This window comes from Pseudomonas sp. H3_E04 (genome assembly GCF_054668915.1).
The window spans coordinates 5817991-5874625 of the sequence record NZ_CP162797.1 but is presented as its reverse complement, the minus strand read 5'-3'; the positions used below and the strand labels follow the sequence as shown (position 1 = coordinate 5874625).

Here is a 56635-nt window from a genome sequence, read left to right as displayed (position 1 = left end):
CCTGCCCCCTTATGATGTGCCCCAGTCTATTTACCCTGCGATGACCCATGGCCGATTCTGCTTTTTTCTGCACCCTGTCTCATGAAGGCGTACTCGCGGTTCGCGGTGCGGACGCCGGAAAATTCCTGCAAGGCCAGTTGACCTGCAATATCAATTACCTGAGCGACACCCGCGCCAGCCTCGGCGCCCGCTGCACGCAGAAAGGCCGGATGCAGTCGAGCTTCCGTATTCTGCTCGAAGGTGACGGCGTGGTGATGGCGATGGCCAGCGAGCTGCTCGAGCCGCAACTGGCCGACCTGAAAAAGTACGCAGTGTTCTCCAAATCGAAACTGACCGATGAAAGCGCCGCCTGGGTGCGCTTCGGTCTGGAACATGGCGACGCAGCCTTGAACAGCTTCGGTCTGGCACTGCCTGGCGAAACCGACAGCGTTGTGCGTAATGAAGGCCTGATCGCAATTCGCGTTTCGCCCGATCGCGCCGAGCTCTGGGTACCCGCCGCTCAGGCGCAAAACATCCAAAGCCAGTTGTCCACCACACTGCCCGAGGGCGGGCTGAATCAATGGCTGCTGGGCCAGATCCGCGCCGGTATCGGTCAAGTCATGCCTTCCACCCGCGAGCTGTTCATCCCGCAGATGCTCAATCTGCAGGCGGTCGGCGGCGTGAGTTTCAAGAAAGGCTGCTACACCGGCCAGGAAATCGTTGCGCGCATGCAGTACCTGGGCAAGCTCAAGCGGCGCCTGTACCGCTTGCGTCTCGACGCGGCCGAGTTGCCGGAGCCCGGCACTCAACTGTTCGCACCCAGCCACAACAGCTCGATCGGCGAAGTGGTGCTGGCTGCCAATGCCGAGGGAAACATTGAACTCCTGGCCGTGTTGCAGGCCGAAGCTGCCGAAGCCGGTGATTTGCGTCTGGGCGCCCTCGAAGGCCCCGCGTTGCACGTGCTCGACCTGCCTTACGAACTGGATCGCGACCGCGAAATCCAGCGCTGATCGCAGCATTGTTGCAAGACCCTAGAGAGTCCAAATGAGCGAACTGGCGGAAAAGGTCCAAGAGGATTTGGCTGCGGCCATCGATAACGATGACCTGGTTCTGCCAACGTTGCCGGAGGTGGCCCTGCAAATTCGCAAGGCCGCCGAAGATCCGGAAGTCAGCGTCAGCGATCTGAGCAAGTTCATCGGTCGCGACGCCGCGCTGTCGGCGCGCCTGATCAAAGTGGTCAACAGCCCGCTGCTGCGCGCCGCGCAGGAAGTCACCGACCTGCACACCGCCATTACCCGCTTGGGCATCAACTACAGCAGCAACCTGGCGATCGGTTTGGTGATGGAGCAGATCTTCAACGCCCGCTCCGAGGTGGTCGAACAGAAGATGCGCGAAGTCTGGCGCAGCAGTCTGGAGATCGCCGGCGTCAGCTATGCGCTCTGTCGTCGCCACACACAGCTCAAGCCGGATCAGGCGGCACTCGGCGGGCTGGTGCATCAGATTGGCGTGTTGCCGATTCTGACTTACGCCGAAGACCACAATGAACTGCTCTCGGATGCGGTCAGCCTGACCCATGTGATCGAGAAAATTCATCCAGTGCTGGGCGAAAAGTTGCTGCGGGTCTGGGAATTTCCCGAGCGCCTGGTGCAACTGCCGTTGCTCTATGAGGATTTTAAACGCGACTCGGCCCGCATCGATTACGTGGACGTGGTGCAAGTCGCGAACCTGTACTGCCGCAAGGGCACCGATCATCCGTTTGCGCGAATTGATCCGCTGAGTGTGCCGGCGTTCAGAAAGCTGGGGATTGACCCGGAGAACAAGCAATTTTGCGCGGATCTGGAAGAATCGCGGTCGATGTTCTACTGATCCGGGACCGAGGCGCGGCTTTCGCAAGCACGCTCGCTCCCACATTGAAAATGCATCGCTGCAGTGGGAGCGAGCCTGCTCGCGAAGAGGACACCACCATCACCCGGCAATAAAACTGACCCGCACCTTCAATCCCGCCTGCTCACCATCATGCAAAGTGATCTGCGCCAGATGCGCGCGGCAGATCTCACCGACAATCGCCAACCCCAGGCCTGAACCGGCGACCTGCTGATTACGCCGGTAAAATCGCTCGAACACCCGATCACGCTCGTGCAGCGGAATCCCCGGCCCGTCGTCCTCAACCTCAAGCACCGCCGGGGCCGTCACCCGCAAAATCACATTGCCGCCCGGCGGCGTATGCGCCAGCGCGTTGTCGACCAGATTGCTCAGCAGTTCATTAAGCAGGGTCGGTTCGCCGCGCAGCCAAACCGGCTCGTCCGCTTCCAGCGCCAGCGCCACGCCGCGCTTGTGCGCCAACGGCGCCATGGCCATGCCCAGTTCACGTGCCAGCTGACTCAGATCGAGCAATTGCGCGCCGCCCTCGGCGATCGCCCGCGCACCGTTTTCAACGCGGGCCAGCGACAGCAGTTGATTGGCCAGATGGGTCAGGCGATCGGTACTTTGTGCCGACGATTCGAGGGTGGAGCGCCAAGTCTCGGCCTCGGTTGAACGCAGGCCCAGCTCCAGCCGCGCCTTCAGCGCCGCCAGCGGCGTGCGCAACTCGTGAGCGGCATCGGCGATGAACTGCGCTTGCCGTTCGAACTGGCCGCGCAGGCGCTCGGTGAAATGGTTGAGTGCACGAACCAATGGCCCGAGTTCATGCTGCACTTCCACCAGTGGCAGTGGCCGCAAGTCGTCGGGCTGGCGTTCCTCAACAGCGGTTCTTAACCGCTCCAGCGGGCGCAACGCCGCGCTGACTGCAAACCACACCAGCAACAACGCGCCCACGGCCAGCATGCCCAGACGCAACAAGGTATCGGCGGCAAGGCTACGCGCCATGCTGACCCGCGCTTCGTCGGTTTCGGCCACGCGGATTTCCGCCATGCCGTTCATGTTCGGCTCACTCACGGCTTTGAGCAGGCTGACCACGCGTACGTTCTGCCCGTTGTACTTCGCGTTATAAAAACGTGCCAGCGCCGGATAGCTGTCGGTGCGTGGCGTGCCGGGCGGCGGTCCGGGCAGATTTTCGTAGCCGGAAATCAACGTCTGATGAATGTCGTTGACCTGGTAATAGATGCGCCCGGCGCTGTCGTAGGCGAAAGTGTCCAGCGCCACGTAAGGCACGTCGGCGCTGAGGCTGCCATCGCGCTGCGACAATCCCGCCGCGATAGTCCGTGCCGAGGCCAGCAGCGTGCGGTCATAGGCGGTATCGGCAGCTTCGCGACCGTTCCAGTAAGCGCTCAAGCCACTGGCGAGCATCAGCACCACCAACAACCATCCGAGGTTCCACAGCAAGCGCCAGCGCAGGCTGCTGGGCTTATGCATCACGGCTTTCCAGCAGATAGCCGAGGCCACGGAAGGTCACGATGGCCACGGGCTGACCGTCGAGTTTCTTGCGCAAGCGGTGCACGTAGATTTCGATGGCGTCGGGACTGGCTTCTTCGTCGAGGCCGAATACCTGCGCGGCCAGTTGCTCTTTGCTCATCACCCGCCCCGGTCGCGCGATCAACGCTTCGAGAACGGCTTGCTCGCGCGAAGTCAGGGTCAGCAGTTCTTCGCCGAGGGTGAAGCGCCGCGTATCGAGGTCGTAAGCCAGCACGCCACAGCGCTGCTGACGCTCGCCGCCCAGGACACTGCGGCGCAACAGGGCTTTGACCCGCGCCTCCAGCTCGGTGAGTTCGAACGGTTTGGCCAGGTAATCGTCAGCACCGAGATTGAGCCCATGCACGCGATCTTTCACGTCGCTGCGCGCGGTCAGCATCAACACCGGCAGGTTCTTGCCGCGAGCGCGCAGCCGCGCCAGCACCTCGAAACCGTCCATGCGCGGCAGGCCGACATCGAGGATCGCCACGGCGTATTCCTCGCTGCCCAAGGCCAGGTCAGCGGCCACGCCATCGTGCAACACATCCACGGTCAGACCGGTGCTCTTGAGCGCCTGAGCCACGCTTTCGGCCAGTTGCAAATGGTCTTCGACGAGCAGGACACGCATGGATTTGTACCTCGTTCAGGGTTGGCCGACGCCGCGCTTTGCCGCGGAGTTTACAGCCGCAACCGCCGCTGTGAAGCCCGAAAACCGTGAAAGACAACTGAAAGGTTGTTGAAAGGTTAGCCGGTTAGAGTCGGCCCACGGACAGTTTCGACTGTCGCCGCTGCCGCCACACAGCGCAACGAAAAACGCCACGAAGCGTTTTCGACTCATAAGAACAATAACGGAGTACCCCAGCATGCCGTCCATGCGCACCGAGGCTGTAATGCCTGCTCGCCTTGCTCGATTCCACCCTTGCACTGTCGGTTTCTCACCGCAGTCCTGTTTCCCCTCCGTTGTTTCAGTCGGTGCGCTCGCGCCGCGAAAAAACTGCGCCTGCCGCTAAGCTTTCGCGCTGCTCTCTGGTCATTCAGTCCATCCATAACAACAACTCCTCTGGAGACTCAAATGAACGTATCACTGCGTAAAGTTGCTCTCGCCGCTGGCGCGATGCTGTTTGCCGGCCAACTCATGGCCGAGCCGAAACGTCCGGAATGCATCGCCCCGGCCTCCCCCGGCGGCGGTTTCGACCTGACCTGCAAACTGGTGCAGAGCGCACTGGTCAACCAGAAGCTGCTGAGCAAGCCGATGCGCGTGACCTACATGCCCGGCGGTGTCGGCGCGGTGGCGTATAACGCGGTGGTCGCGCAACGTCCGGCGGACGCCGGCACGCTGGTCGCGTGGTCGAGCGGTTCGCTCTTGAACCTGGCCCAGGGCAAGTTCGGGCGCTTCGATGAAACCAACGTGCGCTGGCTCGCGGCGGTTGGCACCAGCTACGGCGCCATCGCAGTGAAAAGCGATTCGCCCTACAAGACTCTCGACGATCTCGTTCAAGCCCTGAAGAAAGATCCAGGCTCGGTAGTCATCGGCTCCGGCGGCACCGTCGGCAGCCAGGACTGGATGCAGACCGCACTGATCGCCAAGGCTGCCGGGATCAACCCGCGCGAGCTGCGTTACGTGGCACTCGAAGGCGGCGGTGAAATCGCCACGGCCCTGCTCGGTGGTCACATTCAGGTCGGCAGTACCGACATCTCCGACTCCATGCCGCACATCCAGAGCGGTGACATGCGCCTTCTCGCAGTGTTCGCCGACAAGCGTCTCGACGAGCCGGAGATGAAGGACATCCCGACCGCTCGCGAGCAAGGCTATGACATCGTCTGGCCGGTGGTGCGTGGCTTCTACCTCGGGCCAAAAGTCAGCGACGAAGACTACGCCTGGTGGAAAGATGCGTTCGACAAACTGCTGGCTTCCGACGAGTTCGCCAAGCTGCGTGATCAGCGTGAGCTGTTCCCGTTCGCCATGACCGGCCCGGAACTGGACACCTACGTGAAGAAGCAGGTCGCCGACTACAAAGTGCTGGCCAAAGAGTTCGGCCTGATCCAGTGATCGTCTCTGTCTAGTGGCTGCGTCTCCTACGCGGGGACGCAGCACAGGAGCTCCCATGCTAATTCAACGCATTTTCGCCTCGGTGTTGCTGCTGGTGTGTGCCGGCCTGGCACTGATGGCGTGGCCGTACCAAGCGGCCTTTTCCTACGAACCGGTCGGCCCGCGCGCCTTCCCGCTGCTGATGCTCGGCCTGATGGGCCTGGCGCTGCTGTACATGGTGTTTCGTCCGGCACCGATCAAACACAGTGAAGACGAGCCGCCGCTGGATCGCGAAACCCTGACCAAGATCGCTATCTGCGTCGCGCTGTTGCTGGTGTTCGCCGGCACCTTCGAACCCCTGGGTTTCATCGTTGCCAGCATTCTTACCGGCGTACCGATGGCCCGTCTCTACGGCGGTCGCTGGCTGCCGAGCGTGGTGATCATCAGCCTGATGGCGGTTGGTCTCTATCTGCTGTTCGATCGCTTGATGGATGTTCCGCTGCCCCTCGGCCTGCTCAGCGTCCTGGAGAACTGATATGGATACCCTTGGCTATTTGGGTCAGGGCTTCGGCGTCGCGCTGAGCCCGTACAACCTGGTGACCGCACTGTGCGGCACCCTCATCGGCACCGTCGTCGGCCTGTTGCCGGGCCTGGGCCCGATCAACGGTGTAGCGCTGCTGATCCCGATCGCGTTCGCACTCGGTCTGCCGCCGGAGTCGGCGCTGATCCTGCTGGCAGCCGTCTATCTCGGCTGCGAATACGGCGGGCGAATCAGCTCGATCCTGCTGAACATTCCAGGCGAAGCTTCCACCGTCATGACCACCCTCGACGGCTACCCGATGGCCCGCAAAGGTATGGCCGGTGTGGCACTGTCGCTGTCGGCGTGGAGTTCGTTCATCGGCGCGTTCATTGCAACTTGCGGCATGGTGCTGTTTGCGCCGTTGCTGGCGAAATGGGCAATTGCGTTCGGACCGGCGGAGTACTTCGTGTTGATGGTGTTCGCGATTGTCTGTCTCGGCGGCATGGCCGGTGATCGACCGCTGAAGACCTTTATTGCCGCGCTGATCGGTCTGCTCCTTTCCACCGTCGGCATCGATGCCAACAGCGGCGTGTACCGTTTCACCGGCGACAACATTCATCTGACCGACGGCATCCAGTTCGTCGTGCTGGTGCTGGGTCTGTTTTCCATCAGTGAAATCCTTCTGCTGCTGGAAAAAACCCACCACGGCCAGGAAGCGGTGAAAGCCACCGGCCGGATGATGTTCAACTTCAAGGAAGCGGCGTCGGTGTTCGTCGTCAACGTCCGCTGCGGCGTGCTCGGGTTCATCATGGGCGTGCTGCCGGGTGCCGGCGCAACGCTCGCCAGTGCCGTGGCCTACATGACCGAGAAGCGTATCGCCGGCACCAGCGGCAAATTCGGTGAAGGCGATCCCCGTGGTCTGGCCGCGCCGGAAACCGCTATCGGCGGCGCGGCGTGCGGGGCACTGGTACCGATGCTGACCCTCGGCGTGCCGGGTTCGGGCACCACCGCAGTGATGATCGGCGCGCTGTCGCTGTACAACATCACCCCGGGCCCGCTGCTGTTCCAACAGCAACCGGACATCGTCTGGGGCCTGATCGCATCGTTGTTCATCGCCAACGTCATGCTGGTGATCCTCAACATCCCAATGATCCGCGTATTCACCCGCATCCTCGCCGTGCCGAACTGGGCGCTGGTGCCGATCATCGCGATCATCACCGGGATTGGCGTTTACGCTGTGCACGCCACCACCTTCGATCTGTTCCTGATGATCGGTATCGGCATCTTCGGTTACATCCTGCGCAAGCTGGATTTCCCGCTGTCGCCGCTGCTGCTGGGCTTCATCCTCGGTGGCCTGATGGAGCAGAACCTGCGCCGCGCCCTGTCGATCTCCAATGGCGCGCTGGAGATTCTCTGGTCGAGTCCGATCACCTTCGGTTGCTGGATCCTCACCGCGATCATGCTGCTGATGCCGCTGATTCGCATCTGGCGCAAACGTTCGGCGGCACGGCGCGTCATCGCCGATGTCTGATCGCTTGTCCCTCAAAGCCTGGTGGGGTACCCCGCTGGTCGGTCTGCTTGGCGGTTTCATCGCCAGCCAGATCGGCTGGCCGCTACCGTGGATGGTCGGCTCGTTGCTGGCGATCATCCTGGTGCGCTGCCTGACGCCGTGGCAACTGGCGGAAATCCCTGGCGGGCGCAAATGCGGCCAGTGGATCGTCGGCATCGGTATCGGCCTGCACTTCACCCCGCTGGTGATGGAACAGGTGCTCAGTCATTTCGGTTTGATCTTCTTCGGTGCATTGGTCACCAGTCTGTCGGCGGTAGTCGGCGTGTGGCTGATGCGCCGCACCGGCGAGGACCGTGCCACGGCATTTTTCTCGAGCATGCCCGGTGGTTCCGGGGAGATGGTCAACCTCGGCGCGCGCAACGGCGCACTGCTCAGCCATGTCGCGGCCGGGCAGAGTCTACGGGTGTTGGTGGTGGTGTTGTGCGTGCCGGCGGCGTTCAAGTATCTGCTCGGTGACGGCACGCCGATTTCTCACGCCGGCAGTGTCGATTGGCGCTGGCTGGCGATTCTGTTTCCGGCGGGCGCCCTGCTCGCCTGGATCTGGCAGCGTTTGCGCCAACCCAATCCATGGTTGTTCGGGCCGTTGCTGGTCAGTGCGGCGGTCAGCATCACTTGGGATCTGCACATCGGTTTGCCCAATGGCGGCAGTCAGATCGGCCAATGGCTGATCGGCAGCGGTCTGGGCTGTCACTTCAATCGGCAGTTCTTCCGCCGCGCGCCGTCGTTCATGGGCCGGACGTTGATCGGCACGGCGCTGACCATGTTGATCGCGTCGCTGGCGGCGCTGGGCTTGAGTGCGCTGACCCATCTGGATCTGCGTTCGCTGACCCTGGGCATGATGCCGGGCGGGATTGCCGAAATGAGTCTGACGGCGGAGACCCTGCAATTGTCGGTGCCGCTGGTGACGGCGATGCAGGTGATGCGGCTGTTGTTTGTGCTGTTTCTGGCAGAGCCGTTGTTCAGGTATTGGAATCGTCATCCCGCCTAAGTCTGCGAGATCGAGTTGCTCTTTTCGCGAGCAGGCTCGCTCCCACAGGGGGTTTGTGGCTTGCACACATTTCCTGTGGGAGCGAGCCTGCTCGCGAAGAAGCCAACCCGGTCGACACATCAAATCGGTGGCAAGCGCCAGTCGATCGGGGTTTCGCCATTCTGTTCGAGAAACTTGTTGGTCCGGCTGAAATGCCCACAGCCCAAAAACCCGCGATAGGCCGACAACGGCGACGGATGCACCGAGGTCAGCACCAGGTGCTTGGTCGCGTCTATCAGTTTCTGCTTACTCTGCGCATGGGCGCCCCAGAGCATGAACACCAGATGCGGCTGCCGTTCGCTGACCACCTCAATGATGCGGTCGGTGAAGTGTTGCCAGCCCTTGTCCTTGTGCGCGTTGGCGTTGGCGCGCTCGACGGTCATGGTGGTGTTGAGCAGCAGCACGCCCTGTTCGGCCCAGCTCTGCAGGTAGCCGTGGTTGGGAATGTCGATATTGAGGTCGCGTTTCAACTCTTTATAGATGTTGACCAGCGACGGCGGCGCCGGCACGCCCGGTTGCACCGAGAAGCACAAACCGTGGGCCTGGCCCGGACCGTGGTACGGGTCCTGGCCGAGGATCACCACTTTCACCTGGTCCAGCGGTGTCGAATTCAGCGCATTGAAAATCATCGGTCCCGGCGGATAGATCTCCTTGCCGGCCGCCCGCTCCTGCTGCAGAAAGCTGCGCAACTCTGCCATGTAAGGCTGGTCGAACTCAGCACGCAGTGCCTCCTTCCAGCTCGGTTCGAGTTTGATACGGTCGTCAGCAGTCATGGTCATTTCCGGCAAAAACAATGGGGCGAACCCTAGGAAAGCCGACCACGCTTGTCAATTGATCTGACGCAGATCCGGCACTTTCCCCCACAGCGATCATACTGATCGCTCAAATTCCTGATCGAGGTCACGATGAATCTGCACTTCGAAGAACTCACCGGCACCGACGGCGCCCGCATCGGCATCGCCAGCCTGGATGCCGAAAAATCGCTGAACGCACTCTCCCTACCGATGATCAATGCGCTCAGCGACAAATTGAACGCCTGGGCCAATGACCCGCAAATCGTCTGCGTACTGCTACGCGGTAACGGCGGCAAAGCCTTCTGCGCCGGTGGCGAGGTGCGCAGCCTGGTCGAAGCCTGCCGCGCTCACCCCGGCGAAGTGCCGCCGCTGGCCGCGCAATTTTTCAGCGCGGAATATCGCCTCGATTACAGCCTGCATACCTATCCGAAACCGCTGATCTGCTGGGGTCACGGTTACGTGCTTGGCGGCGGCATGGGCCTGTTGCAGGGCGCGAGCACGCGGATCGTCACGCCGAGTAGCCGTCTGGCGATGCCGGAAATCACTATTGGACTGTATCCGGACGTCGGCGCCAGTTGGTTTCTCGCCCGATTGCCGGGCAAGCTTGGCTTGTTTCTCGGCCTGACCGGCGCGCACATCAACGGCCGGGATGCGCTGGATCTGGATCTGGCCGACCGTTTCCTGCTCGACGAACAGCAACCGCAATTGATCGAAGGCCTGATGCAATTGAACTGGCAGGAACAGACCGCGATGCAGCTCAACAGCTTGCTCAAGGCCCTGCAGCAGGAGGCTCTTGAACAAATGCCCGAAGCGCAGTGGCTGCCGCGTCGCCAGCAGATCGACGAATTGCTCGACGTCAGCGACGTCACCTGTGCGTGGAAAGCCATCAGCCTGCACCGCGACAGCAGCGATCCGTTGATTGCCCGTGCGGCGAAAACCATGACCGAGGGCTCGCCGCTGACCGCGCATCTGGTCTGGGAACAGATCAGCCGCGCGCGGCACATGTCGCTGGCCGAAGTATTCCAGATGGAATACACCCTGAGCCTCAATTGCTGCCGCCACCCGGAATTCAGCGAAGGCGTGCGCGCGCGTTTGATCGACAAGGATCAGAAGCCGCACTGGCACTGGCCGGATATCAATAACGTGCCGGATGCGGTGGTCGAGGCGCACTTTCATAAAGTCTGGGAGGGGCGGCATCCGTTGGCGGATCTGACCCAGTATTGAGGTGACGCGTGGCCCGCGATGGCAACAGGATTTCCATCGCGGGCCGGCTCAATCGGTCGTCTTGTTACTCAGACATTCAGTTCGTAGAACTCGATTATTTCCATCATCGCCCGCTGCGCTTCATCGTCGCCCTTTATCAAAATATCCTCGACATCCCTCAGTGGCGGAAGCGGGTGCAGACGTTCGGCAATTTGCGTCGCGCTGTAGTCTTGAGTGGTTGTTCCTTCGCTGACTCTTATGAAGCCGATAGCGTTTTTGCCTGCGGCAAAATGCCTGGAAACCCTGATTTTCGGTGCCATGCCGTAATCGACCACGATCACCAGATCATCGCGCTCACGATGAAACTTGAGGTTGTCGATCGTCAGCATGCGCTCGGAAAAATCGATCCCGTCCAGGCCGCCTCCGTTGTTGATGATCACGTCTCTGCCGAGGCCCTCGTATCGGTAGAGATCATTTCCATCGCCGCCCGCCAGCGTGTCATTGCCTGGCCCACCCAGCAGCAGATCATCACCGGGGCCGCCCATGAGCACGTCGTCGCCGTGCATGCCTCGGATCTCCCCCGCGCCGCTTATGGTGTCGTTGCCACGACCGCCTACGATTGGCAGCGCTCGTCCGTCTCGCGAGGAAGTTGAACGGATGGGATGGTTGACGATGACACCCGTACGAAAAGTCTCGGGCGCAGGTCCCAACTGACTCGATTCCAGGAGCTGCTTCAAACTTGCGACCGACCCATCGGCGAACTTTACGAGCTCAATACCTGCGCCCGCAAGTTCACCGTTATGGGGCAAGACGATGCGGACTTTCTGCGTCCCACCCCATTGGATATCGAGCGTCGAATGGAGCATTTTCGCTCTCGGCGGATTGCGGTAAGCCCCGCGATCCGGGTTGGGCTCCAGCTCGACATGGGTGGTCTCTATCAGCGCAGCACCCCAGCTCAATTGCAGTGCATCGCGCCGCGCGCCTGCTGGAAGGACGACCGTGTCCTGATCAATCAATCCGTACTCATCTTTCCAACCCGCTACGCCAATTTCTGCTCGGTGGAAAACAGGATTCAGCACGTCCGCAATCGTGGTGGTTGCTCCGGCATGCGCTTGCACGATGTAGGTGTCGGCGCCGTCTTCGCCGTAGAGCCAGTCATCACCCGAGCCGCTGAGCAGATAGTCGGCGCCCTCGGAGCCCAGCAAGGTATCGTCACCCGCACCTGCGGATAAAAACGCGCCCGGCGTTCTGTCACCGACAGTACCGTAGTCAAGTGGGGAGCCTGCATAAGCGACGATCAGATCGTCTCCCGCGCCGCCGTGGAAAACGTTTTCCACTTCAACGTTGACTCGCCCGCCGGCATCATTGCCATGGACGATTTTGCGTTTGATCGTTTCAGTTGTGACATCCCAGCGAAACGCCTTGGGCACTGTTGCGCCCGAACTGAAGCTTGCCGCCGGATAGACGTACCAGCCTTCAAGCGCGCCGGATTCCTTTCGGTCTTCAACCAATACATCGCTCGTATTGAATGAAAACCCGTTGGCCGAGCCGGATCGATAATAGCGAGGCGCCAAGCCTGAGGAGGCTATCGCTCCCTGGGCTTTCACCTGTTTGTGTTCGACACGGGTTGTGGTGTTCGACTGCCTTTCACTGAACACGGCTTGCCCTGCATCCGCCTTCATCCATGGCGGCGTTTCAGACAGTGATCCTGGTTGGACGGTGTCTTCGATCAGTTCAGTGAGAGTGTCGTAACCAGTGTCGCTGGTAGTGATATGACTGCGAACCCAGACGCCTTGCTCATTCAAGGTAAAACCTGTGGCGTGTCTGCGGGCGGAGCGCTTTGACTTGATTTGCGCGAGGAATTCATCGGTCCAGTAAACCGCTTGAACAGATGCCACTGGGCGCTGCGCCGTTGTGGTTACATCGTCTGGTTGGACCTGAACCTCACCTTTGTTTTCCTGGGTTACTGTGGCAATTACAACTTCCGCTACGGATGACTCAGACATCTCTATCGGTGGCAGTGTTTTGCGCAGGACATCTGCGTAATCAAGTATTACGCCGTCGCTGAAACTGAATGTGGAGTCCTTCCACTTCTCGTGATTCTTTATGAGTATCGCGTCGCCCGTGCCATTGGCCAGTCGCAACACCGTGCCGACGGTAACTTCGATGACGTCGGCCTTCAGGCTTTGCGCGGAAAACCCTGCACCGAACCTGATGATGTTGCGGCCGCCGGCATCGGTGACGATATCCAGGCCGTCGCCAGCGCCGAAATAGTAGATGTCGGCGCCATCCATGCCATCCAGCACGTCAGCACCGGGACCGCCATCAAACACGTTGTCACCGGAATCGCCGCGCAGGTAGTCCGTTCCCTCTCCACCCAGCAATGTGTCGTTGCCGACGCCACCGAGCAACGTGTCGTTACCTGAGCCACCGTCCAGATAATCGGCATTCTGCTCGGCCTCAGCGCTGTTTTCGTAATCGCCGGCCAATATGTCGTCACCCGCGCCGCCGTACAGGGTGTCGGCACCGAAGCCACCCTGTAGCGTATCGTTTCCTTCACCGCCCTGTAGCACGTCATTGTTGCTTCCGCCCGGTTGCAGGTCAGATACGTCGCCATCCAGGAAATCAGCGCCTGCACCCCCCAACAGCGTATCCGCGCCACCCATGCCTCGCAGGGTGTCATCCCCCGCACCGCCATCAAGGAAGTCGTTACCGTGATAGCGAACCGGATGCTCAGAGCTATCGCCAATCAGATCGTCATGGCCTTCGCCGCCGAAGAGCAAGTCATCGCCACCGCCGCCCCAGAGCGTGTCATCGCCGAGGCCACCGTCCAGCAGATCATCGCCAAAAAAATGCGCGGCATCGCCTTCGACGCCGTCCAGTACGCCGTCATCACCCTGCAAAATGTCGTTGCCAGGGCCGCCATACAAAGCGTCGCTGCCACCGTTACCGGCGAGTGAATCATCACCACTGCCGCCGTCCAGCACATCGTTGCCATGGTGTCTGCTGGGCAGGCCACCGCCCCAATCGAGGTTGTCGCCAAGTATCACGTCGTCGCCGCTGCCACCGGCCAGGGTGTCGTTACCTTGATCGCCTTTGAGAAAATCGTCGTCAGCGCCGCCGTCAAGCAGGTCCTCACCCCAGCCGCCGTTGATAATGTCCTTGCCGCCCTGCCCGTACAGCACGTCACTACCGCCCTCGGGCGCACTGTTTATCGAGGCCTTTGAATAGACCGCTCGGTGACTGGTCACACCGCGAGCAATCGTGACGGCAGCGCGCTTGACCGACCAACCTTGTTCCAGCGCACCGGTGGTTTCGTCTCCTGACAAGACATCGTCACCAGCACCGCCGATCAAGGTATCCCGGTCATTGCCACCGAGCAGAACGTCTCGCGATGCCGTACCGATAAGCAAATCGTCACCTTGTCCGCCGTCGAGCCAGTCTCCGCGATTTGCCTTGCCTTTGGCGTCACCGTCGGCCATGGCCTTTTCGATTGTCGTCTGCTTGTCGCCGAATAACCGATCGTCTCCAGCCTTGCCGAACAATCGATCAGAACCGCCCATGCCAAGAATGACGTCGTCTGCGGCGGAACCGTAAAGTACGTCGGCCTTGTTGCGCTGTTTGACCTTGGGCAGCAGCACCACATTGCCCAGCTCATCAAAGGAGGGCTGATCACCGGGGACAGTGGGATCGGCGTCTTTGGCTTTCCAGTCGCCCTGGAGGGTCAGATCAGCGACGGTGACCGGTTGCCCTTCGTATTCAGGGAGACGGATGCCAAGCATCCCGGGCTGGAAGTTTTTGATCACCACCAGATCGCCCTGGCCGTATTTGATGTTGAGGGTGTTTTCAACAAGCGCCAGGGTGATGGACTGATCCTCGGTAGACCAGATATTACTCAGAGGCGCGCGGCGTTTGAGTTGGGGAATCGGCGCGCCGTTGATCCGCAGTTGCCCATCGGCGTTGGCATCAAGAATCTCGTCGAGGCCATCGCCGCTGGCGAACTGATAACGGTCGTTGCCTTCGCCCCCGCTCAAGGAATCGTTACCCTTTCCTCCGATCAGAACATCATCACCGGCCATTCCGTACAGCGCATCATTGCCGTCGCCTCCGGTAAGCGAGTCATTGCCGCGACCACCTTCAATGACATCGTGACCGGCCATCCCATCGATGGAGTCTTTGCCCTCGCCGCCATACAGATGATCGGCATTTGCGCCACCGGCGAAAGATCGCCCGCCGTCGTCACCGAACATGGCCAGCGGGTTCAGCACTCCGGTGGTCATCGGCGCCTGTTTGCCTGATGCGAGGTCGGAGTAGGAATACTTCTGCAGCGAATGCTCTGCGAACGAGCCCTGGGTTCGGGCAATCAACCGCGCCAGCATCTGCGCACGATCCGCCAGCCACTGTGCGCTGATAAAGCCTTCACCAGTGTGCGGATCGTAAAGCTCGAGGTTGCGGTCGGGATATCCATCGGCTCGTTCTATGACGACTTCACTGAGTTGCTGCAAAGAGTTGCGCAACGCCAGACCGAGCGGCGTCGCCTCGCCTGCCAGTTTTGCCCATGCATTGGCATTGCCGAACTCGCCTATTGTCCGGGTGACGATGCTTTGTGACTGCTCTGGGGAGAATGCCGAGAAGAATGCGTAAGCGTTGCTGACGAAGGTTTCGTTAGTGGTGGGTGTGGCAGCAGAATCGCCAGCGTAAGTACGCGTGAACATGTCGAGAAATTCGTTCTGGCCGTAGCGCAAGATCAGCTCGACCACGGCGGCAACGGGCGTGCCTTTGACTACATGCTGAATCAGCGGATTCACACTGCCACTGGCCAGCGCGATGTTGATTTGCTCGGGTACGACCGAGAGCAGACTATGCAGTGGATTGATGCCGAAATTGCTGATCGCCGCTCGCAGGCCGACGCTGTAGGCATCGATGGCGAAGAGAATGTTTTTATAGTCGTCGAGCCGGTTGGCTTTTGCCTGAGTCGGTGGGCCGTCATCTTCCGCATCCGGGTCGCCCGCAGAGATCAATCTCCACGTTTCATAGGGAGGTTTACCGCCCAGCAGGCTGAATCCGACTGTTCCAGACCAACCGGCATTGCGTTTCACGGCGGTATCGTCTTCCCCGCAAACCTCCTTGAACAGTGCCTCGCCAATCGCGCTGGCGTCGATTTCAGCGATCTGGCTGATTGACGGAACCGTCCACGGCGCCAATTGACCGGCAAGAGATCCGTTGATCAGGGTATTGATGAAATGGACGGCAACCAGGTTGGATGAAAGCTGCATCAGGTCTTCGCTGAAGATCCTGTTCAATCTGAGTTCACCTTGCCGCGAGGTGTAACCACGAATCAGGGCCGAGTAGGCACCGTTTCCACCGTTGGCATCAATGGCCACGGCAAGCCAGAGTCTGGCGTTTTTTAGTACTCCTCCAGCCTCTTTATCGGCAGCTGCAACGTCAGAAACTTTTTCACCAATAATGTCGAATAGCTTTTGGTACAGGGGGGCGCAGCTTGCCCCTGCTAATTCCAATGCAATGTACTCCACACCCTCAGAATTTAACGTCATTCCTTTGCAACTATTGGCCGCATTGAAAATTTCCGATTTTTCCATATCGCTGAAAACATAACTCATTGTTACTTCCTTGTAATAACAGAGCGTGAAAGATAATCACTGAGATACTTGAGCATCTCAGGTGCTTCGCGTAATGACGACAGACCAAGACCTACACTACCGTGCCCTCCAGCGAAGTCGAAGTTATCCAGATTGACCATGCAGAAGAAATTCAGCTTGCCGAAATCCAGATTCTCCAATTCAGCCCTACCAAAACTTGCCAGCTTTTTGTCAGTCAGTTGCTCTTCGGAAGCCGGGCGAATCAAGCCGTCACACTTGATCAGCCGAGGGGTTCCGTCTCGCCGCGGCCAACCTGCAATGACAAAATTTCGTACGGATGACACATTTTTGAAGTGCGGTGGCGGAGCGTTAAGCCAAACTTCCAGCCCCGGATAATTCTTTAGTTTCACAATCAACTCATCCGGCCAGTTGACGTGCCGATAACCCCGCTCATGAGGTTCGGTGGTTTCTTTCCTGGTAAAAAGTCCGGCGTTCAATTTATAGAGCCGCCAACTTTTGGGGATCGACTCTGTGCGCTGATTCTGGTACCGGTGCAGTCCCGTCCCGGTCCACCAGAAAAGCCCCTTCAGAGCAATCGCCAGACACGCTTTCTTGTTCACCATCTCAGGCATGCCAACGTAAAACTCAGGAACCAACGTCTTATCTACATAGGCGCCGCCTAATATCGGCACTTGCTGCATGCTCGCCAACTTGTTCTGACAGGCTTTCTCGTTTGCCTGGTGAATAGCCGCCGACTCGGCCGATTGCTCTTTGCGAATATAAAATTCCGCTACGCAATAACAGGCATAAAAGAACAATCCATACTTCAATAACCTTTTAAACCACTTGATCGCCTGCTTACGCGACTTCCTGGACATTTCAAACCTCCCGCTCAAACTGCGGAACGGTTGGTATGTCGCTATGCCCGGATATCGCGCTTGCAAAAACCTCAAAATATTGGCTCACGCCCGATTCCACACTGAACTGACATGCCGTCAACTTCGCGGCGCTGGCAAGGCCACCGTACTCACCTGCCGACTTCAAAACCTTGCATACACTTCTGGCAATTCCTTGATGGTCGAAGAAATCCACCAATATGCCATTAGCCCCGTCGACAATGACTTCCCTTACCGGAGCCGTATCCGACGCAACAACCACACAACCGGACGCCATCGCCTCCAGTAACGACCACGACAAGACAAACGGATACGTCAAATAGACATGAACTTTCGAACACTGCAGAACCGCTCGATAAGTCTGGTAGGGAAGTTTCCCTGAGAAATGCACGCTGGAGTGATCGAAACTGACCTCCGCCTCCATCCTGCTGCGCCAATCTGGATACCCGACCGGCTTACTTCCATAACTGACACCATCACCGCCAACCACGATGATCTGCGCATCGGGGCACTCAGCCTGAATAAGCGGGATCGCTCGCATGAAACTGTGAAAGCCGCGATAAGGCTCAAGGTTCCTGGCGACATAGGTAACGATCGGCTGTCCGGCTTTGAACTCGATTCCATTGGGCAATCTGACTGCCTCGACTTCCGCCAGGTCAGCACTTTGAATCACACCTTCGTGAATGACCCGAATCGCCGACCGGTAAGCGCCCGGAAACAGGCTGCGCTGCCACTGCGTAGGCGCGATTGCGATATCACATTGTTGAAGATTCAACAGATGCAGCGAGTTGAGCACTCGCAGCCGTGACGACTCCCTCGTGGCTCGGCGGAATTCAGGGTCGAACCCGCAGTCGGCGCCCTGCGCTCGATAGTAATACTCGCAATAGTGAATCAGCGGCGTATCCGGATAGACGTCCTTGACGAACAGCGTTTCTCCCCATCCGGGATGAGCCAGAATTACGTCCGGCCGATAACCCGATCGGCTCAGCCTGCTCAGAATTTCAAAAACCTTCTGCCCGTCAATGACCGCTTGTTCGTAGCGGATCAGATAGGGGTGAATATTGCCGGGCGCTCGGCTGGTCGCTCGATATCGATGGGTGTTCACCCCGACGACACCCGGCGCCGTGTCCCGGCCTATCGCGACAACTTCATCACCGCGATCCAGCGCCGCCAGCACCACATGACGGAACTGACCGGGAAAATTTTGATGAATAACCAGAAGCTTCATAGCGCTCAACGTCCATTTTTCGCCGCTATGAAGCTGAGAATTTCTCGCCTCGTTCGGCATCCACGAACGCTAACAAATGCGACGAAATGAAACTGTAGGACGCTTCCGGGAATGTCTTAGGAGATGGCAAACGTAACCACTTTTGGCCGGGCAAAAAAAGCGGCGCTTGATGCGCCGCTTGTTCGTTGCAGTGATTTACCAGCGATTGCCACGGCCGTTGTAGTCACGGCGACCGCTATGGCGGTCATAGTTGCCGCGACCCCGGTGGTCGTTGTCCCAGCCGCCGCGACGGTGGCCGTCCCAGCGTCCGCGATCATTGCCGTGCCAGCGACGGCTTTCATAGTAACGCGGGGCCGGTTGATAGTGCCGGGGCGCCTGGTAATAACGCGGTTGCTGGTAGTAACGCGGCGCTGGCTGGTAGTAGCGCGGCTGGGTGTAATAGGTGCCGCCGCTGCGGTAATAGGAGCCGCCACCGCTGTAATAGGCCGGTGCGGGTGATGTGTAGACCTCTGACCTGTAGTAGCTGTCTCCATAGGAATAAGGAACGCATCCGCCAAGGGAAAAAAGCATCACGGCAAGCAGTACGATTCGGCGATACATGGCGGCCTCCTGGACCGCGGGTTGGCCACACCAGCGACGCTGGCAGGCGACCGTCATCAATTGAGTGACTGTCGAAGAATCAGACAGCGGTTTCGGAATCTGGTGCGTTCCTGCAACAAGTTGAAACAAGTGATCATGAAATCTCGTTCATCTGCAAATCAGCGACCAGTGAACCGTAAAAGCGCTGCATGACGGTGCAACCGCGCACCACCACGATGCGCTATCGCGCGCTCCGCTCCCCCGGCAATCCAGCACATCCCCGTCGCAGAGGCCTCGGCCCGACTTGGCACGTCTCTCGCTTTAGCAAAACCGTGCAGGAGTCATCACAGGTTCGCGGCACCACAATTTGCAATGGCTGACTAGGGTTCCGGCTCGCAATCGCGAGTGGCTGGTCCGAGAGTTGGCGACCTCCAGTTGAGGTTACACGGCGGGACAAAAGCCCGGGAGACAAGCCACCGTTCGCGGTGCCGCGTTGCCTTCCTGTCCGCCCTCGATCAACTGGAGAATCCGCAATGATCCGACTACGTTTCCCCGCCTTGCTCGCCGCCGCCTTCGCCGCGCTCATCAGCACGCAATCTTCCGCTGCCCAGAAAGACCACTTCAGCGTGTGCTGGACGATCTACGCCGGCTGGATGCCATGGGAATACGCCGGCAGCCAGGGCATCGTCGACAAATGGGCGAAGAAATACGGGATCAAGATCGACGTCGTGCAGCTCAACGACTACGTCGAATCGATCAACCAGTACACCGCCGGCCAGTTCGACGGCTGCACCATGACCAACATGGATGCGCTGACCATTCCTGCTGCCGGCGGCGTCGACAGCACCGCGCTGATCGTCAGCGACTTCTCCAACGGCAACGACGGCATCGTGCTCAAAGGCGAAGGTAAAAAAGTCGCCGATCTGAAAGGCATGGACGTCAATCTGGTCGAGCTGTCGGTCTCTCACTACCTGCTGGCTCGCGCGCTGGATTCGGTGGACCTGACCGAGAAAGACCTGAAAGTGGTCAACACCTCCGACGCCGATATTTCTGCTGCCTTCAACACTGATGAAGTCAAAGCAGTGACCACCTGGAACCCGATGCTCTCGGATATCAAGGCCAAACCCGGCGTCACCGAAGTGTTCAATTCCAGCCAGATCCCGGGCGAGATCATGGACATGATGGTGGTCAACAGCGCCACCCTCAAAGACAACCCGGCACTGGGCAAAGCGCTGACCGGGGCGTGGTTCGAAGTCGTCGCCTTGATGAACGCAAAAAATGCCGCGAGCAAAGCTGCGCTCGAGCACATGGCCAAGGCCTCGGGAACTGATCTGGCAGGGTTCCAGGCGCAACTGGACACCACAAAACTGTTCGCCACGCCGAGCGAAGCGCTGAATTTCGCCACCAGCAAACAACTGCCGGACACCATGCGCAAGGTCGCCGAATTCTCCTTCGAGCATGGCCTGCTCGGCGAAGGCGCGAAGGATCCGAGCGCGGTCGGCATGTCGTTCGCCAACGGCGTGACCAGCGGCGACACCGCCAACCTCAAGCTGCGTTTCGATCCGACCTACGTGCAGATGGCCGCCGACGCCAAGCTGTAAGCCACGGAGGATTTGGCCATGCGCCTGATCAATCGCCACCCCGATCGCCCGAGTCGCCTGTTGCTGGTGATCCTGCCGTTCGCGCTGGTGCTGTTCGCTTACTTCACAGGCTCGGCCGAGCGCCTGGCGGACAACCCCAACGACAAACTGCTGCCCAGTGCCGTGCAGATGAGCGACGCGGTAAAACGCCTAGCCTTCAACGCCGACAGCCGCACCGGTGAGTACCTGTTGTGGCAAGACACCGCGTCGAGTCTGCGGCGCTTGGCCATCGGCCTCGGCATCGCGGCGCTGGCGGGTCTTTGCCTCGGTATCGCGGCGGGCACCCTGCCGCTCTTCGGCGCGCCGTTGTCGCCGCTGCTGACGGTGCTATCGATGGTGCCGCCGCTGGCGATCCTGCCGATTCTGTTCATCGTCTTCGGTCTGGGCGAGTTGTCGAAAGTCATGCTGATTGTCATCGGCATCACCCCGGCGCTGGCCCGCGATCTGGAACAGCGTGCCCGCGACATTCCGGTCGAACTGCTGATCAAGGCGCAAACCCTCGGCGCCTCGACCTGGACGCTGATGCTGCGCGTGGTCTTGCCGCAGCTGTTGCCACGCTTGCTGATCTCGCTGCGTTTGATGCTCGGTTCGGCGTGGCTGTTCCTGATTGCCGCCGAAGCGATCGCCTCCACCGATGGCCTCGGCTACCGGATTTTTCTGGTGCGGCGCTACCTGGCCATGGATGTGATCCTGCCCTACGTGGTGTGGATCACCCTGCTCGCCTGGCTGATGGACTGGGGCTTGAAACAGCTGACCCTGCGCGCCTTCCCTTGGTACGAGGGGGCGGCGAAATGAGCTTCATCACAGTAAAAAACGTCTGGCAGCAATACGCCGATCAAGTGGTGCTGGAAGGCTTGAACCTGAGCGTCAACGAAGGCGAGTTCTGCACGCTGGTCGGCGCCTCCGGTTGCGGCAAATCGACCTTCCTGCGCCTGCTGCTCGGCCAGGAAACCGCCAGTCGCGGGGAGATTCTGCTCGACGGCCAGCCCTTGGCCAGCGAGCCGGATGCCAGCCGTGGCGTGGTCTTTCAACGCTACTCGGTGTTCCCGCACCTGAGCGTGCTCGACAACGTCGCTCTCGGTCTCGAATTGCCGCGCGCGCCCTTGCTTGGCCGGCTGTTTGGCGGCGCCAAACGCGAGGCGCGCGAGCAGGCTGCTGCGCTGCTGACAAAAGTCGGCCTCGGCCATGCGCTGGACAAATACCCGGCGCAGCTGTCGGGCGGCATGCAGCAACGCTTGGCTATCGCCCAGGCGCTGATCATGAAGCCACGCGTGTTGTTGCTCGACGAGCCGTTCGGCGCGCTCGATCCGGGTATTCGCAAAGACATGCACGCGCTGCTGCTGGAGCTGTGGCGCGAGACGCAACTGACGGTGTTCATGGTCACTCACGACCTGTCCGAAGGTTTCAGCCTTGCCACGCGTCTGCTGGTGTTCGACAAGGTGCGCCTCGACCCGCACGCCCCCGGCGCCTATGGCGCACGCATCACCTACGACATCCCGTTGAACAGCGACCGCCGCGCCCAGCGCGCCGCCGTCGAGGCCCTGCCGCTGCCGCTGGCGGGCACCCTTCGCACTGCTTGAGAGGACTGCTCCAATGACTGATTCAAACCAACTCTTCCCACCCTTCGCTGAAGAACTGCTGCCGGGCGGCGGCCACCGCTCCTTCGTGCTCAAGCGCGGCCAACTACTGCGCATGACCGACTTGCGTGGCGGCGCCAATGTCAGCCTGACCTTGCTCAATGCCAACGAAAAAACCGAGCGGCTGAACCTGCCCGACAGCCTCAAATGCCAGCACACCGCCAAGCTCACCGCCGGCCACTGCCTGTACTCGGACATGGGCCGCGTACTCGCCGCGATCACCGCCGACACCTGCGGTTGGAGCGACAGCCTCGGCGGTGTGCTTTGCGCACAGGAAGTCGCCGAAAAGTACGGTCAGGGCCGCTACCAGGAACTGCGCAACGGCTTCTTTCGCAATGGCACCGACAACCTGCTGGTGGAACTCGGCAAGTGGGGCCTGGGCCTGTCCGATCTGCTGATGACCCTCAACCTGTTCACCCGCGTGAACGTCGATGAGGCCGGGCGTTTCCACTTCGTCGAGGGCAATTCGAAGGCCGGCGACTACATCGAGTTATACGCGCCGATGGACACTCTGGTGGTGCTCACCGCCCTGCAACATCCGATGGACCCGTCACCCGAATACGCCCCGAAACCCTTGAAGCTGAGCTGGATGAACGCCGACGCCAGCGTCGCCGAACACTGCCGCACTTCGCGCCCGGAAAACGAGCGCGGCTTCATCAACACCGACCGTTTGTTCGCCTGAGGATCGCAGCCATGTCACTCGCAATCGCCACTTCGCACAAGCAAGCCGACAGCGCGATCTACCGCGCGACCATTCCCGCCGGCGAGCCCTGGCTGATGGAGGTCAAGGCCGGGCAGACCCTGCGCATCCTCGATCTGGAAGGCAATCAGGCGGTCGACACCTTGTTCTACAGCCTCGCCAACCCCAAAGAACGCTACGACGTGCAACGCACCTTGCGCCGGCAGAACAGCGTCTACCTGAGCACCGGCAGTGTGCTGTATTCCAACCTCGGCCAGCCGATGCTGACCATCGTTGCCGACACCTGCGGGCGCCACGACACCCTCGGCGGCGCCTGTGCGCAAGAGAGCAATACCGTGCGCTACGCCCTGGAAAAACGCTACATGCACAGCTGCCGCGACAACTACCTGCGCGCCTGTGCCCACGACGGTCGTCTGGGCAAAAGCGACATCGGGCCGAACATCAATTTCTTCATGAACGTGCCAGTGACGGCGGATGGCGGGCTGACTTTCGAGGACGGTATTTCCGCGCCGGGCAAGTACGTAGATTTGCGCGCGGAGATGGACGTTATTGTGCTGATTTCCAACTGCCCGCAGTTGAACAACCCGTGCAACGCCTACAACCCGACCCCGGCGGAGTTGCTGGTATGGAACTGACCATCAGCCGCTTACGTCGTTGGCTTTTTGCCCTGTGCCAGGCACGTTCCGGGCAGTGCCTGAAACCCACCGGACAACCCTAAACCCTGTGGGAGCGAGCCTGCTCGCGAATGCGCCGTGTCATTCAGCATTGATGTGGCTGATCCACAGCCTTCGCGAGCAGGCTCGCTCCCACAGGGGGGTTGTGGTGGGTTTGAGTGAAGTGTGTTTTTTCCATCCGGGACGGCCCGGATGTCTGTCGAAAAACAGCGGGACGGCCCGCTCCCCCTTCAGGGGTTATGCCATGTTCGAAAAAATCCTGATCGCCAACCGTGGCGCGATTGCCTGTCGCATCCTGCGCACGATCAACGTGCTGAAGGCCCAAGGCGTCGCCGTGTATTCCGAAGCCGATGCCGCCAGCCTGCACATCTCCCAGGCCGCTGAAGCGTACAGCCTAGGCGAAGGCGCGGCGTCCGCGACCTATCTGGCGGTCGACAAAATCCTCGCTATTGCCAAACAAAGCGGAGCGACGGCGATTCATCCCGGCTACGGATTTCTCTCTGAGAACGCAGCGTTCGCCGAAGCCTGCGAAGCGCAGGGCATCGCCTTCATCGGGCCGACGGCGGAGCAATTGCGGGTGTTCGGCCTCAAGCACACTGCTCGCGCGTTGGCCAGACAGCACGGCGTACCCATGCTCGAAGGCACCGATCTGCTCGACAGCCTCGATTGCGCGCTGAGCGCCGCCGAAGAGGTCGGCTACCCGGTGATGCTGAAAAGCACCGCTGGCGGCGGTGGCATCGGTATGCGCGTGTGCCGCAGCGCCAGTGAATTGAGTGAGTCGTTCGAAGCCGTGAAACGCCTCGGCCAGAACAACTTCAGCGATGCCGGGGTGTTCATCGAAAAGTACATCGAACGCGCGCGGCATCTGGAAGTGCAGGTATTCGGCGACGGCTGCGGTGAAGTCATCGCTCTCGGCGTGCGCGACTGTTCGGTGCAGCGGCGCAACCAGAAAGTCCTCGAAGAAACCCCGGCGCCGAATCTGCCCGAAGGTATGGCCGATGAGCTGTGCGCAGCGGCGATCAAACTGGCGCAAGCAGTGAATTACCGCAGCGCCGGCACCGTCGAATTCGTCTTCGACAGCGAGGCCCAGCGTTTTTATTTCCTTGAAGTGAACACGCGGTTGCAGGTCGAGCACGGCGTCACCGAACAGGTGTGGGATGTGGATTTGGTGCGCTGGATGATCGAACTGGCCGCTGGTGATCTGCCACCGCTGCGCGAGTTGTATCAGGGTCTGGAACCGCAGGGCCATGCAATTCAGGCACGTCTGTACGCGGAAGATCCGGGGCGTGATTTCCAGCCGAGCCCCGGCCTGCTGACCGCTGTGCAATTCCCGCCAGCCAACGGCGCTGAGTTGCGCATCGACACCTGGGTCGAGGCCGGTGTGGAAATCCCGCCGTATTTCGATCCGATGATTGCCAAGCTCATCGCTTGGGCGCCGAGTCGCGAGCAGGCTCGCGCCCAATTGCATCAGGCGCTGGGCGATAGCCTGCTGTATGGCGTAGAAACCAACCGCGACTACCTGCGGCAGGTTCTGCTCGATACTCCATTCGCCAGCGGTCAGCCGTGGACCCGTTGTCTGGAAAATCTGCTGTATCGCGCCAACACTTTCGAAGTGCTCAGCGCCGGCACGCAGACCAGCGTGCAGGACTATCCCGGCCGCCTCGGTTACTGGGCGGTCGGCGTGCCACCCTCCGGGCCTATGGACAGCCGAGCGCTGCGTTTGGGCAATCGTCTGCTCGGCAATGAACAAGGCGCCGCCGCGCTGGAAATCACCATGAGCGGGCCGATCCTGCGTTTCAATTGTGATGCCGTGGTCGCGGTCACTGGCGCGCCGATTGTCCTGACGCTTGACGCTGAACCGGTGCCGATGAACACCGCGCTGCTGATTCCGGCCGGCGCGACATTGCAGTTGGGCAGTATCAGTGGCGCCGGCGCGCGCAGTTATCTGTGCCTGCGCGGCGGCGTGCAGGTGCCGGATTATCTGGGCAGCAAAAGTACCTTCACCCTCGGCCAGTTCGGCGGCCATGGCGGTCGCGCGTTGAGGGCCGGGGATGTCTTGCATGTGCCGGCATTGACCGAGCGCAGCGCCGGCCAGCAACTGGCCGAACAGCACATCACTGCGCTGCCGAGCGTGCGCCAGATCCGGGTGATCTACGGTCCGCACGGCGCACCGGAATACTTCAGCGAAAACTACATCGCCACGTTCTTCGCGACCCAGTGGGAAGTGCATTTCAACTCCAGCCGCACCGGCGTGCGCCTGATCGGGCCGAAGCCTGAGTGGGTGCGTGAGGATGGCGGTGAAGCGGGTCTGCACCCGTCGAACATCCATGACAATCCGTATGCGATTGGGGCGGTGGATTTCACTGGCGACATGCCGGTGATTCTCGGCCCGGATGGCCCGAGCCTGGGTGGTTTTGTCTGCCCGGTGACGGTGATCGAAGCGGATCTGTGGCAGCTGGGGCAGCTCAAGGCGGGCGATAAAATCCAGTTCATTACCGTCTCTCTGGCTGACGCCCGCGATCTCGCCCTGAAATGGGATGCCCCCTGTGGGAGCGAGCCTGCTCGCGAAAGCGTCGGCCCAGACAAATCGCTATTGACTGACACGGCCTCTTCGCGAGCAGGCTCGCTCCCACAGGGTTTGATGTCGCCTGTGGTGTTGGCGTTGGGTCAAGGCGATCAGCGACTGGTTGCACGGGTTTCTGGCGACACTCATTTACTGCTGGAAATCGGCGAGCCCGAGCTTGATCTGGTCCTGCGCTTTCGCGCCCACGCGCTGATGCAAGCGCTGGAAAGCCAAGCCCTGCAAGGTGTGATCGACCTCACCCCGGGCATTCGCTCGCTGCAAGTGCACTACCAGCCGGAGCAACTGCCGCTGGCCGATCTGCTCGGCATCATCGCCGGCGAATGGGACGCGGTGTGCGCCGCCAAGGACTTGCAGGTACCGTCGCGCATCGTGCACTTGCCGCTGTCGTGGGACGACCCGGCCTGTCAGTTGGCGATCGAGAAATACATGACCACCGTGCGAAAGGAAGCGCCGTGGTGCCCGAGCAATCTGGAGTTCATCCGGCGTATCAACGACCTGCCGAATCTCGACGAAGTGCAGCGCACGGTGTTCGATGCGAGCTATCTGGTGATGGGCCTCGGCGACGTTTACCTCGGCGCGCCGGTGGCCACGCCGCTCGACCCGCGTCATCGTCTGGTGACCACCAAGTACAACCCGGCACGCACCTGGACCGCCGAGAATTCGGTCGGCATCGGTGGCGCCTACCTGTGCGTGTACGGCATGGAAGGCCCGGGCGGTTATCAGTTTGTCGGGCGCACCCTGCAGATGTGGAATCGCTATCGCGAAGTCGCCGCGTTCGATGGCAAACCGTGGCTGCTGCGCTTCTTCGATCAGATCCGTTTCTACCCGGTCAGCGCCGAAGAACTGCTGCGCATCCGCCGCGATTTCCCCCTGGGGCGCTTCGATCTGAACATCGAACACAGCCAGCTCAACCTCGCCGACTATCAGGCATTTCTCAGTCAGGAAGCCGAGGGCATCAGCGCTTTCCGTGCGCAGCAACACGGCGCGTTCAAGGCTGAACGCGAGCGCTGGATCGCCAGCGGCCAGGCGCATTTCGACAGCGAAGAAGCCGTGCCTGATGCCAGCGAAGAAGCACCGCTGCAAAGCGGTGAACACAGCGTCGACAGCCACATCGCCGGCAATCTCTGGCAGGTGCAGGTCGCGGCCGGCCAGCGCGTCGCGGCGGGCGATGTGCTGGTGATTCTCGAGTCGATGAAGATGGAAATCCCTGTACTCGCGCCGCTGGCCGGCGTGGTGCGAGAGATCCGCGTGCAACCCGGTTCGGCGGTGCGCGCCGGACAACGGGTGGTGGTGCTGGAACTCGACTGAAGCCATTTTTTATAAGGATCAACCGATGAATCTGCAACTCGATGCACTGCGCCAGGCCTATCGCAATGGCGACACCACACCGCGCCAACTGCTGCTGCAATTGCGCGAAAAAGCCGCTGCGCTGAATCCCGACTATCACCTGTTCATTCACTTGCTCAGCGTCGATGAACTGGAGCCGTACCTGGCCGCCCTCGACAGTCGTGACCTCGACAGTTTGCCGCTGTATGGCGTGCCATTCGCGATCAAAGACAACATCGATCTGGCCGGCATTCCCACCACCGCTGCGTGCCCGGCGTTTGCCTATGTGCCGCAACAGTCGGCGACCATCGTCGAGCAGCTATTGGCGCTAGGGGCGATTCCGCTGGGCAAGACCAATCTTGATCAGTTTGCCACCGGTCTCAATGGCAGCCGCTCGCCTTATGGTGCGTGCCCGAACAGCGTTCTGCCCGAATATCCGTCCGGGGGTTCCAGCGCGGGTTCATCCTTGGCAGTAGCGTTGGGTGTGGCCAGTTTCGCGTTAGGCACCGACACCGCCGGCTCGGGGCGGGTGCCGGCGGCGTTGAACAATCTGGTCGGTCTGAAGGCGAGCAAGGGCCTGATTTCCACCGCTGGCGTGCTGCCCGCGTGCCGCACGCTGGATTGCGTGACCACTTTCACCGCCACTGCGCGCGAGGCCAGCCAGTTGCTGGCGTTGACGGCCCAACACGATCCTCGCGATGAATACAGCCGTCGTAACCCGGCATGGAACGACGGCTCGGCATTCGGCGCGGCACGGCCGTTTCGCTTCGGCGTGCCACGGGCGCAGGACCTTGAATTTTTCGGCTGCAACGAGGGACCACAGTTGTTCGCAGCGGCCATTGAACGGCTCAAGGCTTTGGGGGGCGAGGCAGTCGAATTCGATCTGTCGCCGTTTCTCGAAGCAGCGCGTCTGCTCTACGACGGGCCGTGGGTCGCCGAGCGTTACAGCGTCGCCGGTGAGCTGATGGAGCAGAACCCCGAAGCAGTGCTGCCGGTGATCCGTGCGGTGCTCGCCAAAGCTCCAGCGGTGACTGGCGTGCAGACCTTCCGCGCGCAATATCGATTGCAGGCGCTGAAGGCCCTCTGCGACGAGGCCCTGGAAAATCTCGACTGCGTACTGACGCCGACCATCGGCCGTCCAGTGACGCTGGCCGAGCTTGAGGCCGAGCCGGTGCTGCGCAATTCTGAACTCGGCTATTACACCAATTTCATGAACCTGCTCGACTACGCCGCCGTCGCCGTGCCGACCGCGTTCATGGGCAATGGTTTGCCGTGGGGCGTGACGCTGTTCGGGCGGGTATTTACCGATCAATATCTGTTGAGCGTGGCCGATGCCTTGCAGCGCCTACAAGACAGTGCCCTGTCAGCTCCGGCGAACGCTGCGCGCAATGACCGCGCTCGATTGGTGGTGTGTGGCGCGCATCTGCAAGGGCTGGCGCTGAACTGGCAACTGACCCAGCGTGGCGGGCGCTTGCTGGAAACCACGTTCAGTTCGCCGGACTATCGACTGCACGCCCTCGCTGGCGGCCCGCCAGTTCGGCCGGGGATGGTGCGGGTCAAAGACGGCGGCGTGGCGATTGCCGTAGAGGTGTGGGAATTGCCGAGCAGCGAATTGGGCTCGTTTCTGACCGGAATTCCGGCGCCGCTGGGTTTGGGCAAGGTGCAACTGGCGGATGGGCGCTGGGAGAGCGGGTTTATTTGCGAAGCGTATGGGCTGGAGGGTGCGGTGGATATCAGCCATTTGGGAGGATGGCGGGCATACCTCAAAACCCTGGCCTGAATCTGTCGCCCTGTGGGAGCGAGCCTGCTCGCGAATGCGGTATGTCATTCAACATTGATGTGGCTGACTCACCGCCTTCGCGAGCAGGCTCGCTCCCACAGGTTCTGGCGCACCACTCCCGAATAAAAGAACGACCATTCACGCCGCACAGGGAGCAGTTATTTGCGCGCAGTGCCACTAGAATGCATCCCATCGGGCCACTGCCAACGGATCTGCCATGCCGCTTCGTTCTCCCTTGTACTCGCAACGTTCACTGGTGCTCACCCTCGTCGCCCTGCTCGGCGCCGGGTTCCTCGCTACCTCGCTGTTGAGCTATTTCGCCTCCCGCGCGTCGATCCGCGACAACATCGTCAACACCGAACTGCCGCTGACGTCCGACACGGTCTATTCGGAAATCCAGAAAGACCTGGTCCGGCCGATCCTGATTTCCTCGATGATGTCCCGTGACACGTTCATGCGCGACTGGGTGGTCAATGGCGAGCAGAATCCCGAGCAGATGACCCGCTATCTCGACGAGGTCATGACCCATTACGGCGCTTACACGGCGTTCTTCGTTTCCAATGCCACGCTCACCTATTACCACGCCAAAGGCGTGCTCAAGCAGGTCAAGGTCGATGAGCCGCGCGACACCTGGTACTTCCGCGTGCGCGACATGCAGGACCCGTACGAGATCAACGTCGACCCGGATCTGGCCAACAAGGACAACCTGACGTTCTTCATCAACTACAAGGTCTACGACTACCACAACCGCTTCATCGGGGCGGCGGGCGTGGGCCTGACCGTGGACGCAGTGATCAAGCTGATCGACAAGTATCAACAGCGCTATCAGCGCAGCGTGTACTTCGTCGACACCTTCGGCCGCCTCGTATTGACCGGTGCCGAGGGTGGTCCGGAAGGCGCGCACATCGGCCAGAGCCTTAGCGAACTGGAAAGCATGAAAAGTCTGGTCAGCCAGTTGCCCAAGCCACACAGCGGCAGCTACGAATATTCCACCCAGGGTCAAGGGCATTTTCTCAACGTGCGGTTTATCCCCGAGCTGAACTGGTACCTGTTCGTCGATAAACGCGAGGACGGCGCGCTGAGTGAGATCCGCCAATCGCTGTATCTCAATCTGCTGATCTGCCTGCTGGTGACGTTGATCGTGCTGGCGCTGCTCAATCGGGTGATCAAACGCTTCCAGGCAAAAATTCAGGCGCACGCCACCCTCGACAGCCTCACCGAACTGCCGAACCGACGCGGCTTCGACATTCTCGCCGCGCAAGCGCTGCACGAGGCCCAACGGGAAACCAAGCCGCTGACCGCGTTGTTGCTCGACCTCGACCACTTCAAAGCGTTGAACGACACTTACGGCCACATGGCCGGCGATCAGGTGTTGATCGGTTTCGCCCGCGACCTGCAAAGTTGCCTGCGTCACGCCGATATCGTCTGCCGCTGGGGCGGTGAAGAGTTCATCGTTCTGTTGAAAGACACCGACGGCGAGACCGGGCAGAAAATCGCCGAGAAAATCCGTCAACACGTCGAGCAACACGAATATGCCTACGACGGCCACAGCCTGCATCTGACCGTGAGCATCGGCGCCACCACCGTGCAACGCGATGACACCTTGCACACTCTGCTGTCGCGGGCCGATCATGCGATGTACCGCGCCAAGCAATCCGGGCGCAACCGCACCTGCATGGAAATGCCGCACTCGACTTATGCCTGATCTCGACGTCAAACCCGACCACTGCCCGGCCTGCGGTGCCCGCAACGATTGCAGCCTCGCCGACCCGCGCACCGCCGACCGCGAATGCTGGTGCTACGGCGTGAGCATCGACCCGGCGGTGCTCGACGCGCTGCCAGCCGAGTTGCGCAATCAAGCCTGCCTGTGCCCGCGTTGCGCGCAGGTTGAAACGCAACTGCAAGCAGCCCGGCGGCCGATCCCGTAAGATGCGCGCCCCTTTGTCTGTTGAATCCTGAGCATGCGCGTCGACCGTTTCCTCAGCAATCTGCCTCGTTACAACCGCCAGCAGGTGCGCCTGTTGCTGGTGGAAAAGCGCGTGCGGATTGACGGAAAGATCGTCAGCGACCCGCACAGTGAGGTGCTGGAATTCAGCCGGGTCGAAGTCGACGATGAGGTGTTGCAAAGCGGCAAACCGGCGCGCTATTTCATGCTGCACAAACCGCCGGGCTGCGTCAGCGCCACCCGCGATCCGCAGCATGCGACCGTGCTCGACCTGCTCGACGAACCGCACAAGGACGATCTGCACATCGCCGGGCGTCTGGATTTCAACACCACCGGGCTGCTGCTGATCACCAATGACGGCGCCTGGTCGCGGCGCCTGACGCAGCCGCAAACCAAACTGGCGAAGGTCTATTACGTCGAAACCGAACAGGACATCGACCCGAGCTACGCGCTGAAATTTGCCGAGGGCATCTACTTCGCCTTCGAAGATCTGACCACGCAACCGGCACAGCTTGAGCTGCTCGGCCCACGCTCGGCGCGGCTGAGCATCGTTGAAGGCCGCTATCATCAGGTCAAACGCATGTTTGGCTTTTTCAACAACAAAGTCCTGCGCCTGCACCGCGAATCCATCGGCGAACTGGCTCTCGATCACGCGCTAAAACCGGGCGAGTACCGCGCTTTGCGCACCGAAGAGATTCATTTGTTCTAAGCCGCCGACCGCTCAGCCGAAGTTGTCGAACAATTCGCCGACGGCACTTGCGTGATCCTGAGTCCCCTGCTTGAATCAGGACGTCGGCCGAAATGTGACCGATGAGTCACCACATACTTCCAAGAAACTTTTTGTCGGTCGTCTGCCCTCAAGGGCCGCGCCTCAGCCGGCAATCTGCCCGCCAATAACAATACCCGTCGACCTGCCGTACCGGATCGACATGGGCCAGCAAATTCCAGGCGTATGCCTACCTGTCACAAAGCTCGTGCAATCTCGATTGCGCGCATACCCGCTTGCTTGCCAGGAGTCTTATGACATGAGGCCAGAAATCGCTGTGCTGGATATACAGGGTCAGTATCGGGTTTACACGGAGTTCTATCGCGCAGACGCCGCAGAAAAGACCATCATTCTGGTCAACGGCTCGATGGCCACGACTGCGTCGTTTGCACAGACCGTGAAAAACCTGCATCCGCAATTCAACGTGGTCTGCTACGACCAGCCCTACGCGGGCCGGTCAAAAGCCCACAACCGGCATGAGAAACCTCTGACGAAGGAAGTCGAAGGGCAGATTCTGCTGGAGCTGATCGATCACTTCGCCGCCGAACACGTGCTGTCGTTCTCCTGGGGCGGCGCCGCCACCCTCGTCGCCCTCGCCCAGCAACCGCGGCGCATCGAAAAAGCCGTGATCAGCTCGTTCTCACCGGTGATCAATGCGCACATGCTCGATTATCTCGAGCGTGGTGTCGATTACCTCGGCAGCCGCGACGGCGACCGGGTCGGCCATCTGGTCAACAACACCATCGGCAAACACCTGCCGTCGCTGTTCAAGCGTTTCAACTATCGCCACGTCAGCAGCCTCGCCGAGCATGAATACGGACAGATGCATTTTCATATCAACGACGTGCTGCACAGCGACCGGCAGTGCTATCTGAACGCGGCGAAAAAGATCAACGTGCCAGTGCTGTTCCTGAACGGCGAATGGGACGAATACACCGCCGCCGAGGATGCGCGACTGTTCGGCAACCACGTTGCCCACAGCAGCTTCACCACCCTGCAAGCCACCGGACACTTTCTCGACATGGAGCACAAGGCCGCCTGCCGCGACAGCCAGAACGCCCTGCTCGGCTTTCTGAAACCTGCGCCGCAAGCCAGCCGAACGCGCTACTCGTTTGTGCAGGATCAACATGCCCTGGCCATTTGAAACAGCGTCATCGCGGGCAAGGCTGCAAGCTTGAAGTGCCTTTCACACCGGCGCAGTCCTTGTTCGCGATCGACCGATTTCTGCGTGGCAAAGCCCTCGCAGAGAAAAGAAAACTTCAAATCCGTGGCCGAGTCTGGTACAAAGTCAGCCGCTCTGAGCGGGTATAGTTTAGTGGTAGAACGAAAGCTTCCCAAGCTTTAGATGAGGGTTCGATTCCCTCTACCCGCTCCACCGAATATTGATCTCGCGTTGTGTTGTCTGACGGGGGATGCAGAAATGAAAAACCGGCCTTGATTGCCGGTTTTTTTGTGTCTGGAAGTTGAAGCGGGCTGGCGGTGAAGACTTCCGGAAAATTGCTGATCCCCTCCTCCCCGGATTACTTCTCGAAATCCTGATGCAGCCTCGCCAGTACATTGAAGATCGGCTCCCCGGCTTTATGCGGGACATTCAATCGAGTGAATACCTTGTGCCAGTCGGCGAGCGCAGCGAGAGTCTGCTCGATGTATTCCTCGGCCTTGAGGTATTTGTAATCCTTGCAGATCTCCATGATTCGCTTGCGCGTAGGCGTGCCGGGAGTGCGGCCACCGAAGTCAGTGGTGTGCTCGCCCATGGCGTTTGCGAAGGTCAGGTCGTATGCCGGGGACAGCGTCCAGCTTTCTTTCTCGCCTTTTTTTTCAGGATTGTGGCAGAGAAAGGCAAAGTTCTTCGCATGGTCGTCATGGTTGTGAGACAGCGCATTGAAGATCATCAACCTGGCCATCTTTTCCACTTCGACGGAGCTTCTGGTCAACACCTGAGTGAGCTTGAGCAGGTTCGGGTAGTCGATGGATGACAATGCGCGGTAGTCCGCGTACATGAGCGCCGAGACGGTCATCATGTGAATCTTGCGCTCGCCGTCGCGGTCGAAGCGCTTGGTTGCGAAGAAACGCTCAACCTCGCCGCCAGGCATCTGCACATCCAGAAGATTCGATTCAGCCATGGTCACTCCGGCGGCACGAGCCATCTCGGCATAGGCGAGTTCGATGCCGCCGGTTTCAATCGGTTCGTACAATGCCCTGAACTTCACGATCCAATGTGCATAGCCCTCGGGCAGGGCATCGAAGGCCGAAATTGCGTGTTTTTTGTCGGCAGACAGCGCCACGATTGCCTTCGGACGTGCGCCCCCCGGTGAGCCACCGGCCAGTCGCAATTTGGTAAGCACCGCAGGGGTCTCACCCTCTTGAACTTCGATTGAAGCTTCGTAGAGTTGGCAAATATCCAAAGGGCCTGTGAGCTCTGTTTTTTCCGCCTTCGGCTGATATTCAAACGCGCCCATACTGCGCTCGCCCATATAAGCAAGGCGATCAAGCGCTGTGAGGGTAAGGTGAGTGCCGTCACCGAAGGTGCTGTCGAAATATCGATCCATCAGCAGCATGCCCCAGCCGTCAGGCAGTGAATCGGCGAACGGTCCGTGTAGCCCTTCGAAGAGGCTGGTGTTCCTGGCCAACTGGGGCTTTTCGTCCCAAGCCATTGTCAGCGGCGAAAGATTGTAGCCAGTGGCAAGCCAACCCGGATCGTAAGCGAAGTAAATCCCCCGGCCCGCGACTCTGACCAGCTCACCAACCTTGGCGCCCTCTTTCAAAACATTCAGCGCTTCTGTGTGTTTGAAAGGCTTGATCATCAGCGCATCCCTCTCTTGCGCCTGGCATTCTTCAGCTCATCCAGCGAGCTCGGTTGCTCTGGTTTGAACAGCTTGGTCACAGCGTTGAGTTCATCAAGCGCAGTGGCTATCAGGATCAAAGCCTCCAACGTCACGAGCCCGGTCGCTTCGAATCGCTTGATGGTGGATTCGGAAACCCCCGCCTTTTCTGCGAGCGTCTTGCGGGAAAGGTTTTTGGAGAGCCGCAGGATTTTGGCGTTTTCTCCGACATTTCTGGCGATCTCAGCCGGCGAGTGAAGCAAATGCATGAATGACATGGCAAACCCTTCCAATTCTTAAGGATCTTAATAGAGCCATTGTAGCTATCTAACCTCCCTTAAGGATCAGATATGACCATTTTTGAGAAAATCTCACTAATTTCGTGGAGCAATAGAGATTTTCTGATTGCTACACAGCTGACACTGAGGATTACGCGGTTGGGTCACGCGTGGCCGCTTTTTGTCACCGCGATTCTCACTCTCCGCAATGCAGTCATATTTGGAAACGTAATGATGAACACAGGGTTTGTTGTGCCGTTGAAGATCGCCGCTCATGTGGTTACCAAAGCGAACATCATTTATGGACATCAAACCCATTCGGAGCACTGAAGACTTGTCCGCAGCATTGCTGCGTATCGAGCAGATTTGGGGCGCTGAGATGAACTCGCCGGAAGGCGATGAATTGGAAGTTCTCGCTCGGCGGGTGGGCGAGTATGAGGAGCAGCAATTCCCGATTCCCCCTTCCGAGCCCTTTCAAGAGGATAAACCTGGTATTGATCAGCGGTTTTGACGCTGCACTAGCCGAAAAACCGGTCGCAACGACCGGTTACTTTTTACTCGGAAATCAACGCCGGCTAACCCACCGGCACCACATTATCCAGCACCTGATTCACCGCCAGCTCGCCCAGCATGACGACCTGGGCGATGCCGAGAAGAGTTTTGCGCTGGCTGCCGTCGAGCAAGGCGGCGAAGTCGCCAAGCATGACGCTGGCCGAGCCAAGAGATTCGCTGGCGTTAACCAATAGCGACTCGGTGTCGGTGCTCGGGTTGACCTGGAACATGCTGCTGGTCTGGTACGGCGGTGAGCTGGTTTGCGGTGGGATGAGATAGTGGTCGAGGGCGCGTTCGGCGGCTTCGTGGAGTTTTTTCGAATCGAGGGACTCGTACGGAGAGGCCGGATCGGTTTCCGGCGGATTTGGCGTTACCTTGAACATGGAATCTTCCTGTAGTGGTAACTGCAACCATCCCGCTGCTATACGAAAGGGTGGCAGCTGTACGCAAGTTAGCAGACCGGTAGGAAGTCCAAAACCCGGCGCACCCGAGGGTGCCATGCGCACAGCCACCATCAAGTGCAGGCGAAGCCTGACTGGTAGGTACATGTGCAACCGTTGGTCAATCCTGGCCGGGCTGCTAAACCCGATCACTGGAAATCAGTGACGCGAACCAAGTTACCGACCGCCCTCCAGGCGCACAAGCCGGCGGATTCTGGCGTACCGGTAGGCAGCGGCGCAAGGATTTGTAGGCATCGGGACGTAACGCGATTCAACTTTAAACAGCCATGGCGCACACCGTGTAAAAGCGTTGGCAAAAGCGAATTTTTTCCGACACATTCAACGCAATCGCATTGAAAGGACACCGTCAACATGACGCAAAACATCTACGACGATCCCGAGTTCTTCCACGGCTACAGCCAGATGAATCGCTCCATCGGCGGCCTCGATGCCGCCCCGGAATGGCCAGCGCTCAAGGCATTGCTGCCGGCCATGCACGGTCTGAATGTGGTCGATCTAGGTTGCGGTTATGGCTGGTTCAGCCGCTGGGCGGTCGAGAACGGCGCCGCCAGCGTCCTAGGCCTGGACGTCTCCGAGAAGATGCTCGACCGCGCACGGCAATCAACGACCGCCGCGACTGTCCACTATGAACGCGCCGACCTTGAACACCTCGACTTGCCCGCCTGCAGTTTCGACCTGGCCTACAGTTCGCTGGCGCTGCACTACATCAAAGATCTCCCGACGTTGTTTGCGCAGCTTTATGCCGCGCTCAAACCGGGCTCGCATTTTGTGTTTTCCATTGAACATCCGATCTTCATGGCGCCGCGCAATCCGGGTTGGCTGATCGACAATGAAGGTCGCAAACGTTGGCCGCTGGACAGCTATCAGATAGAGGGTGAGCGGGTGACAAACTGGTTGGCCGAGGGCGTGATCAAGCAGCATCGCACGGTGGGAACGTTGCTCAATGCATTGATCGCAGCGGGTTTCAATATTCGTCACGTCAATGAGTGGGGGCCGAGTGATGAAGAGGTCGCAGCGCAACCGGCGTTGGCCGAAGAACGCGAGCGGCCGATGATGATGTTGGTGGCGGTACAGCGGTGATCGGGTTTTCCTGCTCCAGGAAGCCCCTCACCCTAACCCTCTCCCGAGGGAGAGGGAATTGGCTGGGTTGTTTGCAAGAGATGCGCAGACCTAAGAACCTGGCGAACTCAAAAAAACCGGAGGCGTAGCTCAGCGGGTCGCAACAATGAACAAACGTGGAAACGGCAACAGCACTGAGCCGTCAGCCAAGGCCGGATAAGCCTTGGCAACTTCCGCCAGATACTGCTGCAGATACTGCGCCCGCTCCTCCTCGGTCAACGGGCTCAGAAACGGAATCAAACCACTGCCCTTGAACCACTCAACTACACCCGCAGCCCCATCCCGAAGCTGGTGGTGATAGGTGGTACGCCACACATCGACCCGCGTGCAGTGCGGACGGAGGATCGAGAAATACTCGCTGGCAGTTGCCATGTCAGTACGCTGTCCCGCAGCGCCTGCAAGCTTGCTTGCCCACGGACCGTGCGCGGCGACTTCACGCATCAAGCGGTGGGACGGTTCGTTGAGGTTGTCCGGCATCTGGATCGCCAGGCTGCCACCACCTGAAAGCTTGCTCGCCAAGGCTGGCAGCAACGAAGCGTGATCAGGCACCCATTGCAAAACCGCGTTGGCGAAGATCGCATCGAACGGGCCTTCGTCGGCCCACTTGTCGATCTCGGCCACCTCGAACTGCACGTCGGGCAAGCGCTTGCGCGCGGCGGCGATCATGTCCGCCGAACTGTCGAGGCCACTGACGCTCGCATCGGGAAACCGCTGCACCAGCAATTCGGTGGAATTGCCCGGTCCGCAACCAATGTCCACCACCGCCCGGGCCTGCGCCGTGGGTATCGCCGCCAACAGATCACGGGCCGGGCGTGTGCGTTCATCTTCGAAAGCGACGTATTGCTTGGCAGACCAACTCATTGCGTTCTCCTGTCGGGGTGTTCAATTGCTTTTCACGATACAGGCAGCATGAAAACCAATTCCAGTGCGAACGTTGCATGAGGTGTCTGAGTGAACGGTCGACTCTCCATCAATCGTAATAGCCGACAGTTTTTTTCAGATGATCCGAGAACTCATAGATGTCATCCACCGAATTGATCGCATGCCGGGTCTCGTTTTTTTCTTCATCGAAGATGCCGAGATACTTTTGTGATCGATTGAAATGCAAACGGCAGATCGGTTTGCGATTGTTGTCGTCCAGCAAGATACCGAAATAGCTCTGCGTATCGCGCTGAACAATGCGCTTGGCATCAACGACAGATCGAACCAACGCCCGAACGATGTGATAGCCCTCCAGCTCTTCCAGTGTTGTTAAAACCTTGTCATCTGATTCGTCACGCGGATCTACCGGATCAGTTCCGGCAGGAACTGACGGCAGGGAGGCCAGTGCTGGCTGGATAGCACCGCTCATGGCCGATTTGAGCCGATCATTGATCTGGTCATTCAAAAATTGCCCGACAGCTTTTCTGGTCAGCTCGTGAAACTGGTCGCGCACTTTCTGTGTGATCACGCCGTCATAAACCCGAGAAGCGAAAACCTTCACAAAGTCATCGTCTGGCTTGCTGACCTGCGCGGCGAGGACCTTCTTGATTTGGCTGACATATTTCAACTCCCCCGCTGCGTTGATGATGGAATCAACATCAAAAGCTGACTTGGTCAACTTGACCAACTCAGGGACGGAATATTCATCGATGTCCAGCAGATCCAATTCAAGGAAAGGCTTCTCGTCCATCTTGTTCGGCGCATCCAGATCGGTAAAAAATTTATAGACTTGGCCGTTGGTAAGAATGGAGATTCGAGCGCTGGTGACATGGAAATAGCGGAACAACTGTGAGGCGTGATTGATGTGCAGCGATTCACCGATTTTTTTGCACTCAATCAGAATCTGCACCTCCCCCTCTTTCATTATCGCGTAGTCGATCTTCTCACCTTTCTTGGTGCCGATATCGCACACGAATTCGGGGGTCACCTCGGTCGGGTCAAAAACGTCGTAACCCAGAACCGTGCTGATAAAAGGCATGACGAATGCATTTTTCGTTGCCTCCTCAGTCTGGATCGCAGCGCTCTGCAAGCGGACTTTTGCGGCTAGGCTGGCTAACTTTTCGAAGAATTCCATGAGGCGCCTCTTACGGGTTTCTATCCGTGGAATGAACTGATGGCAGTTTGACTGCCACTTGATACTAGACCCAAACCTCCACAATGAAAGGTGTCTTTATAGAAGCCTTGGATTGGCGAGTCCTGCCCGCGGTATTGACTGAACGAGGAAGTTGTAAACAGAATTTTCAGCACAGCGCCGATGTCTGAATTTCAAGCTCCCAAAACAAGGACTCCATCATGAAATTCGCCAAAATTGCCCAAAAACTCGCCCTGTGGGCCGGTAGCCCGAAGACGTTCATGGGGGCGTTGATCCTGATCGGGTTGTGGGGGTTGAGCGGGCCGATTTTTGGTTACAACGACACCTGGCAGCTGATCATCAATACCTCGACGACGATCATCACGTTCCTCATGGTGTTCCTGATTCAGAACACACAGAACCGCGATACCGACATTCTGCACTTGAAACTGGATGAACTGCTGCGAGTGAACAAGGAAGCGCAGAACGCGATGCTCGGGCTGGAGGCGCTGGACTTGAAGCAGCTTGAAGCGCTGCGCCGGCATTACCGCGCGCTGGGTGAAAATCAGGTGTTCGATCTGGAGGGGCTCGGTAACAAGAGCAAGCCTAAGCAGGATTTGAATGAGTGCTGAGCAAGTAAACACACCCTGTGGGAGCGAGCCTGCTCGCGAAGACGGAGGCTCAGTCAAACATCATTGACTGACACACCGCTTTCGCGAGCAGGCTCGCTCCCACAAAGGAAACATCGCATTTCAACTACAGGCTTCGGCCGCGCTGCAACAATAAGGCGAAGTTAGCGACTGGCCTGCAACGCGCGGGCTTTCTCCAGATGACTTTGCAGCTTCGGCAAAGTCTCATCGGCAAACGCTTTGATTTCCGGCACGTCGGTGGTCTGTGCCTGTTGCTCGATCTGGGTGATGGCCTCTTCGGTCGCCTTGACCTGACTGGCGGCGTAGGCCTGATCAAAAGTCGCGCCGTCCTTCACTTCCGGCATCAACTCTTTGGCCTTGTCAGCGAGCTCTTCGCGAGGTGCGACCGGCAGGTCGAGCTTCTTGGCGATCTTCGCCAAATGCTGGTTGGCAGTGGTGCGGTCGTTGATGACGACGATGGTGTAATCCTTGACCTCTTTGGATTCGGTCTTGCCGTGGGCCAGACGGCTGGCTTCGATGTCGGCCATGCCTTTGGCGGAGGCATCGTTGATAAATTCGGCAGGCGACTGGGCGAACGCAGTGCTGGCGTACAGGCCCAGCAGAGTCGCAAAACTGGCATTACGTAAACGGGTGGCCATCCGGCTCATGGTCGCGCCCTCCTTCGTTGAAAATTCAAGCGGGCCGTGATTCGCCCGCTGCTCAAATAGTCGCGGCGGACAATTGTCCGCCTCAGTTAGGAATGCTTTGGCGTTCAAAGGTTTAGAAAATCTGCCGGGACCGCGACGAACGGTTCGCTCGCTTCAGATGCCCAAGGCCCGATGATTCAGGCGTTTGGCCGCATACATCGCTTGATCGGCATGCCGGAAGAGTTGCTGTTCTTCTTCACCGTGTTCAGGAAAACGCGCCACGCCGATGCTCGGTTCGATACGCAGGTCATGGCCGTCGAGGCGCATCGGCTGCGCCAGCACCTGACGGATTTTTCCGGCGACGCTGTCGGCATCTTCGGCGGCATGCACGCTATGCAACAGCACGACAAATTCATCGCCACCGATACGCGCCACGGTGTCGGTTTCACGCACGCAGCCCTTCAGTCGGTTGGCCACGGTTTGCAGGAGCATGTCACCGACAGCATGGCCATGGGTGTCGTTGACCTGTTTGAAGCGATCCAGATCGACATACAGCAGCGCCATGTGTCCGTGCACGGTTCGCGCATGGATCAGCGCAGCCCTGAGCCGATCACGCAGCAGTTCGCGGTTGGGCAGTTGCGTCAGTTGATCGTATTGCGCCATGCGCTTGAGCCGCGCATGCAGTTGCTGTCGTTCGATGGCCGTGGCGACTTGTGCGCAGACGTATTGCAGCAGTTCCTTGTCCTGCTCGGTGTAGCGTTCGCCGCCAGCGAGGCTTTTGACGATCAAGGCGCCGATGGTGCCGTTTTTTGAGCTCAGCGGTACGCCGAGCCAGCAAGGCGCATTCTGCTCCGCCACCAGCGCAGCGAAGTCGGGCGTGGCATCGGCGCTGTCCGGGGTCAGCAACATTGGCTGGCCGCTGCGGATCACTTGCGCGCAAAGCCGTCCGATGACGGTGCCGGGCTGCTCGGGCTGCAGTTCGTGATCGTCGACGTGATAGGGAAAGTTCAGCTGCGCGCAGTGTTCGTCGTACAGCGCCACGGAAAAATTCAGCGCCGGCAGCCACTCGCCAATGAGCAAATGGACGCGTTTGAACAGCGCCAGCAAATCTTCCGCCGCATGCGCCGCCTCGGAAATCGCGTACAACGCCGCTTGCCGCGACTCAGCCTGCTTGCGCTCGGTGATATCGCGGGCGACGGCGATGCGCAGTTGGTCGACTTCCGACCAGCGCGCCGACCAGGAAATATGCGCGACGCTGCCGTCCTTGCGCAGGTAGCGGTTCTCGAAATTGTGCTTCGGGTCGCCGCCCATTATTTCGCCAGCGGCCGCGAGGGTGCGCTGGCGATCGGCCGGGTGCACCAGCTCGATCATCGAGCGGCCGATCAGTTCGTCAGGCGTGTAGCCGAAAATCCGCTCGCAGGCAGCGCTGACAAAAACGAAACGACCCTGCTTGTCGACCGCGCAAACGGCGTCCAGCAACAGGTCCATGTAGCTCGCCAGCGGCGCAGGGTTGGGGCTTTCCATGGTTCTACGGGGTGTCCGCGCAGTGCAGCGATTTCAATCGTCCATGATCGTGGATTGCGAGTCTCTGCTCACAGCCTCAGGCCTTGTTCGGCAACAGCCCCGGCAACGCGTGCATCAACGCGTTGATGGCGAAGCCGATAAACATCACGCCGCATAAACGCGTGATGAGCAGCTCATGCCGCTGATACACCATGCGCACTCGCTGCGCGCCGACCACGCCGATGAGGATAGCGTAGGCCAGGGCGCCGCCGATGAAACTCAGGGCGATCAGTGCAGGTAGCATCGACCAGTTGAGCAGTTCGGCGCGGCTCGACAACAGCGCCGTAAAGGTCGCCACCGCCACCGGATAGGCCTTGGGATTGGTCAGGCCGAAGACGATGCCGTGCCAGAACGGCTGCCGCGCCGCCCCTTGCGCCTCGTCGCCGCTGCGGCGCTGGGCACGCACCGCACGCCAGCCGAGCCAGAACAGGTAAACCGCGCTGAGCACGCCGAGTACATCGAACGCGGTGTTACCGATTTCCCGCGCACCGACAATCGCCACCAGCGCGGTGCTGCACCAGATCACATCGCCGAGCAGATGCCCACACAGAAAACCCGCCCCGGCGCGCCGACCATGGGCCGCGCCAATCCCGAACACCGCCAGCACGCCCGGCCCCGGCGTTATTCCGTAGATGAAACCCGAAGCCAGAACGGCCAACAGCAATGATGGAGTCATGAGAAACCTGCAAGCGCCAGAACACGTGGCGGCCAGTCTATATCAGAGGATCACGGCGGATCACTGCGCGTCGTGAAAACGCATGCAGGGGTACGGTTTCTGGCGACATGCGTCTAGCCGCGATTGCAAATCGCCGACATGGACCTCGAGCTTGTGCCCGTCAGGATCGAGAAAGTAGAACGACGCGCCTTCAATAGCCTCTCAGATTTGCGGGTACGAAATATTGCTGTCCGTCATAGCGCAACGTAGTCAGCACCGGCTTTTCGTGGGTGGTCTTCGACTCGCAGGTGTCGGGTGAACCTTCACCGACCAGGCCCGTGGTGACTGAGCGGACAATGATATCGGCGTAACCATGGGAACTGGTTTTGCCCATCTCAAGCGTACGCACCGTCTCCGAGCGCTCTCCGGCGCAATTGCCGTCCCACTCGCCACTGAAGCTGTAGGCGACCAAACGATCCAGCACCGGGCGCAGTTTGTCGCCCTCTTTCACGTAGAGCGACAGCAGGTTTTCATCCAGCGGATTGACGCGCGACGAACCTTTGAAATGGGCGCGTACGCCGAAGGCACGCAGGTCTGGCGTGAGTTTATAACGCGCCGTATCCAGCTCCAGACTCTCCAGCGCGATGGCATCGGAGAGAAACGCCGACCGCTGATGATAGGTCGCCAGCGAGTTGGAGTTGCCGGCCGTGATGACGGCCAGATCCAGATCGTATGAACCCACCCTGCCGTCCTGGCCATAGACCGGATCGGGCACGAACGTCGATAGCGCGGTAATCGTCAGCGACGGATAAGCCGGCCATTCCTTGCACAAAGAAAAGTCCGCTTCGCCACTGACCGCAGGCGGCGTGCAATCGGCCCACGCCTGCCCAGCCATCAACCACCCGCAGAGCGCTACTGCGCTGATCCAAATGGACTTCATTGTCAATTCCCGCTCCTTGATGACATTTGCAGTCGCGCACTATCCCTTTCTGCATCGGAGGATTCAACAGATCTGGCCAGCGAATCTTCTCATGTGTCTGAAGTCGGAATTCGCGAGCAGGCTCGCTCCCACAGGAAAGCCGCATTCCAAATGTGGGAGCGAGCCTGCTCGCGAAGGCGTCATCGCCGACGCCGCAGATCTCAATACTTGTCCAGCGTACGCAACTTCTGCGGCAAGCCCCACAGCAGCAACGCTGCCGCAATCAGCGCGGCGACGCCGATGACGTACAGCGCCGGCGTGGTGCTGCCGGTGAGGTCCTTGATGCGTCCGACCATGACCGGGCTGACGATCCCGCCGAACTGCCCCAGGGTATTGATCACCGCGATCCCGCCTGCCGCCCCGGCACCGGCGCCTGCCAGCAACTTCGGTGGCAGGGTCCAGAAGCTCGGAATCGAAGCGATGATGCCCGCGCCGAGCAGGCCGAGCGCGACGATCAGGAAGGTCGTGTGGCTGGCGAAGATTCCCGCGCTGAAAAAGCCGATCGCGCCGACGATCACCAGCCCGGCGACAAACTTGCGCCGTTCACCGGTGGCGTCCGACAAACGCCCGATCACCACCATGCTGATCGCCCCGCAGATGTACGGAATGGCGGTCAGCAGGCCAATCATCACCGGGCTTTCGGTGCCCGCGCTGCGGATCAATTGCGGTGCCCAGAAATTCAGGCCGTAGGACGCGACCTGAATCAGGAAGTAGATCAAACCCAACGTCAGGAACCCGGGTATTTTCAGCGCCGCGAGCAATGAGCCGCCGCTCTTGTGTGGCTCGTGATGGGCGATGCGGCTGGAGAGCAACTTCTTCTCGTCAGCAGTCAGCCAGTGCGCATCCTCGATGCGGTCCTTGAGCTGGGTCAGCACCAGAAAACCCAGCGCGATGCACGGCACGCCTCCGAGCAGGAACAACCAGTGCCAGCCGCGCATCTGCAACACGCCGTCGAGGTGTTGCAGCACCAGCCCGGAGAACGGCGCGCCGACCAGCCCGGCAAACGCCGAGGCAAGAAACAGCATCGAGGTGATGCGGCCACGGAAGTGCTGCGGAAACCACAGGGTCAAGTAATACAGCACGCCCGGAGCAAACCCGGCTTCCATCGCGCCGATGACAAAGCGCAGCGCATAGAACTGCCATTCGCTGTTGACGAAGACCATCGCCGCCGTCGCCACGCCCCAGGACATCATGATCCGCGCAATCCAGCGCCGTGCGCCGACCTTGTACAGCATCATGTTGCTCGGCACTTCGAACAGCACGTAACCGACTACGAATAGCCCGGCGCCCAAACCATACGCGGTATCGCTCAGGCTCAGGTCGGTCTGCAGCTGGAATTTGGCAAAGCTGATGTTGATGCGGTCGAAAAAGGCGAACAGGTAGCAGACCATGATCAGCGGCATCAGGCGCCAGGCGACTTTGCTGACCAGGGCTTTTTCGGCGTCGTGATCGACGGACGGACTTGCGCCCGCCTCCATTACGTTGAGGCTCATAGATTTTCTCCAGGCGGACTGCCGGGGGCGTCCGATTGTTTTTGTTGTCTGGTGGTACTGCTGAATGCTTTTGAACTGTGGGAGCGAGCCTGCTCGCGAATGCGCCAGATCAGTCGACACCGATGTTGAATGACACACCGCGTTCGCGAGCAGGCTCGCTCCCACAAGGGTTTTGTATCTTCAGGTGGGCATCGGATGCAGATCGCAGTTGCGCCCGGCCTTGGCCAGTTGGCCGGGGACGTCGTGGCCTAACAGCGTCGGCAAGCCGCGCGAGAGTTTCAACAACAGCGGCAAATCGATCCCGGTGGGAATGCCGACTTCAGCGCACAGGTTCACCAGGTCTTCAGTGCAGATGTTGCCCGACGCGCCCGGCGCAAACGGACAGCCACCGAGGCCACCCAACGCCGCATCGAAGCGCCGCGCACCGGCCTCGTAAGCGGCCAGCACATTGCACAGACCAAGGCCTCGGGTGTTGTGGAAATGCAGGGTCAGGTCAGCCGGCGAAACCCGCTGCAAAACGCGCCGCACCAAGCGATCGACCTGACGCGGATTGGCCATGCCGGTGGTGTCGGCGAGGCTGATGCCCTGGATGCCGAGTTCCTGATAGGCGTCAACGATCTGCAGCACACGATCCTCATCGATCCGGCCTTCGAACGGACAACCGAACGTGGTGGCGATGCTGCCGTTGAGGCGCACGCCCGATCCGCTGACAAACGCGACGATGTCAGCGAACGCGGCCAGCGACTCTTCGCAACGCATGCGCATATTGGCCAGGTTGTGCGTCTGGCTGGCGGACATCACCAGATTCAACTCATCGGCATTCGCCGCCAGTGCGCGTTGCGCGCCTTTGAGGTTGGGGATCAACGCCACGTAAATCACCCCCGGCTGGCGCTGAATGCCGTTGAACACCTGCTCGCCGTCCCGCAGGGCCGGGATGGCTTTGGGCGAGACGAACGAGCCGGCCTCGATGCGGCTGAATCCGGCCTGTGACAATTGATTGATCAGGGCGATCTTGTCAGCGGTCTCCACCCACGTCGGCTCGATCTGCAAACCGTCGCGGGGCGAAACTTCCTGGACGACCAGGGTTTGCGAATAGTCTGTGATCATTGCACCACCCCCTGGCCTTTCAGGCGTTCGATGTCGAGTTCAGTCAGGCCAAGATTGGCGAGAATCGCGTCGGTGTGCTGGCCCAGTTTCGGCCCGGACCAGTTCACTCCGCCGGGGGTTTCCGAGAGTTTGGGAACGATGCCGGGCATCTTCACCGTTGCGCCACCGGGCAATTGGGCATCAAGCAACATGTCCCGCGCCTGATAGTGCGGATCGGCGAAGATGTCAGCCACCGAGTAGATGCGCCCGGCCGGCACTTCGGCAGCTTCGAGAGCAGCCAGGACTTCGTCGATCGGCAGGCTGCTGGTCCAGTGCGTAATGGCGGCATCAAGCAAACCGCTCTTCGCCGCACGGCCATCGTTGTGGGCGAATTCTTCTGCGTCGGCCAAATCAGCGCGGCCAATGGTGTGCATCAGGCGCTTGTAGATCGGGTCGCTGTTACCGGCAATCACCACGTAAGCACCGTCGGCGGTGAGGTAGGTATTGGAGGGTGCGATACCCGGCAAGGCACCGCCGCTGCGTTCGCGGACATGGCCGAGCATGTCGTATTCCGGTACCAGACTTTCCATGACGTTGAACACACTTTCGGCCAGCGACACATCGACAATCTGCCCGCCGCCCTGCCCGGTCTTGACCCGCAGCAGCGACATCAATGCGCCGATCACCGCGTGCAGCGAGGCCAGCGAATCGCCAAGGCTGACGCCAACCCGCGCCGGCGGCGAACCGGGGCTGCCGGTGGTGTAGCGGATGCCGCCCATGGCCTCGCCAATCGCACCGAAACCGGGCCGGTCGCGGTACGGGCCGGTCTGGCCGTAGCCAGAGATACGCACCAGGGTCAGGTTCGGATTCAGCGCATGTAGCACGTCCCAACCCAGGCCGAGTTTTTCCAGCGCACCGGGGCGCAGGTTTTCGATGATCACGTCGGCGTCACCGGCCAGTTGCTTGACCAGTTCGATGCCTTCAGCGGATTTGAGGTTGAGTGCCAGGGATTTCTTGTTGCGCGATTGCAGGTACCACCACAGCGAAGTGCCCTCGTGCAGCTTGCGCCATTTGCGCAGCGGGTCGCCCTGGCCCATGGCTTCGATCTTGATCACTTCGGCGCCGAACTCGGCGAGCATGCGCGCGGCAAACGGCGCGGCGATCAGGGTGCCGATCTCGATCACTTTGATCGCACTCAAAGGGGCAGTCATCGCGGGGTACCTCTTGTTCTTGGAATATGCCGCCAAGGCTAGAGGAACGATGATTGGCGAATCCAGCCGTCTCTCGGCAACGGGCGTTCGCGAAATGCGAATGCTCCACTGTGATTGCGTGGTGAATTCAGGGCCGCCTTCGCGAGCAGGCTCGCTCCCACAAGGTTCTGTAGTGGTTTCAGATTCTGTGTCCACACAAGTTCAATGTGGGAGCGAGCCTGCTCGCGAAGAGGCCATCAGCTGCAACGCAGATCTACCGCCCGCGCAAATGCTCAAACAACATCCGGCTCACCGGCGACAACCCCGCTTCATCGCGCACCACCACAATCAGCGCGCGATCCGACCACGCATCGGTGAGCGGCACCGCGCGCAACCCCAGTGCCTGACCAAATAACTCATAGGCTCGCTGCGGCAGAATGCCGATGCCCATGTTCGCCTGGACCATCCGGCAGACCGCATCAAATCCCGGCACATGAATGCGAATGCGCAAGACTTTGCCCGCCTGCCGCGCCGCCGCATGGGTACGCATGTTGATCGAACTGGCTGCGTGCAAGCCGACGTAGTCGCTGTCCAGGGTTTCACTGAAAGCCACCGATTCGCACATCGCCAACGGATGCTCGGGCAGCATCACCACCACCAGTTTGTCCTGCCGGTACAGCACGCTGTGCAGGCCCTTGGTGTCACTGTCCTCAGAGCAGATGCCGAGGTCCGCGACGCCATCGAGCACGCCCTGAATCACCCCGGCGCTGGGCCGTTCTTCAAGGTCGGTCTTGACCTGCGGATGCTGCGCGGAGAAGTCGCGCAAGTCTTCGGGCAGGAACTGAATGATCGCCGACAGATTGGCCAGCATGCGCACGTAACCGCGCACACCGTGGCTGTGCTCACCGAGTTCCAAGCCCATTTTTTCCACGTTGAAGAGCATCTGCCGGGCGTGGTGCAGCAGGGTTTCACCGGCCGGCGTAAGGATCATGCCTTTGGCCTGACGCACGAACAGAGCAATGCCCAGCGCCTCCTCCAATTCCATCAGGCGCTTGCTCGCCGCCGACACCGCGATGGCTTCGCGCGCAGCCGCACGGGTTAGCGTGCCTTCCTCGTGGACGGCGACGAACAGTTGCAGAGTGATCAGGTCGAGACGGCGGATCAGGCTTTTTTGCAGCATGGTGGGCTCGAAGACAAGGTTCATCCGAGCCGGCAGGATAGCCCGGTTTTACCTCTGGCTGCTCAGTTGCCCATGCTCGCGCGCCGTTTTGTGACAGGTGCGGTCAGCAAGCGGACCAATTGTGCGCTGTCGTCTCTGCGCCCCAATACCAGGACTGAAGAGCCTTGCAGGCAGGCGTCGATGGCTGACCATGAAACGTCTCTCGCGCCCTCGACATCAAACGAATCATCCACTGCGCCATCGACCAGGAAGCCTCCCGTCAACAAGCCTCGTGCGCTGCCCGAGGTCTGTCCGACCGCAACGATCCGTTTACCGGCGATGTCATCCAGCGCCAACCCTGCTTGCCAACCTCTCAGGTCGAGTTCATGCGCCGCCGGGGTGATGACAGGATTGTTGAACGCATCATCCATTTGGCCGGCGTAGGTAATCCCACTGATGAACGCATGTTGCAGTTTCCTGCCTTGCGTTGACTCGACTGCCGAACCGAGCAGAAGCAGGCGCTGCGCCGTTTGCACAGCGATGTCGGTCACGTTGCTTTCGAGCGGCTTGCCATCACGCTGAAGATTCAATAACAGTACCCCCTTGTCGCCGAACGCTTCTGCAACTTTCCCGCTGTGGTCGAACGCCATGACCAATCCCTGATTGGTGATTTCGGTTTTGCCATGCAGCAGAATCAGTCCATCGTCGAGCTGGATGATCCCGGATAGCGAAATGGCCACCCCTGGCAGCGCCACGGGCAGCCAACCGTCGCTGGCGAAAGACAAATCGTCCGAGCCATCGAGATTGAACCGCGTCAACAAGCCACTACCCTTTTGCGCGGTCATGAACAGCAGCCTGTCCGGCTGCACAAGCTGCGGATCGGATTTCGCCAGCAGCAGTCGCCCATGCGTGGCACCGAACAGGGAAGGAATACGCATGGGCACAATCCGGTAGCCATTCTTGTCGCCGCCGAACTCGATGTCCGGCGAACCATCGGGCAAAAACCGGGCGATGACTTGCTGGTATTCAAGCGTCTTGTCTTTGACGACGCCAATCACGGCGCACATCCAGATCCGCCCTGGCGCATCCACGATCAACTGCCCGCCTTGCGTGAGCGAGCCTGTGCCGAACTGGCCGTTGAGATATCCGCCTTCGCCGAAAGCCGGATCCGGATTTCCATCGGCATCCAGCCGCGCCAGGCCGTAGAACGAATGGCCCGATTGCTCGACGGTAGCGCTGACCATGATCTGCCCCGAAGGAGTGATCGCCACGCCTTTGGCAATGGTCTTGCCCGCTCCGGGAAATTTCAGCGCTCGCATACCAAAGAGAGCATCCAGCTCCCCGGCTGACTGCGCATCTGTGGGCAATGGCGCGGTGGGTTCCGACATGTTCGCATTCTCCTCAAGAGATCGCCGTCGATCCCCTCGTTGCGAGCATTCGACCCGAAGAATTCGCGCCGGACAACTGACATAAATGACAGTCTTTTAGAACAAAACGAAATTATCCGCTGTGTAAAAAAGACTGAATGACTGGTAGTTCTTACAGGTTCGAATTCAGGCCCGTCATGCCAACCTCAGCGTTCAAATCAGCCATGGACGAGAAGCATGATGAGCACTCGCGACGAGCAAATTTCACAACCGGGTCCGACCATCACTTATCCCGAGGAAGCCAGTGCGACAGGACCTGCGACTCTGTTGCTCGGCAGCGGCATACCCAATGCTCAGGTGCAAGTGTGGAATACGGAAAACACCCATTTGCTCGGTGCAGGACAGGTCAGCACAAACGGACGATGGGCGTTCAGCATCAACGGCGTCCAGGCTCCAGGCCAACAAAGGATTCACGCCCACCAGACGTATGCAGGCATCACGTCCGAATGGAGCGACGTGCGCGGATATGAGGTGCGACTGCGGCCCGAGATCGACGTCCCGGTCGTTGTCGAACCGATTGAGGACGCGCAGGTCGATACGCCTCTGATGTTTTCAGGAGATGTCACACGAGCCGAGGGTTTCGTCAGTATTTTCGATCTGGACACTGGCCTGGAGATTGCCAGAGCAGCGGTCGAAAGTGACCGGCAATGGCAAACCCCGGCAGCACACTCCATGGCGGTCGGGCAGTACCGTATATCCGCCGTCCACAACATCGCCGGCCAGATTTCAGATTGGGGCCGTGTGCGCACCTTTACCGTGCTCGCAGTAGCAAGCGAAGGCTTGTTCGACTTCGCTCGCCTGCGCACCTTCATTCAAAACGCGTTGCGGAAAATTTCCTCGATCTGGCGCTGATCCGCCGCCCGTGGATTGGTCAGTCCGCAGGCGTCCTTCAAGGCGTTGGCGGCGAGTACCGGGATGTCGCTGAGCCTGGCGCCCAGCTCGCGCAGTCCGCCGGGAATCTCGACATCTTTAGCCAGACTGCGAATGGCATTGATCGCCGCTTGCGCGCCTTCTTCCGCGCTGAAGCCGCGAATATCCGCGCCCATGGCGTGGGCGACGTCCCTGAGTCGATCAGCACAGACCTGCGCATTGAAACTCTGCACATGCGGCAACAGCACGGCATTGCAGACGCCGTGAGGCAAGTCGTAGTAGCCGCCGAGTTGATGCGCCATGGCGTGGACAAATCCGAGCGAGGCGTTGTTGAACGCCATGCCGGCGAGAAACTGCGCGTAAGCCATGTTCTCCCGCGCCACCAGGTCGCTGCCGTCGCGCACCGCCAGACGCAGGTTGCTGCTGATCAGGCTCATCGCCTTCAACGCGCAGGCATCGGTGATCGGGTTGGCGGCGGTCGAGACGTAGGCTTCGATGGCGTGGGTCAGCGCGTCCATGCCGGTGGCGGCGGTCAGGCCTTTGGGCATCGCGACCATCAGTTCCGGATCGTTGACCGACAGCAGCGGCGTGACGTTGCGGTCGACGATGGCCATTTTCACATGGCGCGATTCGTCGGTGATGATGCAGAAGCGAGTCATCTCGCTGGCAGTACCGGCGGTGGTATTGATCGCGACCAGAGGCAATTGCGGCTTGCTCGAGCGGTCGACGCCCTCGTAGTCGCCGATCCGCCCGCCATTGGTCGCGCACAGGGCGATGCCTTTGGCGCAATCGTGCGGCGAGCCGCCGCCCAGCGACACGATGAAATCGCAACGGCTCTCCTTCAACAGCCCCAGACCTGATTCGACATTGGCTGTGCTGGGGTTGGGTTTGGCACCGTCGAAGATCACCGAATCGATGTCCTGCATCGCCAGTTTCTCGGCGATCATCGCCGCCACGCCAGCCTTGGCCAGCCCGCTGTCGGTGACAATCAATGCCTTGTGAAAACCGTAATTGCGAATGGCGAGCATGGCTTCGTCGAGGCAGCCGCTGCCCATGATATTGACCGCCGGAATAAAGAAGGTGCTGCTCATCGTGTGTCTCCTGACTGGAGCCGGATCGACTGCCTCGATTCGGCGGTGCACACAGGATCGACCGATCGGTCACGAGTAATGTTGATCTGGCTCAATGTCCGCTCGTGATAAAGTCGCCGTCCATCTGCCCTTTGTTTTGAGACCGCCCACGCAATGACCGATTTTCTCAATGTCGACGCCACCCTCGAAGACTGGAACGCCTTGCGCGCCGCGAACGATTTCCAGGGTTTGCTGGTGGGCAATGGCGCCAGCCGCGCGGTATGGGATGACTTCGGCTACGACTCGCTGTTCGAAAACGCTCGTACGGTCGAAGAGAAACCGTTGAGCCCATCGGAACTGGCGGTATTCGACGCGCTGCAAACCCGCAGCTTCGAGCAAGTGCTGGGCGCCCTGAAAACCACCAGCCGGGTCAACAAGGCTTTGGCGGTCAGCTCGGCGGCGCCGCGCAATCGCTATTACGCGATCAAGGAAGCGCTGATCAACACCGTGCACGCGGTGCACATTCCGTGGCGGCTGGTGCAGCCTTCGACGCTGGCGGTGCTCAATGCAGAACTGGCGCGCTATCACACGGTGTTTACCACCAACTACGACCTGCTCAATTACTGGGCGCTGCAACACCCGGGCGAGGCCATCGACGACCTGTTCAACGGCGCGGACGCGAGTTTCGATCTGAGCCAGAGCGCCACCGACAAACCGCGCCTGCTGTACCTGCACGGTGGTCTGCATCTGGTGCGCAATCAGGACGGCACCGCACGCAAACTGACCTCGACCGAGGGCACCCTGCTCGGCAGCTTCGCCATCAACAACACGATCAAGACCCTGGACGACGTGCCGCTGTTCGTCACCGAAGGGCCGAGCGCCGACAAGCTCAAGACCATTCGCAGCTCGGATTATCTGTCGTTCTGCTACGAGCAGTTACTGGCTCATGGCGGCAGCCTGTGCATCTTCGGCCACGCGCTGGGCGAGCAGGATGCGCACCTGGTGCGCGCGTTGCGCCTGGCCCGACCGAAATGCGTGGCGATCTCGATCTACCCACGCAGCGCCGCGTTCATCCAGCATCAGAAACGTCACTACGCCAAGGTGTTTGAAGGCACCGGGGTTGAGTTGCGGTTCTTTGATGCCAAGAGCCATGCGCTGGGTGATCCGAAATTGTCGGTACCGGTTGAGGTTTGAAGCAAGATCAAAAGATCGCAGCCTTCGGCAGCTCCTACATGGAAATGCATTCCAGGTGTAGGAGCTGCCGAAGGCTGCGATCTTTTGATTTCAAAGGCTCATGCCCTGAGCTCAGAGGACAGGCAGGGTCTTGTCCTTGATGGTTTTCGTTGGGCCGTTGGCCTTGACGCTGGCGATGCCCTTGTCACACGCGCCATCCGATGAGTACGACTCGCTGCTGCCGATGACCTGGTGATTGGCCGCCTTGAGATTGAAGTAGGGATGGCCATCCTTGGTCGATTTTTTCTCGTAGCGCTCGTCCAGCGGGCTGTTGGCCTGCACCGAAGCGATGCCGCCGTCGGCGCCGGCGCGGGTGCTGTAGAGCTCGCTGGTCAGAATCGTTTCGGCGTTAGCCGCTTTCAGCACGAACCTGAATTGGCCGTTGCTGCTTTTGCTCACTTCGTACCATCCGGACATGTCTGTTTCTCCTGGGGGCGATTGAGAGATTTCGCGCTTCAGAGTAAAGACCAGCACCCCCGGTCTGTCGCCTGCCCCGACTACAAAGTGATTTTCGTACCGAGCAGACCGAGGAACCCGGCCAGCCATTTCGGATGCGCCGGCCAGGCCGGAGCGCTGGCCAGATTGCCCTGAACATGGCCGTCGGTCACCGGAATGTCGATGTAGGTGCCGCCCGCCAAACGAACTTCCGGGGCGCAGGCCGGATACGCGCTGCACTCGCGCCCCTCGAGCACACCCGCCGCCGCGAGCAGTTGCGCGCCATGGCAGACCGCTGCGATGGGCTTGCCGGCGTTGTCGAACGCGCGCACCAGTTCGAGGACTTTTTCGTTCAGCCGCAGGTATTCCGGAGCACGACCGCCGGGGATCAGCAGCGCGTCGTAATCGGCTTCACTGGCCTTGGCGAAGTCGAAATTAAGCGCGAACAAATGACCGGGTTTTTCGCTGTAGGTCTGATCGCCTTCGAAATCATGAATCGCGGTGCGCACGGTGCTGCCGGCGGACTTGTCCGGGCACACGGCGTGGACCGTGTGGCCGACCATCTGCAGGGCCTGGAACGGCACCATCACTTCGTAGTCTTCGACGAAATCGCCGACCAGCATCAGGATCTTTTTCGCGGCCATGGGAAAACTCCTCGGGGAAAGGTCTGGGAGTATTCAAGGTAGACCGTATCCAAGGGTTGCGGTAATTCCAGGCTTACTACGCTCGATCGCGATAAATGTAGGAGCCGCCGAAGGCTGCGATCTTTTGATCTTGCATTTAAATAACCAGGATCAAAAGATCGCAGCCTTCGGCAGCTCCTACAGGGGTGTATTTCAGGCTATCAGGCGAGAAAACCGTCGGCGCGCAGCAGGGTTTCCAGGCAGTGTTCGCTGATATGGTAGAACGCCTTGAGCTCTGCGATCTTCGTCAACAATTGCGCTGGGTTAACCGGCTCGGCGCGTTTCACCGCGAGAATCATCTTGTTCTTGTTGGTGTGTTCCAGCGAGATGAACTCGAAGACCTTGGTCTCGTAACCACAGGCTTCGAGGAACAATGCACGCAAGCTGTCGGTGACCATTTCCGCCTGCTGGCCCAGATGCAAACCGTATTGCAGCATCGGCTTGAGCAGCGCCGGGCTCTGGATCTGCAGGCGGATCTGTTTGTGGCAGCACGGCGAGCACATGATGATCGACGCACCCGAGCGGATGCCGGTGTGGATCGCGTAATCGGTGGCGATGTCGCAGGCATGCAGGGCGATCATCACGTCCAGCTCACTCGGCGCCACTGTGCGCACGTCACCGCACTTGAACACCAGCCCCGGATGCTCGAGCTTCGTCGCAGCGGCGTTGCACAGGCTGACCATTTCTTCGCGCAGCTCGACGCCGGTGACTTCGCCCTCGGCCTTCAGCGTGTTGCGCAGGTAGTCGTGAATGGCGAACGTCAGGTAGCCCTTGCCCGAACCGAAATCGGCGACCCGCACCGGTTTGTCCAGCGCCAGCGGCGACGACGTCAGGGCATGGCTGAACACTTCGATGAACTTGTTGATCTGCTTCCACTTGCGCGACATCGCCGGGATCAGCTCGTGTTGCGCATTGGTCACGCCGAGGTCCTTGAGGAACGGGCGGCTCAACTCCAGGAAGCGGTTTTTCTCGCGGTTATGCTCGGCAGACGGCGCTTCACGCAATTGCTGAGGTTTGCTCTTGAACAGCGAACTCTTGCCCTTTTTGCTGTATTCCAGCTGCGCTTCGTCAGTCAGCGCCAGTAAATGTGCATTTTTGAACGAGGTCGGCAGCAGACCGCCGATCAGCGCCACGCCCTCGTCAAGCGGCAGGTTCTTGGTGATGTCGCGGGTCTTGTAGCGATAAACGAAGGACAGGCACGGCTGCGCCTTGACCGTCACCGGTTTGATGATGACCCTTTGCAGATCCGCCTCTTCACCGACGTACTTGGCCAGCACCAGTTTGATGAAACCGCTGTCGTCGAGGCTGGTTTGCAGCAGCTCGATGAACTGGGCGTGGTGATCGGCGGCCGGTTTGGCGGACGGCGCGGAAGAAGCGGAAACGGACATGGACAAGCGGCCTCGGACGGGCGGAATCGGGAATGGCGGGTATTTTAGGGGGGATGGGGTTTGGGGACACGTGCTTATTTACCGAACGGCGAAAATCAAAAGATCGCAGCCTTCGGCAGCTCCCACAATTGGAATGCATTCTCCTGCAGGAGCTGCCGAAGGCTGCGAGCTTTTGATCTACCCCAACACCACCAACCGATTCGGCAACTCGTTCCTCACCTGCGTCACCGGCACATGCACCTTCAACAACTCACCACACGCCTCCACGCACGTGACAAACCCTTCAAGCGTGCGGCCTTCGCGGACCTGTTCGGTGAACGCTGCGACAATCGCGTCCCAGTTGCTGTTATTCAGCCGTTTGGAAATTCCCTCGTCCACCAGAATTTCCACATAGCGCTCAGCCTCGCAGACAAAAATCAGCATGCCGGTGCTGCCCACGGTGTGGTGCAGGTTCTGTTCGAGAAACTGCCGCCGCGCCAGGTTGGAGGCACGCCAGTGGCGCACGCGGCGCGGGACCAGATGCGTGGTGATTTTCGGCAGACGAAACAGCAGACACAGGACGATGAACATGCCCCATTGCACCAGCAGCAGGCTGCGCAGCGTCAGCCAGCCGGTGAGGTAGTGGACGATGCCCGGTAACACCAGCGCCAGCAGGCTGGCCCAGAGCAGCGGGATGTACGCGTAATCGTCGGCGCGGGCAGCGAGCACCGTGACCAGTTCGGCGTCGGTGTCGCGTTCGACCCGGGCGATGGCCTCGGCGACTTTGCGTTGTTCGTGTTCAGTCAGTAATGCCATGTCGAAAAGTGCCTGCTCATTATTCTTTTGATCTCACCAGCCGCCGGACGAACCGCCGCCGCCGAAACTGCCCCCGCCGCCGCTGAAGCCACCGCCGCCGCCGCCGCCGAATCCGCCACCACCGCCAAAGCCGCCCCCTCCTCCGGAGCCGCCCCGGCCGGCAGGCAGGATACCGAGCATCTGG

General features: G+C 59.9%; 50 protein-coding genes, 1 tRNA gene, 1 pseudogene and 1 riboswitch (1 of these 53 cut by a window edge). Of the genes and pseudogenes, 24 read left to right on the top strand and 28 right to left on the bottom strand.

All coding sequences use genetic code 11. The annotated features are described in order from the left end of the window. The first annotated feature begins 47 nt into the window (after positions 1-47). Positions 48-989, top strand: coding sequence for a CAF17-like 4Fe-4S cluster assembly/insertion protein YgfZ (gene ygfZ, locus AB4N53_RS26385; RefSeq protein ID WP_460124907.1), 942 nt, complete (start codon positions 48-50; stop codon positions 987-989). Between the two features lie 34 nt (positions 990-1023). After that, the gene (locus AB4N53_RS26380; protein ID WP_460124904.1) at positions 1024-1845 is read left to right on the top strand and encodes an HDOD domain-containing protein; all 822 of its coding nucleotides are present in this window, start codon (positions 1024-1026) and stop codon (positions 1843-1845) included. A gap of 99 nt (positions 1846-1944) precedes the next feature. Here the strand turns inward: AB4N53_RS26380 and AB4N53_RS26375 are convergent, their stop codons facing one another. Further along, positions 1945-3330: a sensor histidine kinase gene (locus AB4N53_RS26375; protein WP_460124901.1), complete on the bottom strand. Its 1386-nt coding sequence runs from the start codon at positions 3328-3330 to the stop codon at positions 1945-1947. Then, a complete protein-coding gene (locus tag AB4N53_RS26370) occupies positions 3323-3994 on the bottom strand; it encodes a response regulator (protein WP_034153139.1) in 672 nt (223 codons plus the stop codon). The genes AB4N53_RS26375 and AB4N53_RS26370 overlap by 8 nt, the downstream gene beginning before the upstream one ends. A 444-nt stretch (positions 3995-4438) precedes the next feature. On the opposite strand from AB4N53_RS26370, the gene AB4N53_RS26365 reads away from it, so the two are divergent. From AB4N53_RS26365 to AB4N53_RS26350, 4 genes are read left to right on the top strand one after another with little or no spacing between them, the layout of a single operon-like run. Beyond that, complete coding sequence (locus tag AB4N53_RS26365) at positions 4439-5416, top strand: Bug family tripartite tricarboxylate transporter substrate binding protein (RefSeq protein ID WP_129998891.1); 978 nt, start codon at positions 4439-4441, stop codon at positions 5414-5416. A 55-nt stretch (positions 5417-5471) separates the two neighbouring features. Beyond that, positions 5472-5930, top strand: a complete 459-nt coding sequence (locus AB4N53_RS26360) for a tripartite tricarboxylate transporter TctB family protein (protein ID WP_415763400.1) — start codon at positions 5472-5474, stop codon at positions 5928-5930. Position 5931: 1 nt separating this feature from the next. Then, positions 5932-7446, top strand: a complete 1515-nt coding sequence (locus tag AB4N53_RS26355; RefSeq protein WP_460124896.1) for a tripartite tricarboxylate transporter permease — start codon at positions 5932-5934, stop codon at positions 7444-7446. Next, positions 7439-8473: an AbrB family transcriptional regulator gene (locus tag AB4N53_RS26350; protein WP_460124893.1), complete on the top strand. Its 1035-nt coding sequence runs from the start codon at positions 7439-7441 to the stop codon at positions 8471-8473. Before AB4N53_RS26355 ends, AB4N53_RS26350 begins: the two co-directional genes overlap by 8 nt. Before the next feature lie 119 nt (positions 8474-8592). On the opposite strand, the gene ung is transcribed toward AB4N53_RS26350, so the two are convergent. Then, the gene (gene ung / locus AB4N53_RS26345) at positions 8593-9285 is read right to left on the bottom strand and encodes a uracil-DNA glycosylase (protein ID WP_460124890.1); all 693 of its coding nucleotides are present in this window, start codon (positions 9283-9285) and stop codon (positions 8593-8595) included. A gap of 132 nt (positions 9286-9417) precedes the next feature. Between ung and AB4N53_RS26340 the strand changes: the two genes are divergently transcribed. After that, positions 9418-10530: an enoyl-CoA hydratase/isomerase family protein gene (locus tag AB4N53_RS26340; RefSeq protein ID WP_460124887.1), complete on the top strand. Its 1113-nt coding sequence runs from the start codon at positions 9418-9420 to the stop codon at positions 10528-10530. 68 nt (positions 10531-10598) lie between these two features. Here AB4N53_RS26340 and AB4N53_RS26335 read toward each other — a convergent pair whose 3' ends face one another. The 4 genes from AB4N53_RS26335 to AB4N53_RS26320 form a co-directional block, all read right to left on the bottom strand. Continuing rightward, complete coding sequence (locus tag AB4N53_RS26335; protein WP_460124884.1) at positions 10599-16130, bottom strand: calcium-binding protein; 5532 nt, start codon at positions 16128-16130, stop codon at positions 10599-10601. A gap of 2 nt (positions 16131-16132) precedes the next feature. Beyond that, entirely contained in the window at positions 16133-16987 is an 855-nt protein-coding gene (locus tag AB4N53_RS26330; RefSeq protein WP_460124881.1) for a hypothetical protein, read from the bottom strand. A gap of 1 nt (position 16988) precedes the next feature. Beyond that, positions 16989-18233 (bottom strand): glycosyltransferase family 4 protein, encoded by a 1245-nt coding sequence (locus AB4N53_RS26325; RefSeq protein WP_460124878.1) that lies wholly within the window; start codon positions 18231-18233, stop codon positions 16989-16991. Between the two features lie 195 nt (positions 18234-18428). Continuing rightward, a complete protein-coding gene (locus AB4N53_RS26320; protein WP_039760873.1) occupies positions 18429-18833 on the bottom strand; it encodes a hypothetical protein in 405 nt (134 codons plus the stop codon). A gap of 348 nt (positions 18834-19181) precedes the next feature. Further along, a riboswitch (guanidine-I (ykkC/yxkD leader) is annotated at positions 19182-19282 on the top strand. Between the two features lie 63 nt (positions 19283-19345). Here AB4N53_RS26320 and AB4N53_RS26315 point away from each other — a divergent pair. The 12 genes from AB4N53_RS26315 to AB4N53_RS26260 all read left to right on the top strand — a co-directional run bounded on the left by AB4N53_RS26315 (position 19346) and on the right by AB4N53_RS26260 (position 33239). Beyond that, positions 19346-20413 carry a putative urea ABC transporter substrate-binding protein gene (locus AB4N53_RS26315; RefSeq protein ID WP_460124875.1) on the top strand — a complete coding sequence of 356 codons (1068 nt, stop codon included), beginning with the start codon at positions 19346-19348 and terminating at the stop codon, positions 20411-20413. Positions 20414-20431: 18 nt separating this feature from the next. Next, entirely contained in the window at positions 20432-21247 is an 816-nt protein-coding gene (locus AB4N53_RS26310) for an ABC transporter permease (RefSeq protein ID WP_460124872.1), read from the top strand. Continuing rightward, positions 21244-22032: an ABC transporter ATP-binding protein gene (locus AB4N53_RS26305; protein WP_460124869.1), complete on the top strand. Its 789-nt coding sequence runs from the start codon at positions 21244-21246 to the stop codon at positions 22030-22032. Before AB4N53_RS26310 ends, AB4N53_RS26305 begins: the two co-directional genes overlap by 4 nt. A gap of 13 nt (positions 22033-22045) precedes the next feature. Beyond that, positions 22046-22771, top strand: a complete 726-nt coding sequence (locus AB4N53_RS26300) for an urea amidolyase associated protein UAAP1 (RefSeq protein WP_460124866.1) — start codon at positions 22046-22048, stop codon at positions 22769-22771. Positions 22772-22782: 11 nt separating this feature from the next. Next, entirely contained in the window at positions 22783-23424 is a 642-nt protein-coding gene (locus AB4N53_RS26295) for an urea amidolyase associated protein UAAP2 (RefSeq protein WP_130910876.1), read from the top strand. 283 nt (positions 23425-23707) lie between these two features. Next, positions 23708-27355, top strand: coding sequence for an urea carboxylase (gene uca / locus AB4N53_RS26290; protein ID WP_460124862.1), 3648 nt, complete (start codon positions 23708-23710; stop codon positions 27353-27355). A 25-nt stretch (positions 27356-27380) separates the two neighbouring features. Continuing rightward, a complete protein-coding gene (gene atzF, locus AB4N53_RS26285; protein WP_460124859.1) occupies positions 27381-29153 on the top strand; it encodes an allophanate hydrolase in 1773 nt (590 codons plus the stop codon). 217 nt (positions 29154-29370) lie between these two features. Further along, entirely contained in the window at positions 29371-30858 is a 1488-nt protein-coding gene (locus AB4N53_RS26280) for a sensor domain-containing diguanylate cyclase (protein ID WP_460124856.1), read from the top strand. Further along, on the top strand, positions 30851-31081 hold the full coding sequence (locus AB4N53_RS26275; RefSeq protein ID WP_460124853.1) for a cysteine-rich CWC family protein: 231 nt from the start codon (positions 30851-30853) through the stop codon (positions 31079-31081). The genes AB4N53_RS26280 and AB4N53_RS26275 overlap by 8 nt, the downstream gene beginning before the upstream one ends. Before the next feature lie 33 nt (positions 31082-31114). Beyond that, positions 31115-31807, top strand: a complete 693-nt coding sequence (locus AB4N53_RS26270; protein ID WP_460124850.1) for a pseudouridine synthase — start codon at positions 31115-31117, stop codon at positions 31805-31807. A gap of 316 nt (positions 31808-32123) precedes the next feature. Further along, positions 32124-33008, top strand: coding sequence for an alpha/beta fold hydrolase (locus tag AB4N53_RS26265; RefSeq protein WP_460124847.1), 885 nt, complete (start codon positions 32124-32126; stop codon positions 33006-33008). A 157-nt stretch (positions 33009-33165) separates the two neighbouring features. Beyond that, positions 33166-33239, top strand: a tRNA-Gly gene (locus AB4N53_RS26260). 145 nt (positions 33240-33384) lie between these two features. Here the strand turns inward: AB4N53_RS26260 and AB4N53_RS26255 are convergent. Continuing rightward, the gene (locus tag AB4N53_RS26255) at positions 33385-34668 is read right to left on the bottom strand and encodes a type II toxin-antitoxin system HipA family toxin (RefSeq protein ID WP_460124844.1); all 1284 of its coding nucleotides are present in this window, start codon (positions 34666-34668) and stop codon (positions 33385-33387) included. Continuing rightward, entirely contained in the window at positions 34668-34964 is a 297-nt protein-coding gene (locus AB4N53_RS26250; protein ID WP_110602078.1) for a helix-turn-helix domain-containing protein, read from the bottom strand. The genes AB4N53_RS26255 and AB4N53_RS26250 overlap by 1 nt, the downstream gene beginning before the upstream one ends. A 301-nt stretch (positions 34965-35265) precedes the next feature. Here AB4N53_RS26250 and AB4N53_RS26245 point away from each other — a divergent pair, with 301 nt between their 5' ends. Then, entirely contained in the window at positions 35266-35475 is a 210-nt protein-coding gene (locus tag AB4N53_RS26245) for a hypothetical protein (protein WP_460124840.1), read from the top strand. Positions 35476-35539: 64 nt separating this feature from the next. Here the strand turns inward: AB4N53_RS26245 and AB4N53_RS26240 are convergent, their stop codons facing one another. Continuing rightward, complete coding sequence (locus tag AB4N53_RS26240; protein ID WP_125917741.1) at positions 35540-35899, bottom strand: DUF6124 family protein; 360 nt, start codon at positions 35897-35899, stop codon at positions 35540-35542. Positions 35900-36328: 429 nt separating this feature from the next. Here AB4N53_RS26240 and AB4N53_RS26235 point away from each other — a divergent pair, with 429 nt between their 5' ends. Beyond that, entirely contained in the window at positions 36329-37057 is a 729-nt protein-coding gene (locus tag AB4N53_RS26235) for a class I SAM-dependent methyltransferase (protein WP_460124836.1), read from the top strand. 129 nt (positions 37058-37186) lie between these two features. On the opposite strand, the gene tam is transcribed toward AB4N53_RS26235, so the two are convergent. Both tam and AB4N53_RS26225 read right to left on the bottom strand, forming a co-directional pair. Beyond that, a complete protein-coding gene (gene tam / locus AB4N53_RS26230) occupies positions 37187-37957 on the bottom strand; it encodes a trans-aconitate 2-methyltransferase (protein WP_460124833.1) in 771 nt (256 codons plus the stop codon). Between the two features lie 109 nt (positions 37958-38066). Further along, the gene (locus AB4N53_RS26225; protein WP_253500002.1) at positions 38067-39152 is read right to left on the bottom strand and encodes a type I restriction endonuclease; all 1086 of its coding nucleotides are present in this window, start codon (positions 39150-39152) and stop codon (positions 38067-38069) included. Positions 39153-39370: 218 nt separating this feature from the next. Between AB4N53_RS26225 and AB4N53_RS26220 the strand changes: the two genes are divergently transcribed. Next, on the top strand, positions 39371-39781 hold the full coding sequence (locus AB4N53_RS26220; RefSeq protein WP_460124829.1) for a low affinity iron permease family protein: 411 nt from the start codon (positions 39371-39373) through the stop codon (positions 39779-39781). Positions 39782-39942: 161 nt separating this feature from the next. On the opposite strand, the gene AB4N53_RS26215 is transcribed toward AB4N53_RS26220, so the two are convergent. From AB4N53_RS26215 to AB4N53_RS26170, 10 genes and pseudogenes are all read right to left on the bottom strand, one after another. Then, positions 39943-40446, bottom strand: coding sequence for a DUF4142 domain-containing protein (locus tag AB4N53_RS26215; RefSeq protein ID WP_460124826.1), 504 nt, complete (start codon positions 40444-40446; stop codon positions 39943-39945). A gap of 153 nt (positions 40447-40599) precedes the next feature. Further along, positions 40600-41949 carry a sensor domain-containing protein gene (locus AB4N53_RS26210; RefSeq protein ID WP_460124823.1) on the bottom strand — a complete coding sequence of 450 codons (1350 nt, stop codon included), beginning with the start codon at positions 41947-41949 and terminating at the stop codon, positions 40600-40602. Between the two features lie 76 nt (positions 41950-42025). Then, the gene (locus tag AB4N53_RS26205) at positions 42026-42664 is read right to left on the bottom strand and encodes a LysE family translocator (protein WP_460124820.1); all 639 of its coding nucleotides are present in this window, start codon (positions 42662-42664) and stop codon (positions 42026-42028) included. 60 nt (positions 42665-42724) lie between these two features. Continuing rightward, a pseudogene (locus AB4N53_RS26200) lies at positions 42725-42856 on the bottom strand (glutathione transferase); the annotation flags it as partial. Continuing rightward, on the bottom strand, positions 42855-43589 hold the full coding sequence (locus AB4N53_RS26195) for a PA3715 family protein (protein WP_460124817.1): 735 nt from the start codon (positions 43587-43589) through the stop codon (positions 42855-42857). The gene AB4N53_RS26195 and the pseudogene AB4N53_RS26200, both read right to left, overlap by 2 nt. A gap of 194 nt (positions 43590-43783) precedes the next feature. Continuing rightward, positions 43784-45115, bottom strand: a complete 1332-nt coding sequence (locus AB4N53_RS26190; protein WP_460124814.1) for an MFS transporter — start codon at positions 45113-45115, stop codon at positions 43784-43786. 180 nt (positions 45116-45295) lie between these two features. After that, positions 45296-46222, bottom strand: a complete 927-nt coding sequence (locus tag AB4N53_RS26185; protein WP_460124811.1) for a hydroxymethylglutaryl-CoA lyase — start codon at positions 46220-46222, stop codon at positions 45296-45298. Next, complete coding sequence (locus tag AB4N53_RS26180; RefSeq protein WP_460124808.1) at positions 46219-47412, bottom strand: CaiB/BaiF CoA transferase family protein; 1194 nt, start codon at positions 47410-47412, stop codon at positions 46219-46221. Before AB4N53_RS26180 ends, AB4N53_RS26185 begins: the two co-directional genes overlap by 4 nt. 253 nt (positions 47413-47665) lie before the next feature. Beyond that, positions 47666-48571, bottom strand: a complete 906-nt coding sequence (locus AB4N53_RS26175) for a LysR family transcriptional regulator (protein WP_460124805.1) — start codon at positions 48569-48571, stop codon at positions 47666-47668. A 62-nt stretch (positions 48572-48633) separates the two neighbouring features. Next, complete coding sequence (locus tag AB4N53_RS26170; protein WP_460124802.1) at positions 48634-49938, bottom strand: NHL repeat-containing protein; 1305 nt, start codon at positions 49936-49938, stop codon at positions 48634-48636. A gap of 216 nt (positions 49939-50154) precedes the next feature. Here AB4N53_RS26170 and AB4N53_RS26165 point away from each other — a divergent pair, with 216 nt between their 5' ends. Further along, a complete protein-coding gene (locus AB4N53_RS26165) occupies positions 50155-50829 on the top strand; it encodes a hypothetical protein (RefSeq protein WP_460124799.1) in 675 nt (224 codons plus the stop codon). Here the strand turns inward: AB4N53_RS26165 and yiaY are convergent. Beyond that, positions 50790-51938 (bottom strand): L-threonine dehydrogenase, encoded by a 1149-nt coding sequence (gene yiaY / locus AB4N53_RS26160; RefSeq protein ID WP_460124796.1) that lies wholly within the window; start codon positions 51936-51938, stop codon positions 50790-50792. The two genes, AB4N53_RS26165 and yiaY, sit on opposite strands and share 40 nt — an antisense overlap. A 153-nt stretch (positions 51939-52091) precedes the next feature. Between yiaY and AB4N53_RS26155 the strand changes: the two genes are divergently transcribed. After that, complete coding sequence (locus tag AB4N53_RS26155) at positions 52092-53111, top strand: DUF4917 family protein (RefSeq protein WP_460124793.1); 1020 nt, start codon at positions 52092-52094, stop codon at positions 53109-53111. 111 nt (positions 53112-53222) lie between these two features. Here the strand turns inward: AB4N53_RS26155 and AB4N53_RS26150 are convergent, their stop codons facing one another. From AB4N53_RS26150 to AB4N53_RS26130, 5 genes are all read right to left on the bottom strand, one after another. Then, positions 53223-53567 carry a YegP family protein gene (locus AB4N53_RS26150; protein WP_071174640.1) on the bottom strand — a complete coding sequence of 115 codons (345 nt, stop codon included), beginning with the start codon at positions 53565-53567 and terminating at the stop codon, positions 53223-53225. A gap of 80 nt (positions 53568-53647) precedes the next feature. Beyond that, on the bottom strand, positions 53648-54229 hold the full coding sequence (locus AB4N53_RS26145; RefSeq protein ID WP_460124789.1) for a DJ-1/PfpI family protein: 582 nt from the start codon (positions 54227-54229) through the stop codon (positions 53648-53650). Between the two features lie 200 nt (positions 54230-54429). After that, positions 54430-55656 carry a class I SAM-dependent methyltransferase gene (locus AB4N53_RS26140; RefSeq protein ID WP_460124786.1) on the bottom strand — a complete coding sequence of 409 codons (1227 nt, stop codon included), beginning with the start codon at positions 55654-55656 and terminating at the stop codon, positions 54430-54432. Between the two features lie 177 nt (positions 55657-55833). Next, positions 55834-56451, bottom strand: a complete 618-nt coding sequence (locus tag AB4N53_RS26135) for a TPM domain-containing protein (RefSeq protein ID WP_460124783.1) — start codon at positions 56449-56451, stop codon at positions 55834-55836. Positions 56452-56484: 33 nt separating this feature from the next. Further along, positions 56485-56635, bottom strand: partial view of a TPM domain-containing protein gene (locus tag AB4N53_RS26130; RefSeq protein WP_460124780.1) — the 3' end only. 602 nt of this gene lie beyond the right edge of the window; only the last 151 of its 753 coding nucleotides appear in the window; its start codon lies beyond the right edge, outside the window; the stop codon is at positions 56485-56487.

What these genes read in the sequence shown, in the direction of transcription:
- ygfZ (WP_460124907.1), top strand. Translation starts at nt 48, where the DNA reads ATGGCCGATTCTGCTTTTTTCTGCACCCTGTCTCATGAAGGCGTACTC.
- AB4N53_RS26380 (WP_460124904.1), top strand. Translation starts at nt 1,024, where the DNA reads ATGAGCGAACTGGCGGAAAAGGTCCAAGAGGATTTGGCTGCGGCCATC.
- AB4N53_RS26375 (WP_460124901.1), bottom strand. Translation starts at nt 3,330, where the DNA reads ATGCATAAGCCCAGCAGCCTGCGCTGGCGCTTGCTGTGGAACCTCGGA.
- AB4N53_RS26370 (WP_034153139.1), bottom strand. Translation starts at nt 3,994, where the DNA reads ATGCGTGTCCTGCTCGTCGAAGACCATTTGCAACTGGCCGAAAGCGTG.
- AB4N53_RS26365 (WP_129998891.1), top strand. Translation starts at nt 4,439, where the DNA reads ATGAACGTATCACTGCGTAAAGTTGCTCTCGCCGCTGGCGCGATGCTG.
- AB4N53_RS26360 (WP_415763400.1), top strand. Translation starts at nt 5,472, where the DNA reads ATGCTAATTCAACGCATTTTCGCCTCGGTGTTGCTGCTGGTGTGTGCC.
- AB4N53_RS26355 (WP_460124896.1), top strand. Translation starts at nt 5,932, where the DNA reads ATGGATACCCTTGGCTATTTGGGTCAGGGCTTCGGCGTCGCGCTGAGC.
- AB4N53_RS26350 (WP_460124893.1), top strand. Translation starts at nt 7,439, where the DNA reads ATGTCTGATCGCTTGTCCCTCAAAGCCTGGTGGGGTACCCCGCTGGTC.
- ung (WP_460124890.1), bottom strand. Translation starts at nt 9,285, where the DNA reads ATGACTGCTGACGACCGTATCAAACTCGAACCGAGCTGGAAGGAGGCA.
- AB4N53_RS26340 (WP_460124887.1), top strand. Translation starts at nt 9,418, where the DNA reads ATGAATCTGCACTTCGAAGAACTCACCGGCACCGACGGCGCCCGCATC.
- AB4N53_RS26335 (WP_460124884.1), bottom strand. Translation starts at nt 16,130, where the DNA reads ATGAGTTATGTTTTCAGCGATATGGAAAAATCGGAAATTTTCAATGCG.
- AB4N53_RS26330 (WP_460124881.1), bottom strand. Translation starts at nt 16,987, where the DNA reads ATGTCCAGGAAGTCGCGTAAGCAGGCGATCAAGTGGTTTAAAAGGTTA.
- AB4N53_RS26325 (WP_460124878.1), bottom strand. Translation starts at nt 18,233, where the DNA reads ATGAAGCTTCTGGTTATTCATCAAAATTTTCCCGGTCAGTTCCGTCAT.
- AB4N53_RS26320 (WP_039760873.1), bottom strand. Translation starts at nt 18,833, where the DNA reads ATGTATCGCCGAATCGTACTGCTTGCCGTGATGCTTTTTTCCCTTGGC.
- AB4N53_RS26315 (WP_460124875.1), top strand. Translation starts at nt 19,346, where the DNA reads ATGATCCGACTACGTTTCCCCGCCTTGCTCGCCGCCGCCTTCGCCGCG.
- AB4N53_RS26310 (WP_460124872.1), top strand. Translation starts at nt 20,432, where the DNA reads ATGCGCCTGATCAATCGCCACCCCGATCGCCCGAGTCGCCTGTTGCTG.
- AB4N53_RS26305 (WP_460124869.1), top strand. Translation starts at nt 21,244, where the DNA reads ATGAGCTTCATCACAGTAAAAAACGTCTGGCAGCAATACGCCGATCAA.
- AB4N53_RS26300 (WP_460124866.1), top strand. Translation starts at nt 22,046, where the DNA reads ATGACTGATTCAAACCAACTCTTCCCACCCTTCGCTGAAGAACTGCTG.
- AB4N53_RS26295 (WP_130910876.1), top strand. Translation starts at nt 22,783, where the DNA reads ATGTCACTCGCAATCGCCACTTCGCACAAGCAAGCCGACAGCGCGATC.
- uca (WP_460124862.1), top strand. Translation starts at nt 23,708, where the DNA reads ATGTTCGAAAAAATCCTGATCGCCAACCGTGGCGCGATTGCCTGTCGC.
- atzF (WP_460124859.1), top strand. Translation starts at nt 27,381, where the DNA reads ATGAATCTGCAACTCGATGCACTGCGCCAGGCCTATCGCAATGGCGAC.
- AB4N53_RS26280 (WP_460124856.1), top strand. Translation starts at nt 29,371, where the DNA reads ATGCCGCTTCGTTCTCCCTTGTACTCGCAACGTTCACTGGTGCTCACC.
- AB4N53_RS26275 (WP_460124853.1), top strand. Translation starts at nt 30,851, where the DNA reads ATGCCTGATCTCGACGTCAAACCCGACCACTGCCCGGCCTGCGGTGCC.
- AB4N53_RS26270 (WP_460124850.1), top strand. Translation starts at nt 31,115, where the DNA reads ATGCGCGTCGACCGTTTCCTCAGCAATCTGCCTCGTTACAACCGCCAG.
- AB4N53_RS26265 (WP_460124847.1), top strand. Translation starts at nt 32,124, where the DNA reads ATGAGGCCAGAAATCGCTGTGCTGGATATACAGGGTCAGTATCGGGTT.
- AB4N53_RS26255 (WP_460124844.1), bottom strand. Translation starts at nt 34,668, where the DNA reads ATGATCAAGCCTTTCAAACACACAGAAGCGCTGAATGTTTTGAAAGAG.
- AB4N53_RS26250 (WP_110602078.1), bottom strand. Translation starts at nt 34,964, where the DNA reads ATGTCATTCATGCATTTGCTTCACTCGCCGGCTGAGATCGCCAGAAAT.
- AB4N53_RS26245 (WP_460124840.1), top strand. Translation starts at nt 35,266, where the DNA reads ATGGACATCAAACCCATTCGGAGCACTGAAGACTTGTCCGCAGCATTG.
- AB4N53_RS26240 (WP_125917741.1), bottom strand. Translation starts at nt 35,899, where the DNA reads ATGTTCAAGGTAACGCCAAATCCGCCGGAAACCGATCCGGCCTCTCCG.
- AB4N53_RS26235 (WP_460124836.1), top strand. Translation starts at nt 36,329, where the DNA reads ATGACGCAAAACATCTACGACGATCCCGAGTTCTTCCACGGCTACAGC.
- tam (WP_460124833.1), bottom strand. Translation starts at nt 37,957, where the DNA reads ATGAGTTGGTCTGCCAAGCAATACGTCGCTTTCGAAGATGAACGCACA.
- AB4N53_RS26225 (WP_253500002.1), bottom strand. Translation starts at nt 39,152, where the DNA reads ATGGAATTCTTCGAAAAGTTAGCCAGCCTAGCCGCAAAAGTCCGCTTG.
- AB4N53_RS26220 (WP_460124829.1), top strand. Translation starts at nt 39,371, where the DNA reads ATGAAATTCGCCAAAATTGCCCAAAAACTCGCCCTGTGGGCCGGTAGC.
- AB4N53_RS26215 (WP_460124826.1), bottom strand. Translation starts at nt 40,446, where the DNA reads ATGAGCCGGATGGCCACCCGTTTACGTAATGCCAGTTTTGCGACTCTG.
- AB4N53_RS26210 (WP_460124823.1), bottom strand. Translation starts at nt 41,949, where the DNA reads ATGGAAAGCCCCAACCCTGCGCCGCTGGCGAGCTACATGGACCTGTTG.
- AB4N53_RS26205 (WP_460124820.1), bottom strand. Translation starts at nt 42,664, where the DNA reads ATGACTCCATCATTGCTGTTGGCCGTTCTGGCTTCGGGTTTCATCTAC.
- AB4N53_RS26190 (WP_460124814.1), bottom strand. Translation starts at nt 45,115, where the DNA reads ATGAGCCTCAACGTAATGGAGGCGGGCGCAAGTCCGTCCGTCGATCAC.
- AB4N53_RS26185 (WP_460124811.1), bottom strand. Translation starts at nt 46,222, where the DNA reads ATGATCACAGACTATTCGCAAACCCTGGTCGTCCAGGAAGTTTCGCCC.
- AB4N53_RS26180 (WP_460124808.1), bottom strand. Translation starts at nt 47,412, where the DNA reads ATGACTGCCCCTTTGAGTGCGATCAAAGTGATCGAGATCGGCACCCTG.
- AB4N53_RS26175 (WP_460124805.1), bottom strand. Translation starts at nt 48,571, where the DNA reads ATGCTGCAAAAAAGCCTGATCCGCCGTCTCGACCTGATCACTCTGCAA.
- AB4N53_RS26170 (WP_460124802.1), bottom strand. Translation starts at nt 49,938, where the DNA reads ATGTCGGAACCCACCGCGCCATTGCCCACAGATGCGCAGTCAGCCGGG.
- AB4N53_RS26165 (WP_460124799.1), top strand. Translation starts at nt 50,155, where the DNA reads ATGATGAGCACTCGCGACGAGCAAATTTCACAACCGGGTCCGACCATC.
- yiaY (WP_460124796.1), bottom strand. Translation starts at nt 51,938, where the DNA reads ATGAGCAGCACCTTCTTTATTCCGGCGGTCAATATCATGGGCAGCGGC.
- AB4N53_RS26155 (WP_460124793.1), top strand. Translation starts at nt 52,092, where the DNA reads ATGACCGATTTTCTCAATGTCGACGCCACCCTCGAAGACTGGAACGCC.
- AB4N53_RS26150 (WP_071174640.1), bottom strand. Translation starts at nt 53,567, where the DNA reads ATGTCCGGATGGTACGAAGTGAGCAAAAGCAGCAACGGCCAATTCAGG.
- AB4N53_RS26145 (WP_460124789.1), bottom strand. Translation starts at nt 54,229, where the DNA reads ATGGCCGCGAAAAAGATCCTGATGCTGGTCGGCGATTTCGTCGAAGAC.
- AB4N53_RS26140 (WP_460124786.1), bottom strand. Translation starts at nt 55,656, where the DNA reads ATGTCCGTTTCCGCTTCTTCCGCGCCGTCCGCCAAACCGGCCGCCGAT.
- AB4N53_RS26135 (WP_460124783.1), bottom strand. Translation starts at nt 56,451, where the DNA reads ATGGCATTACTGACTGAACACGAACAACGCAAAGTCGCCGAGGCCATC.